Consider the following 44959-nt stretch of genomic DNA (forward strand, 5'->3'; position numbering starts at 1 on the left):
AATCATGTAAAACCTCATCCGAGCATGGCTTACAAGGGGTGACATGGCTTAACTTCGGTGGATTGCCCGCGTAGCACGCGCCGGGCAATGTGCCCGTGACGATGATCCGGTCGTAGCACGACAACACGCCGTGCAGGTTGGGGGCGTAGCGCTCAGTCAATCCCGTCGCAGCCATGGTCGATCACCCTATTTCCGGCAGTTGAATCCCCAAAATTCGAGCAAGTGCCTGTCACGCATTGAGTTTCCATGCTTTCCAGACTCACCCATTTGGAACTGCTCTGCAGTCACGCGAAGTCTTTGGAAACCCGCATGGATATTGGGTTTCTTCAGTTTTTCGGTTGGGTCAACTGCCGGATTTAGGATCACTCCGCAATTGGGTCGGCGGCTATCGTATTCCCTGTTTGGTTCCGGCTCTGCCGGCTTGGGTTGAATCGGCGCCAACACTCGTGAGCCACATCGTGCGCGACCTGTTCCTGGTTCTGGCCGACCCCGAGGCGCAGGCAGCACGGATGACGGCGCCGGTGGCGGAGGATTTTGGCCGCGAGGACTGCGAGCGCCTGTTTGCCGCCGCTGTAGCGCAGTAGTCACGCGCTACGTGGGGCGATGCCCCAGCGACTCGGAGATCTGCCGCGCCGTGTCCTGAAGCTTCGAGAGCCAGCCTTCGTCGAGCCGGTCGGCGGGCGCGGAGATGGACAGCCCCGCGATCAGCCTGCCTTGGTCATCGTGGATGCCGGCGGCCATGCAGCGCACGCCGAGTTCCAGTTCCTCGTTGTCGCGGGCGATGCCGTACTGGCGGGCTTTGGCCAGTTCCCGTTCGAGTCCTGGCAGTTGCGTGATGCTGTTGCGCGTGTGCCCGGGCAGGCCCGTGCGCGTGGCATAGGCACGCACGCGCTGGGGGTCATCGGCGGCCAGGAACAGTTTGCCTGTCGATGTCAGGTGCAAGGGCGCATGGCCGCCGATGGCGCGCACCACCTGCATGCCCGAGCGCTCGCTGTAGGCCCGCTCGATGTAGACGATCTCGTCGCCCTGACGCACGCTGAGGTTCACCGGCTGCTGGATCAGCTTGTGCAATTCGCGCATTGGCCCCAGCGCGGCGTCGCGCACGTTCAATCGGGCCTTGACGAGGTTGCCCAACTCCAGCAGCCGCATCCCCAGGCGGTAGGTGCCCGATTCAGGCCGGTCGACGAAGCGGCCGATCGTCAGATCGTTGAGGATGCGGTGCGTGGTGGACGGGTGCAGGCCGGTTTTTTCGCTGATCTCTTTTAGCGACATTGCTTCCTCACGCGAAGCCAGCACATCGATCAGCGAGAACATGCGCTCGATCACCTGGACACTGGGCGTGGCGGGAATGCTGCTGTCGATTTTTCTCATTTACTGCGCTTTCAGGGGCGCTCTATTTTATGTTGTGAAATAGGAGCCGCGTACCCATCGGCCGCCGGCCAGAACCTCGTGGGGGCTGAAACGGGCCTTGTAGTTCATCTTGGCGCTGGCGGCGATCCAGTAGCCCAGGTAGACATACGGCAGATTCAACTGGCGCGCCTGCTCGATCTGCCACAGTACGTTGTAGGTGCCATAGCTGGCCGTGTGATCGTCGGGCTCGTAGAACGTGTAGACGGCGGACAGGCCGTCGCCCAGCACGTCGAGGATGGAAACCATCTTGAGCAGGCCCGGTCCGCCGTCCGCCGCAGGCGCGCGGAACTCCACGAGCCGCGAGTTGACCCTGCTTTGCAGCAGGAACTGCGTGTACTGGTCGATGCTGTCGTGGTCCATGCCGCCGCCCGCATGCCGGCCCGCCTGGTAGCGCAGGTAGAGCTGGTAGTGCTCGGGCACGAAGCACAGCCGCAGCACGCGCGCCTGCAGGCCGGCATGCCGCGCCAGAGCGCGGCGCTGGCTGCGGTCGGGGTGGAATTCGGGCGCCACCACGCGCAATGGCTGGCAGGCGCTGCAGCCGTCGCAATAGGGGCGATAGGTGAACATGCCACTGCGCCGGAACCCGCGCCCCACGAGGTCGGTGTAGGTGTCGTTCTGGATCAGGTGGCTGGGCGTCGCCACCTGTGAGCGTGCCTGGCGCTGCGGCAGATAGCTGCAGGGGTAGGGCGCTGTCGCATAGAACTGCAGCGTCTGGATCGGGAGGTCGTTGAGTTGCGTCACACCGTTTCCGCCTTCAGGGCCAGGAGCATATTCCAGTATACGGGATCGAACGTCCAGGCCGGGCCGGGCTGGCCGCGCTGCGCCTGTACCACGTCCAGAAATGCGCCGCGGGCGATCGCGCGCGCGCCCAGCGACGCCAGGTGGCGCGTGTTCTGCTGGCAGTCGATCAGCGGCACGCCGCCGCGCCGGCACAGGCACACCAGGGCCGCAAGCGCGATCTTCGACGCATCCGTGGCGCGGGCGAACATCGATTCGCCGAACACCGCGCGGCCCACGCCGACGCAGTACAGGCCACCCACCAGTTCGCCATCCACCCATGTCTCGACGCTGTGCGCATGGCCTGCCGCGTGGAAGGCCAGGTAGGCATCGATCATCTGCGGCACGATCCAGGTGCCCGACTGGCCGTCGCGCGGGGCGCCCGCGCAGGCGCGGATGACCTGCTCGAATGCCGTGTCCACGCGCACCGCGCAGCCGGGGGTGGCGCGAAAGCGCTGCAGCGTCTTGCGCAGCGAGCGGTGCAGGCGGAATTCATCGGTGAACAGCACCATGCGCGGATCGGGCGACCACCACAGGATCGGCTGCCCCTGGCTGAACCATGGGAAGATGCCCTGGGCGTAGGCGCTGCGCAGGTGCGCGACCGTCAGCGCCGCGCCGGCGGCCAGCAGGCCGGGGGCGGGGTCGCGCTCGCCCCACGCGCGTGAAGGCGGGGGAAACGGGTCGTCGGGTTCAAGCCATGGAAGGGACATGCGGCATGTGGTGCGCGAAAACGCGGATGCTGCATTGTCATGCCGAAATTGCAGGCTGCGGCGCTTGTACGGCGGCGCCGCTTTCAGCGCGGCAGGAGGCGCAGGGGGGTGGCTCCTCGACCTGGGCTCGAACCAGGGACCTACGGATTAACAGTCCGGCGCTCTACCGACTGAGCTATCGAGGAATGTCGGTGACGGCGCCGCGTGTGAAAGCGGGCCACGGGAATCTGGCTCCTCGACCTGGGCTCGAACCAGGGACCTACGGATTAACAGTCCGGCGCTCTACCGACTGAGCTATCGAGGAATGAGCCTTAAATTATATACACGAAAGCAGCGCCAGAAGTTCGTGGGCGGCCTGCTCCGGGTCGGGAGCGGCCACCAGGGCACGCACCACGGCGATCGATCCGACGCCGGTGGCCAGCACGTCCTGGAAGCGGGCGGCGTCAATGCCGCCGATGGCCACGCGCGGGTAGTGGCGCAGCAGCCCCGCATAGGCCGCGAGCCGCGCCATGCCCTGCGGCGCGGTGGGCATTTTTTTCAGTGTGGTGGGGAACACCGCGCCCATGGCGATGTAGCTGGGCCCTACGGCGTCGGCGCGCTGCATCTCGGCGTAGCCGTGGGTGCTGAGCCCCAGGCGCAGGCCGGCGGCGCGCAGCGCGTCCAGCGCGCCGCCAGGCAGGCCATCGAGGTCCTCCTGGCCCAGGTGCACGCCGTAGGCGCCCGCGTCGATGGCGGCCTGCCAGTGGTCGTTGATGAACAGCAGCGCGTGGGTGCCGCGCACGGCCTGCACGGCGGCCCGCACCTCGCGCGCCACGGCGGCGGGATCGGCGGACTTGAAGCGCAACTGCACCGTGGGCACGCCCGCGCGCGCCATGCGGCCCACCCAGTCGGCGCTGGGCAGCACGGCGTACAGGCCCAGGCGCTGCGGACAGGCGGGGAATGCGTGCGCGCGCGGCAGCGGCTGCAAGCCGAAGTCCACGGGCTCGCCGGGCCAGGCGGCGGCGTCGAAGGCGCCGGTGCGCGCCGTCTGCGCAGACCAGGCGCGGGCGATGGTCTCGGCGTCAGTGGCGATGAAGCCCAATACGCTCGCGGCGCGCAGCGCGGCGCGGTACACCGGGTCGTCGAGCGTGGGGGCGGGCGCGGGCTGGGCGGGGAAGCCCGCGAAGCGGGTCCCGTGGGCCTGCGCGATGCGCGCGGCCAGAGCATCGGTATCGTGGGCTTCAGCCATGGTCGTGGTGCCAGAAGGGCGTGCCCAGCACGGGTGTGCTGGGCTGGGCGCTGTCTTGCGCCTGCATGGCGCCGGCCAAGTACGCGGCGCGGCCCGCGGCCACGGCGCTGGCAAACGCGCCGGCCATGGTCACGGGTTCTTGCGACAGGGCCACGGCGGTGTTGAGCAGCACGCCGTCATACCCCCATTCCATGACCTGGCAGGCGTGAGAAGGCAGGCCCAGGCCCGCGTCGATCAGCATGGGCACGGCCAGCCGCTCGCGCAGCGTGCGCAGCGCATAGGGGTTGACGGGGCCGCGCCCGGTGCCGATGGGCGCGGCCCAGGGCATGACGGCCTGGCAGCCCACGTCCACCAGGCGCTGGCACAGCACCAAGTCTTCCGTGCAATAGGGCAGCACCTGGAAGCCTTCGCGCACCAGCAGGCGCGCGGCTTCCACCAAATTCAGCGTGTCGGGCTGCAGCGTGTAGTCATCGCCGATCAGCTCCAGCTTGATCCACGGCGTGGCGAACAGCTCGCGCGCCATCTGGGCGGTAGTCACGGCTTCCTGCACGCTGTGGCAGCCGGCGGTGTTGGGCAGCACGGGCACGGCCAAGCGCTTGAGCAGCGCCCAGAAGCCGCCGCCGTTTTCCGCCGGATGGGCGCCCTGGCGGCGCAGCGACGCGGTCAGCATGGCCGGCTGCGCGCGCCGCACGGCAGCCTCCAGCACGGCGGGCGAGGGGTAGCGCGCCGTGCCCAGCAGCAGGCGGCTCTCGAAAGCCTGGCCGTACAAAACCAGTGGATCGGCCAGCGGACTGGAAGTGGGTGATTCCATGGGAGAGAACTTCAGCCGCCCGTGACGGGCGCGATGATTTCCACGCGGTCGCCTTCCTGCAGGGCATGCAGGGCATAGCGCGTGTGGGGAACGAAGGCTGTGTTGACGGCCACGGCCAGCGGCGGCTTGGCGCCGATGCGGGCGATGGCGTCGGCCACGCTGGCGCCTGCGGGCAGGTCGTGGGTGGCCTGGTTGATCGTGACTTGCATGGCTGCTATTGTCCCGCGCCCGCCTCGACGCGCAGCGCCAGCCGTTCGGCCAGCGGCGACGCGCCCGTGGCGATCAGCTCCAGCGTGGCGTCCAGCACGGCGGGCGAGACCATGTAGCCGTGCCGGTACAGGCCGTTGACCTGCAGCGTGCGCGGCCCCAGCCGGCGGATGGCGGGCAGGTTGTCGGGCAGCGTGGGGCGGCACTGGGTGGCGATCTCCAGGATGCGCGCCTCGGCGAAGCCCGGGTGCACGGCGTACAGCGCGCTCAGCAACTCCAGTGCCGAGCGCACGCTGGCGGGCGACATGTCGTCGGATTCGATCTCGGTCGCGCCGACGACGAACAGGTGGTCTTCCTTCGGCGCGATGTAGATCGGGTAGCGCGGATGCACCAGCCGCGTGGGCCGCGCCAGCGCCACGTCGGGCGCGTGCACGCGCACCACCTCGCCGCGGATGCCGCGCAGCGCGCCCCATTCGGGCCGCGCGCCCAGGCCGCGGCTGTCGATCAGCCAGCGGCCCTGGTCGCAGGGGGCGCCCAGCGCGCGCGGGCTGTGCCAGTGCATGCGCACGCCCAGGCGCTCCATCGCAGCCAGCAGCGCGGCCAGCAACTGGCGGTTGTCGAGCTGTCCCTCGCCCGGCAGGTACAGCCCCTGCGCGAAGCGGCCCGCCACCGTGGGCTCGGCCTGGGCCAGCGCGGGCGCGTCCAGCGGACGCGGCGCGGGCAGCTCGGGCACGGCCTGGCGCGTGTGCGCCAGCACGCCGGCGAAGCGCGCGGCCTCGGCGGCGTCTTGCCGGTGCCATAGCACCAGCGTGCCGTTCTGCTGGAAGAACACGTGCTGCTCCAGCCCGGCGATGATCTGCGGCCAGCGTGCCAGCGCGTAATGGCCCATGCGCACCACGCTCGGCTCGGTCACGGCCGACTCGGCCAGCGGTGCCAGCATGGCGGCGGCCACGCGCGCGGCGGCGCCGTCGGCCTCGGGGCCATGGGCGTCGAAGATTTCCACCGCATGGCCCGCCTGCGCCAGCGACACGGCCAGCAGCCGGCCCATCAGGCCAGCGCCAAGGATGGTGAAGGAGGAAGAGGGGGATGCCATCGTATGCTATTTTATTGATAGCTCCTACCGCAGGTGAAATAAGCGCTGGAGCCGTTTTTTATTCATAAACCTGATCGTGCCCCCCATGTGCCGGCAGGGCTCATAATTTTCGCCATGACCGATTCGACAGTATTTGCGGCGGCGCAAGGCCAGCCGCCGGGCCGCTATGTGCGCGTGCTCTCCATCGCCGGCTCCGACTCGGGTGGCGGCGCGGGCATCCAGGCCGACCTCAAGACCTTCGCCGCGCTGGGCTGCTACGGCATGACGGCCATCACCGCCATCACGGCGCAAAACACCCAGGGCGTGCGCGCCATCCACGGCGTGCCGCCGGACATCCTGCTGGCGCAGATCGACGCGGTGCTCGAAGACATCGGTGCCGACGCGGTCAAGATCGGCATGCTGCACGCGCCCGAGGTGGTGCGCGTGGTGGCCGACGCTATCGCGCGCCACCGGCTCGACCGCGTGGTGCTCGACCCGGTGATGGTCGCCACCAGCGGCGACCGCCTGATCGCCGAGGAAACCGTGGACGTGCTGGTGCGCGAACTGTTCCCGCACGTGGCGGTCATCACGCCCAACCTCGACGAAGCCGCGCTGCTGCTGGGCCGGCCCGTGGGGGCGATTGCCAGCGCGGACGAACTCGGCGCCGTGGCCGGCGGCCTGCTCGCGCTCGGCGCGCCCGCCGTGCTGGTCAAGGGTGGGCACCTGCCGGGGCAGACCGTGACCGACCTGCTGGCCCTGCGCGACGGCACCCGGCACGCGCTGCAATCGCCGCGCATCGCCACGTCCAATGGGCACGGCACGGGCTGCACCCTGTCGTCGGCCATCGCCGCGCATCTGGCGCTGGGGCTGCCGCTGCGCGAAGCGGTGGAGCGTGGGCGCGCCTACATCCTCGGCGCCATCGCCGCAGGCGCGGCGGTGCGCACGGGGCAGGGCGCGGGGCCGCTCAACCACGGCTTCGCGCCGCTGGCGCAGAAGGTGCTGCCGGTGGGGTGATGCGTTGATCCTGGAAACGGCAGTTGGATGCGCCTGCCGGTGCCGTGATCGGGGTGCCAAGCAAGACGCGACGACGCGGCGGGCTACTGCCCGCAAGGAGGAGCAACGCCGCATGGCGCCCCGAGCGCGGTGCGGGCAGGTGCATGGCGCTCTCACCCACGAGGCGAACCCCATCGAAGCCAGCAACGCTCGATTTGACGCGGCCTGGCAAGGGATACGAAGCGGTCAACTGCTGTTTCCAGGATGATTGCATTGTAGGCAATGACTGTGGATCGGATGCCGTATGCTCCGGCAGGGATTCAGCGTGCGTGCTGGCGCGTAAGCCGTGCCAGCACGAAGGTGACCGCCAGCGTGGGCAGCGCGCTGCCCCATTGCGGGGCCCACTGCGCCATGGCGTGGTAGAGCGCGATACCGGCGATCCACAGCGCCGCCGGCACGCTGTCGACCGCCTGCAGGCTGGCGCGCCCGCCCCAGGCCAGCCGGCCCAGGATCACGCCGTACAGCGGCACGAAGACCGAGCTCAGCATCAGCAGGAACGGCTCCAGGCTGTGCATCGGCAGCACCAGCGCCAGTAGCGTGCAGGCCACGGCCAGTGCCAGCCCCCAGCGGCGGATGCTCCAGCGCGGCAGCAGGCTGTGGGTGCTGACGGCACCCGAATACACGTCGCCGTAGGCATTGTCGAGTTCGTCGATCAGTATCAGCCCCAGCGCCGCCAGCCCGCCCTGCGCCAGCAGCAGCGCGGCCACGAGGTCGGCGCCGGGCTCGGACACGCTCGCCACCACCACCCCCAGCCCGTAGCACCAGACGTTGGCCACGAAGTAGCCCGCCCAGGTACCGCCGAGCGCGCCGCGCCCGCTTTTGCCGTGGCGCGCGTAGTCGGCCACCAGCGGCAGCCACGACACCGGCATGGCGATCACCAGATCCAGCGCCGACAGCATGCCCATGCTGCCGGCGCCTGCGCGCTGCCAGAACGCCGCCAGGCCCTGGTCCGCCAGCCGCTGCGCGAACTGCCACGACAGCCACAGCAGCGACAGCACCACCAGCGGCAGCCCGAAGCGGCCCACGAACCGGCGCACCAGCGTGAGCATCGAGCCCGCGAGCAGCAAGGCCAGTACCACGCCCCACAGCCCGGTGAACAGGAGCGCTCCGGCAATGCCCCCGTCCACCCCGAATGCGCTGCGGGCGATGGCCGCCGTGCCGTCGCGCATCACCACCAATTCGAACGTGGTCCAGCCGACCAACTGCACGATGTTGAGCAGCACCGGCAGCCGCGCGAACGCGCCGCCATAGGCCGCGTGCATGAGCCCGGCGCTCGACAGCCCCGTGGCGCAGCCCAACCGCGCCGTGCAGGCCAGTAGCCCCGCGCCGATGGCCGAGCCGAGCACGATGGCGAGCAGCGCGTCGCGCGTGCCCACGGCGGGCACCAGGTAGGCGCCGACCTGCATCACCAGCAGCCCCACGCCGAGGCTGAACCACAGCGCGGCGTGCGCCGGCCAGCCGAACACGCGCCCGGCCTGGGCCACCGGGGCCAGGGCTTCGTTGACGACGGGGAGGGAAGAAGAAGGATTCGCCATGCGGCCGGTGCTCCAAGTGCGGGGCGCGCGCGGAGTCCGATAGGGCAGAGGGGTACGAGGTCCTGCTGCCGGTATCGGTTCCCTGCGCGGGGATTACCCCAATCAGGTTCAAAGGGACTCTCTCAGTCGCGGCCGGAAGGTGGCCGCAACACCCCTAGTGTTGAATTGCGTAAATTAGCGATAGTTTTTAAGCTGGGTTCCGCGAACCTCGCGCTTGCGCCACACGAAGTGGGCAGTCTTGTCGTTGTATGCAGCGGTGAAATCATGGATGGCTTGGGTGAGTTGCCCGGCGCTTGAGAAGCTTGCATTGTTCATCAGCGTCTTGCGCTGGAAGATGCCCAACCAGATTTCGAGCCAGCTTGCGCTGGTGAGCGTGAAGTGCAAGGTGATGCTCGGATGGCGCAGCACGAACAGGTGTTCGTCACGTCAGTTGCCCGTCAACGCCCTGGCGATGTCTTGCTCGCTGGCCTTGACGCGGCTGTGGCGATGGCGGGCCGGTACCTTGGGGGTGCGCGCGCCGGCAACGATGGTGCGGATGATACTCCAGCACCTCGAACACCAGCATCCTTCCAGTACACGCCAGTGGATTCCAACGCCACCGTGTCCATCCCGCACGCCAGCAGCCACTCAGGCCGGGAGAACCGTTGCAGCTTATGCCATACCGAGAACGTAATTTAACATAATATACATTGTATCAAGTAGGACACACTCTCACGGGTCGCCAAATAGATCGCCAGTGCCACGCCGCCAGCGAAAGCGCTCACCGCGCCAGTCGCTGGCAAAAGTTTTCCGTCTTCCTTCCCATGAGCTTTCAGGCCCAGCGCATCGTGCGCCTGGCCGCTTTCCTGACCTGGAGGCAGACAAGGCCCCAAAGCAGCGAATATCCTTTCCGGCCAAGAAGACTGCGTCCAAGAAGTGAACAGAGTAGGACCGCACCATGGAACTTGAAATTTTTGAGGCGCTCACCGCCGTCAATGTCCCTGCGGACAAAGCCCGCGCTGCTGCTGCATCCGTCAAGCGTGAAATCGATGAGCGTTACAGCCTTCATGCGGCCCAGCTTGCCGCCAGGGGCAATATCGAAGGTGCTCGCCGCGAGGTCGCGGACACTCGGACTCAGATCGCTGACATGAAGGCTGAAATGGTCAAATGCTTTGTCGGCACCATCATTGCTGTTGGTGGCATCACTGCCGCTCTACTCAAGCTCATGCACTGACCTTGTCAGCGTCAACATCGCAGCCGCCATCGGGCGGCTTTCTTTTAGCCAAAACCTATTAAGACGCGCTGGAAAAGGCCGCGACCTGGGCTTGCTCAGCGATGTTTTGATAGACGCTATCTATTGCAACATCGTGCCCGGTGCTTCCTCGCAACCTGGGAGGGCCGGTGCAAATTTGTGGATTTGACTACCATTTCCCTCGATTCGGCTGCATCCGCTGTATGGCAACCGTGATTCTGTCGACGACGGATTTCCTCTGCGACCGGCTGGCGAAGTCCAGCGCGGTCAGTCCCTGTTGATTTTTCAGGCGCGGATCGGCTCCTTCATCCAGCAGCAACTGCACCGCATCCTCCGATCCGTAGTACGCAGCCATCATCAGCGGTGTGGTGCCATTGGGCGATGCGGCGTCGATGTAGGCGCTGCTGTCCAGCAGCACGCGCATGATCGCAAGCTGATCCGGCGGATTACCCGTCACCGCATAGTGCAGCGGCGTCCAGCCGGGCTTGTTCACGTCGGCATCGCGCGCGATCAGGGTCTTGACGAGCGCCAGGTTGCCCTTGATTGCGGCAATCATCAGCGGGCTTTCATCCTTGGTATTGCGCTGCTCAACCCGGGTCTTGGGCGACTGCAGCAAGGCGTCAATGACATCCGGCGACGGCTCGCGCACGGCGATGATCAATGCAGTCTGGCCCTTGGGATCGAGCGTGTTGGGATCGAAGCCGCGCTCCAGCAGGCGCGCGATGGTCCGTCCGTCGTTGCGAATGGCAGCTTCGAAGAAATCCTCGTAGGAGCCGGCGGATGCCGACGGCACGACCACCGCGATGAAACAGCCCAGCAGGCTCCGGCGGCGCATGGAGTCGTTACCCATCGTCATTGCACCTTGAACAGGGCGTCGAAGTTGCGGCTCGTGGCTTCGCCCACTTCTTCGGCGCGCATCTGCCGGAGTTCCGCGATCTGGCGGGCCACGAAGGGCACGTAGGACGGGCTGTTGGTCTTGCCCCGGTACGGCACGGGTGCCAAGTACGGGCTGTCGGTCTCGATCAGCATGCGCTCCAGGGGTACAAATGCCGCCACTTCGCGCAGATACTGCGCGCTCTTGAAGGTCAGGATCCCCGAAAACGAGATGTAGAAGCCCCGGTCGAGCGCGGCGCGCGCCACCTGCGCAGTTTCGGTAAAGCAATGGAACACGCCGCCCGCCGCGCCCGCGGAGCCGTCCTCGCCCTCTTCCCGCAGGATTGCGAGGGTGTCGTCCGATGCGTTGCGTGTGTGGATCACCAGGGGCTTGCCGCATTTCCGCGCGGCACGGATGTGGATGCGAAAACGCTCCCGCTGCCACTCCATATCGGCCACGCTGCGCCCGCCCTTGCGCTCGTCCATCTGGTAGTAATCGAGCCCGGTTTCGCCAATGCCCACCACGCGCGGCAGCGCCGCGCGCTCCAGCAGGCCTGCCAGCGTGGGCTCCTGCACGCCTTCGTTGTCGGGATGCACGCCCACGGTGGCCCAGAAGTTGTCGTACTCCAATGCCAGCGCATGCACGTCCGCGAATTCTTCCAGCGTGGTGCAGATGCACAGCGCCCGGGTAACGCCGGCCTGCGCCATGGCGGCGCGCACTTCGGGCAGGTGCCGGGCCAGTTCAGGATAGGTCAGGTGACAGTGGGAATCGGTAAACATGCCGGGCAATATGGACCAAACCGCCGCGCCGGCCGGGCGCTGGCGGTCAGATCGTCTGGGTGGCGCGGTCGGAGGCGAGCGAACTGCCGAGAATCTCTTCGATCCTGGCCTTGAGCTGGCGCGACTTCTCGTCCTTTGGAAACTGGATGCCCACACCCTGCGTGCGGTTGCCGGCGGCGCGCGCCGGCGTGACCCAGGCCACGCGCCCGGTCACGGGGTGGCGCTGCGTATCCTCTGGCAGCGCCAGCAGCACGTACACGTCATCGCCCAGCTTGTATTCGCGCGTGGTGGGAATGAACAGCCCGCCTTCCGCAAACAGCGGGATATACGCCGCATAGAGCGCCGCCTTTTCCTTGATGGCAAGTTGCACGACGCTGGGGCGGGGCGCAGAGGGCGAATTGCTCATGGGCGTGTAGGGGAATGTCTGGCTGCTAGGCTCTGGAGTTTAGGACGTTTCGCGCCTGGCTCACAAGCATTTCGAGCATCAGGCCCGCATTGAACGGATGCTCGGCGGTGCGCGCGGTGCGCGCGAGTTCGCGTGCCCAGCGGGTCAGCCGGCCCAGTCGGGGTGGCTTGGGCAGGTCGGATGCGCTGAAATAGCGCGGCTGCGCGCCCACCGCGGCGGCGAGCATGTCGTGGCAGAGCTTTTGCAGCACGGCGACCGCATCGGCGGGAGAGGCGTCGGACAGCGCGGCCACGTCGCCGCGCGCCAGGGCCCGTGGCAGGCTGGCCCAGCGTTCGGGCGTGAGCCCGCCGCGCGCAAGGGCCAGCGCGTCGCCGGGCCGCCCGCCCGCCGCGCGCAGCAGCGCCTCGGCCTGCGCCGGCGCCACGCCCTGCTCCGCCAGCCAGCCGCGCATGGCGTCCAGTTCCGGCCAGACCATGGTGTGGCCCAGGCAGCGGCTGCGGATGGTGGGCAGCAGCAGGTGCGCGGCCTCGCTGGCCAGTACGAAGCGCGTGTCGCCCGGCGGCTCTTCCAATGTTTTCAGCAGAGCGTTGGCGGTCACGTGGTTCATGCGCTCGGCGGGGTAGACCAGCAGCGCCTTGCCGCGCCCGCGCGCGGAGGTGCGCTGGGTGAACTCGACCGCATCGCGCATGGCCTCCACGCGGATTTCGCGGCTGGGCTTGCGCTTCTTGTCGTCGATCTCGGTCTGGGCTTTTTCCGACAGCGGCCAGCCCAGCGCGATCATGTCGGTTTCGGGCATGAGCACGCACAGGTCGGCATGCGTGCGCACGTCGATGGCGTGGCAGCTCGCGCAATCGGCGCAGGCGCCCTGCGGCGTGGATGCCTCGCACAGCCAGGCGCGCACCAGCGCCAGCGCCAGGTCGTACTGGCCCAGGCCCGACGGGCCTTGCAGCAGCCACGCATGGCCGCGCTGGGCCAGCAGCGCGGCGCTTTGCCGCTGCAGCCAGGGCGCAAGCGCCGCCATCGGCGTATCCACCCCGCTCATGGTGCGCACGCCTGCAGCCAGCCGCGCCGCACGACCGCCGCATGGACCAGCGCCCACACCGCATCGCGCGCAAGCGCGGCGTCGATGCGCACGAAGCGGCCCGCGCTGGCCGCGGCGCGCTGCGCATAGCCGGCGGCCACGCGGCGGAAGAACTCTTCGGGCTGTGTCTCGAAGCGGTCGGGCACGCGCGCACCGGCCAGGCGCTGCGCCGCCAGCGCAGGCGGCAGGTCGAACCACAGGGTCATGTCCGGCTGCAGCAGCGGCGCGCCCTCGCCCTGCCGTTGCACCCATTGCTCCAGCGTGCCGAGCACGGCTGCATCGAAGCCGCGCCCCGCGCCCTGGTAGGCGAAGGTGGCGTCGGTGAAGCGATCGCACAGCACCACGTCGCCGCGCGCGAGCGCGGGGGCGATCACCTGTTGCACGTGGTCCCGGCGGGCGGCGAAGATGAGCAGCGCCTCGGTCAGCGCGTCCATGGGCTGGTGCAGCACCAGTTCACGCAGCGATTCGGCCAGCGCCGTGCCGCCGGGCTCGCGCGTGAGCACCACCACCCTGCCCTGTGCGCGCAGGGCTTCGGCCAGCGCCTCGATGTGCGTGGACTTGCCCGCGCCGTCGATGCCCTCCAACGAGATGAAGATTCCCGCCCCGGCGTTCATTTGCTGCTTCCCTGCGCCGGAGCGCGCTGGTACTGGTTGACCGCGCGGTTGTGCTCATCGAGCGTGGCGCTGAAATGGCTGCTGCCGTCGCCGCGCGCCACAAAGTACAGCGCCTTGGTCGCATCGGGCTGCACGGCGGCCAGCAATGCCGCCTTGCCGGGCATGGCGATCGGCGTGGGCGGCAGGCCGGCGCGGGTGTAGGTGTTCCAGGGCGTATCGGTCTGCAGGTCCTTCTTGCGCAGGTTGCCGTCGAACCTGTCGCCCAGGCCGTAGATCACGGCGGGGTCGGTCTGCAGCGGCATGCCGATGCGCAGGCGGTTGGCGAACACGCCGGCCACCAGCGGACGGTCGCCGGCCACGCCGGTCTCCTTCTCGACGATGCTGGCGAGGATGAGCGCCTCGTCGGGCGATTTCAGCGGCGTGTCGCCGCTGCGCTGCGCCCAGGCGGCTTCGAGGCGGCGGTCCATGGCGCGCAGCGCGCGCTGCAGCACGGCCACGTCGCTCGACCCCTTGGCGTAGGTATAGGTGTCGGGAAAGAACCGCCCTTCCGGGTGCATGCCGGGGCGGCCCAGCCGCGCCATGAAGGCCGCGTCGTCCAGCCCCTGCGTATCGGCCTTCAACTGGTCGGCGCGGGCCAGCGCCTCGCGCACCTGGCGGATGTTCCAGCCCTCCACCAGCGTCACGGCGCGCAGCGCCTCCTCGCCGCGCGCCAGCTTGTCGAGCAGCGCGCGCGGGGTGATGCCGCGCGCCAGTTCGTAGCTGCCGGCCTTGATCTGCCGGTCGCGGCCCGAGAAGCGAAACCACAGGAACAGCACGCGCGGGTCCACGCGAACCCCGGCATCGGCCACGGCGCGCGCCACGCCGCGCGGCGAAGTGCCTGGGTCGATGGACAAATCCACGCTGGGCTGAGCGGTGTCGAGCGGCGCGTTCAGCCACCACCAGGCGCCGCCGCCCAGCACGCATGCCAGCACCACGATGTATGCGAAGAATCGCCGCAAACCTCAGAACCCCACAGTATTTGGAGCGGGCATGATAATTCAGGCATGCATTCCCTCCTCCATGGCATCACCCCCCTGCCGCGCCTCGGCATCATCCGCGCCGAGGGCGAGGAAGCCGCCCAATTCCTCCACGGCCAGCTCACGCAGGATTTCCTGCTGCGCCAGCCCAACGAGGCGCGCCTGGCGGCGTTCCTGTCGGCCAAGGGCCGCATGCAGGCGAGCTTCGTCGCGGTGGCGCGTGCGCCCGGCGACATCCTGCTCGTCTGCAGCCGCGACCTGCTGGCCCCCACGCTCAAGCGCTTGCAGATGTTCGTGCTGCGCGCCAAGGTCAAGCTGACCGATGCCAGCGAAGCCTTCGCGCTGCGCGGCCTGGCGGGCAGCGCCGTGCAGGCCGTGGCCGGCGGCGTGCAGCCGCCGTGGCACCAGACCGACGCGGGGGCGGCCAGCATCGTGCACCTCTACCCGGCGGACGGCCAGCCGCGCGCGCTGTGGCTGGCGCCGGCGGATACGCCGCCGCCCGCGGGCGAGTCGCTGAGCGAGGCGCTGTGGCAATGGGGCGCCGTGCGCAGCGGCGTGGCCCTGTTGAGCGCACCCGTGGTGGATGCCTTCGTGCCGCAGATGCTCAATTACGAATCGGTGGGTGGCGTGAACTTCAAGAAAGGCTGCTATCCGGGGCAGGAAGTGGTGGCGCGCAGCCAGTACCGCGGCACGCTCAAGCGCCGCACCTACCTGGCCCATGCCGACGCACCACTGGCCGCCGGGGCCGAGGTCTTTCATTCAGGCGATGCCAGCCAGCCCTGCGGCACCGTGGTGCAGGCCGCCGCCGCGCCCGCTGGCGGCTTTGATGCGCTGATCTCGATCCAGATCGTCGCCACCGCATCGGGCAGCCTGCACGCCAGCGCGCCGCAAGGCCCGCTGCTGGCACTCGAGCCGCTGCCTTATGCGCTGCTGGCCGAGGTCTGAGCCGCGTAGATTCAGTGCCAAATCGGGCTTTGGCGCCTTCAAATCAAGCACTTGTGGCTATCAAAAGAATAGCAATCAGATATTCACATCGCCGCCACTCGCTGCGCGAACACTTCCTTGGCCGCAGACAAACCGTTGAGTGCGGCGGGATAGCCCGCGTAGATAGCCATCTGCATGATGACCTCTACCACCACATCCTGCTCGGGTTGATCGCCGAGGGCCAGGGCCTGGCGCTCATCCCCGCGTCGCTGCGCAAGAGGCGCGTCGCCAGGGCGTGGTGTTCCGGGCGCTGGCACCCGCGTCTGCCGGGTTGTCGATGAGCATCGCCGTGACCCATGCGCAAGGCAACAACTCCCCCGTGCTGCGGGCGTTGCTGGAGCTTGCGATGGTGGGAAAATTGGCCGCAAGCGCGCGCTACTCAAGCGGTTAATGCTCTTAAAACAATAGCGTTTGTGTGCTACCGCGCTGGTGGGTTGAACCTAGTGCAGTGTTCAACGCTAAGCAGCACATAAAACCGCGCCTTTTGACGCATGGCGGCGTTGCAAATCCTCGCGATAGCTACGGCTATCGCTGTGGTTTGCGCCTTGCCCTGCGCCAAAACGCATCGCTTTTATTGGTGCCGCCAAGCATCGAACACTGCACTAGAAACGGCAGTTGATGCACCTGCCAGCACCGCGCTCGGCGCGCCATGCGGCTTTGCTCCTCCTTGCAGGCAGCAAGCCCGCCGCGTCGCCTCCCTTGCAGGGCGCAGGCCTGTCGGAGACAGGCCTTCTTCGCACTAGGTTGAAATGCTCCGTCATTTGGCATATACTTTGGTATATACCAGCCCAAAAGGGACATGCCATGACCCAAGTCGCCAAGCTTTTCACCAATGGCCGCAGCCAGGCGGTGCGGCTGCCTGCCGCCTACCGCTTCGACGCCAGCGAGGTATTCATCCGCCAGGACAGCGTCACCGGCGACGTCATCCTCTCGCGCAAACCGCCCGACTGGGATGGTTTTCTGGCCGCGCTCCAAGGCGCCGAGGTGCCCGCCGACTTCCTGGGCCCACGGGAACGCAGCCAAAACCCGCAAAACCGCGACCCTTTCGACGGCTGGGTTGAACCTGGGAACAGCAGTTGACCGCTTCGTATCCCTTGCCAGGCCGCATGCAATCGAGCGTTGACGGCGCCGATGGGGTTCACCTCGTGGGTGAGAGCGCCATGCGCCTGCCAGCACCGCGCTCGAGGCGCCATGCGGCGTTGCTCCTCCTTGCGGGCATCAACATCAAGCCCGCCGCGTCGTCGCGTCTTGCCTGGCACCCCGATCACGGCACTGGCAGGCGCATCCAACTGCCGTTTCCAGGTTGAATGACCCGCTACCTGCTCGACACCAACACGGTAAGCCTCCTGATCCGGCAACACCCCGCCGTGCTGCGCCGCGTGGTCGCGACCCCGATGGCCAACCTGGCTATCTCGGCCGTGACCGAAGCAGAGTTGTTGTTCGGGCTGGCGAAACGGCCGCAGGCACAGCACCTGCACGCTGCCGTGCATGAGTTCCTGCGCCGCGTGGACGCCATACCGTGGGATAGCGCCACAGCGGCGCGCTACGGGGCTCTGCGCGCCAGCCTGGAGCGCCAGGGCCGCATGCTGGCAGCGCTGGATTTGCTGATTGCCGCGCATGCGCTGGCTTTGGGCGCCGTTCTGGTCAGCAACGACCAGGCGTTCGCCCAAGTGCCCGGCCTGGCACTGGAAGACTGGAAGACTGGACTATCTGAAAGCTGAAAGCGCTACAACACCCGCCGCATGGCGATATGCACAATGCCCGCTTCGTCAAACGGCTCCCCATAAGGCGCGAACCCCGCGCGGGCATAGAAACCTTCGGCATGGCGCTGCGCATGCAGGATGGCCTCGTGGTCACCGCGCTGGCGGGCGCGTTCCAGCAGTGCTTCGAGCACCATGCGCCCCAGTTTGCCGCCACGCGCCGGGCGGCAGACCGCCATCCGGCCGATGCGGGCCACGCCCGGCGCGTGGTGCAGCAGCCGCCCGGTGGCCAGCGGCTGGCCTGACGGGCCCAAGACCACGGCGTGCACCGCGCTGGCGTCGTCGGCGTCCCATTCCTCGGCGGCAGGTATGCCTTGTTCGTGTACGAAAACTTCGGTGCGCACCTGCGCAGCGGCCTGGCCGAGTTCGGCCCAGGTGCCTGTATGTATATGTATATGTAGTGTGGCTGTCATCTGCAAATCACTCAACGGGAGAAAAGGCGTTGCGCAGGGCGCGTGCGGCGTCGTGCTGGGCCTGGCGCGCTTCGGGAAGGGCGCGGCCCATCTTGATGAATTCATGCGTCACGCCGCGGTAGATCTCCAGATCCACCGCCACGCCGGCGGCGCGCAGCTTGTCGGCGTACTGCACGCCCTCGTCCACCAGCGGGTCGCATTCGGCCAGGCCCACCCACGCCGGGGCCACGCCGTCCACGTCGGGCGCATTGAGGGGCGCAAAACACCAGTCGTCGCGGTCGGCCTGGGTGCGCACGTATTGGCTGAAGAACCAGGTGATGGCCACCTCTTCCAGCACCAGCCCGTGGGCGTAGCGCCGGTGCGAGGGCGTGTCCTGGTGCGCCGTGGTGCCGGGGTAGATCAGCAGTTGCAGCGCCAGCGGCACGCTGGCGTCGCGGGCCAGGATGGCGCACACCGCCGCCAGCGTGCCGCCCGCGCTGTCGCCGCCCACGGCCAAGCGCGCCCGGTCGGCGCCGAGCGCGGCGGCGTGCGCGGCCAGCCAGGCCAGCGCGTCCCAGGCGTCGTCGCTCGCGGTGGGGAACTTGTATTCGGGCGCCAGCCGGTAGTCCAGCGACACCACCATGCAGCCCGCCAGCCGGGCCAGTTCGCGGCACAGCACGTCGTGCGTGGCGATGCTGCCGATGGTGAAGCCGCCGCCGTGCAGGTACAGCAGCAGCGGCAGGCCGGCCTCGGCGGTGGGCGCGTAGAGCCGCGCGGGCAGCGCGAAGCCGTCGCGCGCGGGGATGGAGAAATCTTCCACGCGCGGCAGCGCGGCGGCGGGCAGTTCCAGCACGCCCGCGCCTTTTGCGTAGGCGGCGCGCGCCTCGGCGGGCGGCAGGCTGTGCAGCGGCGGCCGGTGGGCGCGCGCCATGCGGTCGATCACGCCGCGCATCTCGGGCGTGAGGCTGGCGGGGAGCGCGTGACCTGTCTTGGTCGAATGAACGGGGTGAAGCATTCCCCCGAGCTTATGGGAAACGGGCGCTCTACCGGCAGTGCCCCCTGTGCAATTCCTGGCAGCGCGCACGGCCCGCAAGGCATGGGCGCGCGTCGCGGCGGCGATGAGGGTTTGAACAGGTCGAATAGAATCTATCCATATCCATGCTAATATCCCCTAGATGGAGAGATTGGTAGGCATAGGCGAAGCCGCACAAGCACTTGGCGTGTCGATCACGACACTGCGGCGCTGGGAAGCGGCTGGGCGGCTGAGTGCGGAGCACACGGCTGGCGGTCATCGTCGCTACGATCTGGCGAAGCTCCGCCCGGAGATGTTTCGCGCAGAAGACGAGGCGAGGCGTCGCACCATCGCCTACGCCCGTGTGTCCAGTCACGACCAGAAAGACGATCTGGAACGGCAGAAGCAGGTACTGGAACTCTACTGCGCCCGCCAGGGCTGGACGTTCGAAGTCATCGCCGACCTGGGCAGCGGCATGAACTATCACAAGAAGGGCCTCAAGCGGCTGCTCGATGCCATCATCGACGGCGAGATCGGGCGGCTGGTCATCACGCACAAGGATCGGCTGCTGCGCTTTGGCGCGGAACTCGTCTTTGCCGTCTGCGAGGCCAAGGGCGTGGAGGTGGTGATTCTCAACCAGGGCGATGATTCGACCTTCGAGGAAGACCTCGCCAAGGACGTGCTGGAGATCATCACGGTGTTCAGTGCCAGGCTGTACGGCAGCCGTTCGCGCAAGAACCAGAAGCTGCTCGATGGCGTTCGGACCGCCGTGGAGAATGCTGCATGCTGATTGCCCACAAGATCGCGCTTGACCCGAACAACGTGCAGACCACTTACTTTGCCCGCGCCGCTGGCACCGCCCGCTTTGCCTATAACTGGGCGCTGACCGAGTGGAAACGGCAGTACGAGGCGTGGAAAGCGGACAACAGCCAGCCCAAGCCATCGCAAGCGGCGCTGCGCCGCCAATTGAACGCGCTCAAGCGCGAGCAATTCCCGTGGATGCTGGAAGTCACGAAGAACGCGCCGCAGATGGCGATCATCCAGTTGGGGCAGGCGTTCCAGAACTTCTTTGCAGGCCGCGCCAAATACCCGCAGTTGCGCAAGAAGGGCGTGCATGACCGCTTCACGCTCACCAATGACCAGTTCAGCATCGACGGCTGCCGCATACGCATCCCCCATCTGGGATGGGTGCGTATGCGCGAGTCGTTGCGTTTCGCGGGCAAGATCTTGTCGGCCACTGTCTCCCGTGTGGCCGATAGGTGGTTTGTCAGCATTGACGTGGATACCCAGGATGATTCACACCTGCCCAAAGCCGAAAACCAAGGCGCGGTGGGCGTGGATTTGGGTGTCTCGGCACTGGCGACGCTCTCGACGGGAGAAACCATCGACGGCCCGAAGCCGCACAAGGCGCTGCTGGCCCGCCTGCAACGGCTCTCGCGCAGTCTGAGCCGCAAGCAAAAAGGATCGTCCAACCGCAAGAAGGCCAAAGGCAAGCTGGCCAAGCTGCATGCCCGCATCGCCAACATCCGGCAGGACGCGCTGCACCAGCTCACGATCGATCTGACGCGGCGCTTTCACACCATCGGCATCGAAGACCTGAACGTGCGCGGCATGGTGCGTAACCGCCATCTGGCGCGCTCCATCGCCGACATGGGCTTTTTCGAGTTCCGAAGGCAGATGGAATACAAGGCGGCGATGCGCGGCGGCCAGGTGGTGGTGGCGGCTCGCTTCTACCCGAGCAGCAAAACGTGTTCGGGCTGCGGGCACAGGCTCGAAACCCTGTCACTGGCCGTGCGCGAATGGACGTGCCCCGCCTGCGCAACGCACCACGACCGGGATGTGAATGCGGCGGTCAACTTGAAGAACATGGCGGTGAGTTCCACCGCGTCAGCCTGTGGAGAGGATGGCGCTGGCCGCGCTCGCAAGAGCGCGGTGAAACCAACCTCAGTGAAGCAGGAAGCAAGCAGCATATTTAGTCAGAAATGACTAGGTTTGCATAGGTATTGCGGAACGGTTTGCTTCATTCCCATGGCCTTGCCCGCCCTGTAGAGTTTTGTCCTGTTCCATCCCATTCCCCGCATTTGGCACGGCACCCCATGGCTCTCATCTACTACATCACCCAGGTCCAGTTCGATTTTGGCGCCGTCCGGCTGCTGCGGCAGGAATGCGAGCGCGTGGGCATCGCGCGCCCACTGGTCGTCACCGACCCCGGCGTCAAGGCCGCGGGGGTTTTGCAAAAAGCACTGGACGCCCTGCCCGGTCTGCCCGTGGCGGTGTTCGACCAGACGCCGTCCAACCCCACCGAAGCCGCCGTGCGCGCCGCCGTGGCGGTGTACAAGTCGAATGGCTGCGACGGCCTGATCGCCGTGGGCGGCGGCAGCGCCATCGACTGCGCCAAGGGCATCGCCATCGCCGCCACGCACGAAGGACCGCTGAAAACCTACGCCACCATCGAGGGCGGTTCGCCGCGCATCACGGAGCGCGTGGCGCCGATCATCGCCGTGCCCACCACCAGCGGCACCGGCAGCGAGGTGGCGCGCGGCGCCATCATCATCGTGGACGACCACCGCAAGCTCGGCTTCCATTCGTGGCACCTGGTGCCCAGGGCGGCGATCTGCGATCCGGAGCTGACGCTGGGCCTGCCGCCGCTCTTGACCGCCGCCACGGGCATGGACGCGATCGCCCACTGCATGGAGACCTTCATGGCCCCGCCCTTCAACCCGCCCGCCGATGGCATCGCGCTCGACGGGCTGGAGCGCGCCTGGGGCCACATCGAGCGCGCCACCCAGGACGGCGGTGACCGCGAGGCGCGGCTGAACCTCATGAGCGCCAGCATGCAGGGCGCGATGGCGTTCCAGAAAGGGCTGGGCTGCGTCCACAGCCTGAGCCACAGCCTGGGCGGCGTGAACCCGCGCCTGCACCACGGCACGCTCAACGCGCTGTTCCTGCCCGCCGTCATCGCCTTCAACGCCGAGGCTGAATCAGTGCGCAAGCAACAGTGCCTGCGGCGCATGGCGCAGGCGATGCACGTGGACACGGCGGGCGACATCGGCGAGGCCATCCGCGACATGAACGCGCGGCTCGGCCTGCCCAAGGGCCTGGCCGCGCTCGGCGTGACGCCCGCCCTGTTCGAGCAGGTGATCGACGGCGCCATGGCCGACCACTGCCACAAGACCAACCCGCGCACCGCCTCGCGCGAGGACTACCTGGCGATGCTCGAAGCGTCGCTGTAGATTCCAAACAAAATAGGCCCGCAGCGCTTGATCTGCCTGCGGTGGCAGCTATCAAAAAAGAAGCGCTGTCTGGCTATGCGAACTGGCTCGCCTCCTGGCCCGAAGTCCAGTCGATCGGTTCCTGCTGCAGCACCATGTCAATGTCGAGCGTGAGCGCCAGGCCCACCACGTCGGGGAAGGTGACGGCCATTTCCTTTTCGTCGAGCCGCGCCTCGCGTGCGCGGGCGCGCCAGGTGGCCAGGTGCACCACGCCGGCCAGCGGCTCGTAGGCGTCTTCCTCGAACGGCGCAGTCTGGTATTCCAGCGCGTCCACGATGGACTCGGGGAACTGCCATTCGCGCGCGAACCCCGCACTCACCTGCGCGTAGCAGTAGCCGAACGCGCGCTGCTCGGCCTTGGCGCGGCGCAGGTCCAGCGGGGGCATGGCCTCGTTGAGCTGCACCATCTCGGCATGCATGCCCAGGTGCATCACCAGTTCGCCCACGGCATGCAGCAAGCCGGTGGTGAAGGCGGCGTTCTGGTTGAGCTTGACGATGCCCGCGAGCAGGCGCGAGAGCTTGGCCACGTCGAGGCTGTAGCGCCAGAACTGCTGCATGTTCATGCCCGGCACCGACTTGAACGTGGTGCCCAGCGCCGCGCCCGCCACCAGCGAGCGCACATGCTCCATGCCCAGGATGGCCAGCGCCTCCGACACGCCGCCGATGCGGCGCGCGAGCTGGAAGTACGCCGAATTGGCCAACTGCAGCATGCGCGCCGTCAGTGCCGGATCGGTACTGACGAGCTGGCCCACGCGCCGCAGGTCGGGCTCGTCGCGGTCCAGCTCGGTCAGCAGCAGCGCGACCACACGCGGGATGCTGGGCAAGGCGGTGCGCGATGCCAGCAACTCGTTCAACTCCATGGCCATGGGGCGGCGGTTCCTGGGTGGGTAGAGGGGGCGGAGGAAGGATTATGCGGCCAGCCGCCGCGGCGTCAACGCGCTCGGCCCACCGGGCAGCCGGGCGAAGACCGATGCCAGCGCAGTGCAAGGCAGATAAAGCGCAAGGCGCCATCGGACAGCGAATAGTCCTGCCTGGAGCAGTTTGGGGTGGCCATCGGGGAGATCGCCTGATTCCAGTTCGGCACTCTCGATGGATTTGAAGCCTTCGACTTTTATCTTGCGCAAGGTCTTTACCATGCCTCACCGTCTGGCCGGGGCGGGCTTTGACGGCGGGAATGCATTCTTCTTGCCAAGTCGTGGCTACTTACGCAAACCCTGCAGCTTGGCGAACGCATCCGCCATCGCGCTGCCGCCCACGGCCGGCCCGCCCCCCTGCCAGCGCCCGGCGCCCCGCCCTGCCCCTTCGAAGCGATTGTCGCGCGGGCCGTCCCTGCGCGCGGGTGCGGCGTCGAGCTTCATCGTCAGGCCGATGCGGCCCCGGCCCACGTCCACTTCCATCACCTTCACCTTGACGATATCGCCGGTCTTCACCACCTCGCGGGCGTCGTTGACAAACTTGTGGCTCAACTGGCTCACGTGCACCAGCCCGTCCTGGTGCACGCCCAGGTCCACGAAAGCGCCGAACTGGGCCACGTTGCTGACCGTGCCTTCGAGCACCATGCCTTCCTTGAGGTCCTTGATGTCTTCCACGCCCTCGTTGAAGCGCGCCACCTTGAAGTCCGGGCGCGGGTCGCGACCCGGCTTTTCCAGCTCGCAGAGGATGTCCCTCACGGTGATGACGCCGAACTTCCCGTCCGCGAACAGCTCGGGCTTGAGCGTCTTGAGCATCTCGGCGCGGCCCATCAGCTCGGCCACGGGCCGGCCCGTCTGTTCGATGATGCGCTCCACCACCGGGTAGGTCTCGGGGTGCACGCCGGTCATGTCCAGCGGGTTGGCGCCGCCGCGGATGCGCAGGAAGCCTGCGCTCTGCTCGAAGGTCTTGGCGCCCAGGCCGGTGACCTTCAACAAATCCTGCCGGCTGGCGAAGGCGCCGTTGGCCTCGCGCCAGCGCACCACGGCCTTGGCCACGCTGCCGGAGAGCCCCGACACGCGACTGAGCAGCGGCGCGCTGGCGGTGTTCAGGTCCACGCCCACGGCGTTCACGCAGTCTTCCACCACGGCGTCGAGCGTGCGCGCCAGCTCGCCCTGGTTCACGTCGTGCTGGTATTGGCCCACGCCGATGCTCTTGGGGTCGATCTTCACCAGCTCGGCCAGCGGGTCTTGCAGGCGGCGGGCGATGCTGGTGGCCCCGCGCAGGCTCACGTCCACGTCGGGCATTTCCTGGCTGGCATATTCGCTGGCGCTGTAGACCGAGGCTCCGGCCTCGCTCACCACTATCTTTTCGATAGCTGCCACCGCAGTATTTATGGGCGCTGCGGCCTGTTTTCCCAATAACTTGATGAGGTCGGCGGCCAGCTTGTCCGTCTCCCGGCTGGCGGTGCCGTTGCCGATGGCGATCAGGTTCACGCCGTGCTTCATGCACAGCCGGCCCAGCGTGGCGAGGGCGCCGTCCCAGTCGCGGCGCGGCTCGTGCGGATAGACGGTGGCGGTTTCCACCAGCTTGCCCGTGCTGTCCACCACGGCCACCTTGACGCCGGTGCGGATGCCCGGGTCCAGGCCCATCACGGTGCGCGCGCCCGCCGGAGCGGCCAGCAGCAGGTCGCGCAGGTTGTCGGCGAAGACCTTGATGGCCACCTTCTCGGCCTCCTCGCGCAGGCGGGCGAACAGGTCGCGCTCGGTACTCATGCTGAGTTTGACGCGCCAGGTCCACGCCACGCACTTGCGGATCAGGTCGTCCGCCGGGCGGCCCGCGTGGCTCCAGCCCAGGTGCAGGGCGATCTTGCCTTCCGCGATGCTGGGCTTGCCGGGTTCGGGTTCGACAGGAAGCACCAGCCTGGCCTCCAGGATCTCCAGCGCCCGGCCCCGGAACACCGCCAGGGCACGGTGCGACGGCACGCGGCCTATCGGCTCGTCGTAGTCGAAATAGTCGCGGAACTTGGCCACCTCGGGGGCGTTTTCATCCTTGCCGTCCACCCTCCTGGATGCCAGCAGGCCCTCGACCCAGAGCCATTCGCGCAGGGACTGCACCAGCGCGGCGTCCTCGGCCCAGCGTTCGCTCAGGATGTCGCGCACCCCGTCGAGCACCGCCGGCACGGTGGAGAAATCAGCGCCGGGCCTGCCGTCGTCGAGCACCTCGGGCGGGCGCAGGAAGGCCCGGGCCTCGACGGCCGGGTCGAGCGTGGGATCGGCGAACAGCCTGTCGGCCAGCGGCTCGATGCCGGCTTCGCGCGCGATCTGGCCCTTGGTGCGGCGCTTCTGCTTGAACGGCAGGTACAGGTCTTCCAGCTCCTGCTTGGTCGGTGCGGCGGCTATCTGCGCGCGCAGCGCGTCGGTCAGCTTGCCCTGCTCGTCGATGCTCTTGAGCACGGTGGCGCGGCGGTCTTCCAGTTCGCGCAGGTAGGACAGCCGCGCCTCCAGTTCGCGCAGCTCGATGTCGTCTAGCCCGCCCGTGGCCTCCTTGCGGTAGCGCGCGATGAAGGGCACCGTGGCGCCGCCGTCGAGCAGATCCACGGCGGCCTGCACCTGGTGCGCGGCAACACGGATTTCAGCGGCGATCTGGGCGATGATTTTCTGCATGTCGGGCAAGATGAAACGGAAAGCGGGCGAGTGTGCCACAGGCGGCGCGGGCGCTTGGGATACTATGTTTTTGATAGCTGTCAGCGCAGATATATCAAGCGCTGGAGGCACATATTGCCTCTGCATCCTCCAGGGAAAATAGGGGTCAGATTCGAATTGTTCCGCCTACTACCCGTACAGCGAGGAAGGGCTGGGAACCTCTTGAAACCGCCGTTTTCCTGCCCATCACTGGCTGAGATTGCCTGCAATTTTCGGATCTGCTGATTTTTTTGGGCAACCTCATGTTTCCCTTCCTGTCCGCCGGACTCGACGCCTGCGTCGAAAAGGCCGTTCCCGAACTGAAGCGCCGCGGCATCTTCCGACGCGAATACGAGGGCCGCGCCCCGCGCGAGAACCTGGGCCTGCCCCGACCGGCGAACCGGTTTTTCTGAATGGGCGACGGAAAGCGCCGACAATCCAGCGCCATGAAGACCTTGCAGCCGCCTCCGAACCGCTGGCCCCTGCCAGTCCGCGCCGCCGGCGCGCTGCTGCTGGGCGCGGCAACCTGCCTGGCGGGCCGGGCGCAGCAACCGTCGGCGGCCCCGCCGCCCTCCCCGCCACCCTCCCCGCGCTTCCAGCCCGCGCCGGGCGGCGCCTCCGTGATCGACACCACCTACCGGCTCGAATGGCAGCGCTGCGTGGAAGGCATGGCGTGGAATGGCAAGACCTGCACCGGCACGCCCCTGCGCATGGCGTATGCGCAGGCCCAGACGCTGGCCCTGGAGCGCGGCAAGGCCGACGGCACGGGCTGGCGGCTGCCGCGCGCCAACGAGCTGCGCCGGCTGTGGGACAAGTCCGCCAAACCGCCGGGCCTGGACATGCGCTACTTTCCCGCCGCGCCGCTGGACTGGCACTGGAGCAGCACGGTCAGCATCGCCACGCGCCTGAACAACCCCTACAGCTACGGCACCGCCGCGCAGGGCAACCAGGCCGGCGGCGCCGTCATCGGCACACGCCAGGCCTGGGCCGTGGACATGGCGAGCGGCGAAGCAAGCGCGAACATGGGGCGCGGCGAGGAACTGGTGGTACGGCTGGTGCGTTCGCTGGCGCAATAGGCCAGCCCACGCCGACAGCCACCGGGATTCGCCCTGCCGGCCAAGCCGACCCGGACCGACCCCGATTCCCACGCTGGAAACCGGGTAAAGGTCATGGTGATGCAATTCACAAGGCAAAGAATCGATACATGGACTTGTACAAGCCAGGCGCCCGCTTCCTGCTCCAGGGCCGGGAGGTCACGGTTGATTTCGTGCTGATGCAGCGCGGCAGGATGCGCGTCTATCTGCGCGGGGATCCCAAGGCGCACGACCCGTCGGAGCTGCAGCCCCTGGCCCCCATGCCGGCAAAGGCCAGCGAATCCACCGTGCGTAAAAAATAGGGCCGGCATCGTTCAAATTTTTGGAACGCTCCATCCAAACGGCAGCCATCGACTCCCGGGTGGATGTCCCTACATTCAACCTGGAAACAGCAGTTGACCGCTTTGTATTCCTTGACAGGCCGCATGAAATCTATCGTTGATGACTCCGATGGCGTTCACCTTTTGGGTGAGAGCGCTATGCACCCGCCAGCACCGCGCTCGGCGCGCCATGCGGCGTTGCTCCTCCTTGCGGGCAATAGCCCGCCGCGTCGTCGCGTCTTGCCTGGCACCCCGATCACGGCACCGGCAGGCGCATCCAACTGCCGTTTCCAGGTTCATGGCAAGGAATCACGCAAGCCATGACGCAACACACCACCCTTCCCCGCCTGCCCGTCTACTTCATCTCCCACGGTGGCGGCCCCTGGCCCTGGATGCGGGCCGAAACGGGCGGCGCCTACGACAAGCTGGCCGCTGCGCTGGCCGACATGCCGCGCCAGGTGGGCCGCACGCCCCAGGCCATCCTGATGATTTCCGCCCACTGGGAGGAAGACGTGTTCACCGTGCAGGGCAGCGCCCAGCCCGGCATGGTCTACGACTACGGCGGCTTTCCCGAGCACACCTACCACGTGCACTATCGCAGCGCCGGCTCGCCCGCGCTGGCGCAGCGGGTGCTGGACCTGCTGGGGGCCGCCGGCCTGCCCGCCGGCTTGGATGCCAGCCGCGGCTACGACCACGGGATGTTCTCGCCCATGCGCGCCATCTACCCCGAAGCGCAGGTGCCCGTGGTGCAGCTCTCGCTCAAGAGGGGGCTGGAGCCGGCGGCGCACCTGGCGCTGGGCCGCGCCCTGGCGCCCCTGCGCGACGAGGACGTGCTCATCATCGGCAGCGGCCTGACGTACCACAACCTGCGCGCCTTCGGCCCGCAGGCGCGCGCGCCTTCCAAGCTGTTCGACGACTGGCTGCTGCAGACCGTTGTGCAAGCGCCGCCGCCGGCGCGCACCCAGGGCCTGCTGGACTGGGCCGCCGCGCCCGCTGCGCGCTTGTGCCACCCGCGCGAGGAGCACCTCATCCCCCTGATGGTGGCCGTGGGCGCTGCCGAAGCGGAGCCCGCCAGCCGCGTGTACCACGAGGACGCCTTCATGGGCGGGCCGGCGGTGTCGAATTTCCGGCTGGGCTGACGCGTCCGGCGGATGCGCCGGCAACTACCATTTTGATAGCTGGTGCCGCAGGCAGATCAAGCGCGAGGGGCTTGTTTGATGCTCAATGCCCGGCCCACGGCCCGACCAGCAGCAAGATGGCCGGCAGCGCCACGGTGGCGGGGTGGTTCACGCGCAGGGCCCAAGCAAAGCCGGCAATGGTAGCGGCGCCCGCCTCGCCCTGCTCTGCGCGCCCCGCGTCAGAAACTCGCCTGCAGGCCGATCTTCAGGCTGCGCCCCGGCAGCGGCGCTTTCGGAAACGCGGTGCTGGTCAGGATCGACGTGGCGCTGTAGGCCAGCTTGTCAGTGATGTTGTCCAGCCGCGCATACCACAGCAGGCTGGCCGGGGTGGTGCCGGCCTGCACCTTGGCACGGTAGGTGAAGGCCGCCTTCCACAGCGTGTAGGCGTCGGTGGCGCGGCTGCCGTCGTCGGGCACGCGGTTTTGCGCGGCCAGGTGGTCGAAGCCCAGCCGGGCGCCCCACGGTCCTTCGCCCCAAGCCAGCGTGGCGCCCAGGCGAGCGGGCGCGATGCGCGGCAGCGGTTCGTTGGTGTCGAGGTTGGTGGCGCGCACTAGGTCGCCGCGCAGGTCCAGGTCGAGCACCGAGCCGTCCGCCGCCCTGCCGGCCACGCCGCGCTCACCCAGCAGGCGCACGGTGCCGCTGGCCTCCAGCCCGGTGAAGCGGGCGCGCACACCGTGGTAGGCGTATTCGGGGAAGGCTTCCTCGCCGCTGGCGGGGTCGGGGTTGCGTTCTCCCTCGCCGCTCAGCGTGTCGCCCGTGGGCACCAGACCGATGTAGTTGCCGAAGCGGCTGATGTAGGCATTGACGTTGAACTTGTGCGGGCCGTCCTTCCAGCCCGCGCCGATGTCGAAGTTGGTGGAACGTTCCTTCTTCAGGCTGGCATCGCCGGTTTCCCAGGCCGCGGTGGCCACGTGGGGGCCGTTGGCATACAGCTCGTAGTCCTTGGGCGCGCGCTCGGTGTAGGCCAGGTTGCTGGTCAGTTGCCACTGCGGCGCCAGCCACACCAGCGCCCCCACCGCCGCGCTGTGCGGGCTGAACTTGTGGCTGTCGGGCGCGAAGCGGTCCACGTCGGGGTTGCCGAACGAATCCACCTTCACCTGCTCGGTGCGCGCGCCGAAGCTCAGGCGGCCCCAGCCGGTGGCGAGTTCTTCGTGGATGAAGAGCGCGTCGCTGCGCGTGCGGCTGAAGGGGACGAATGCCTCTTCGCCCACGGCGGAGAAGCGGGTGGCGTCGCTCTGCAGGCCCACCACGCCTTCCAGCGGGCCCAGCCTGGCGTGGCGCACTTCCACGCGCAGGTCGTTGCCGTCGTTGGCAAAGCGCGTGCCGGGCTCACCGCCCTCGAACTCGGTGTGCTCGTAGCTGGTGTGGCCGAACTGGGCCTTGATGTTCTGGATGAAGTCCATGGGGTTGCGCCACAGCCCTTCGAGCGCGTAGCGGTCGCTCTGCATGCCAATGCGCACGTCGTCCTCGGCCACCGTGCCGTAGCTGCTGCGGTAGGTGGCGGCCGATGCGCCCAGATAGCCATGGTCGAAGAACAGCGTGCCGCCCACCGCGCCGCCGTGCGTGCTGCTGGCGGAATTGCAGATGCGCCGCCCGAAGCCGGGCGTGGCAGAGTTTTCGCAATCCAGGTCCGTGGGCACCTTCACGTCCTGCGTGTGGCGGTCGAACGCATCGACGTGCAGCGCGAAGCGGTCATTGCTGCCCTCCACCAGCACGCCGGCGCTGCGCTCGTGGTTGCCGGTGGCGGCGCCCAGGTCGGCGCGGCCCATCACGCCGTCGAGCGGCTCGGTGGGGATGCGGTTGTCGATCACGTTGACCACGCCGCCCACGGCGCTGCCGCCGTACTGCAGTGCACCGGGGCCGCGCAGCACTTCGATGCGCTCGATGGTCAGCGGGTCGATCGGCACCGCGTGGTCGTAGCTCAGCGCCGAGGCGTCGAGCGTCGCACCGCTGTTCTGCAGCACGCGGATGCGGTCGCCGTCCTGTCCGCGGATGATGGGCCGGCTGGCGTTGGGGCCGAAGTACGTGGCCGATACGCCGGGCGTGCCGTCGAGCGTGTCGCCCAGCGTGGTGCCGCGCCGCAGCGTGAGTCCGTCGCCGCTGTAGGTGGCCGCCGGGGCGATCAGGTCGCTGCTGCCCAGGGGGTTGCCGGTGACGGTGACTTCCTTCAGGCTTTGCGCGTCGGGGGAGGCGTCCTGCGCGGACGCGAGGGAGGGTGACAGGAGGGCCGACGACGCGGCCCAGGCGAGGATGGCAGCGCTGACGGCGCTGCGGCGGAATGCTGGATTCATGGGTTTTCCGAAAAAAGAGACGCAACCAGGGGCAGCCAGCCGCCGCACGCGCGGTGCGTGGGAAGCGGGCCCTACGGAGGGAAGCGGTTCAGCGGAAAACCGGCGGCGCGCGTGCCTGGAACGCGGCGGCCAGCGCCACGGCCAGCCGGCCCGTGGCAGGCGCGGCAAAGGCTTGCACGGCAGGCAGCAGCGGCAGCGCCTGCGCCAGCACGGGCGCTGCGCCGCCGCCGTGGCTCAACTGGTCGAACAGGTGGCAGTCGGCAGCCGTGCCATGGCCGGCGAACAGGGCGGCCCAGCCATGGGCATCGTCATGCGCCTCGCCGGCATGCGCGCCGTGGGCATGGGGCCCGTGCAGCACCTCGTGCATCTGCCCCAGCGCGGGCGCCAGGCACAGGGCCAGCAGCAGCGCCCACAGCCAGCGCGGGCTGGCAGCGCCGCGCAGGCGCTGCAGAAGGGGCACGGATGAAGGCGCGGGCATGGAGGGCGATCATTCTAGTGCAGTGTTCAACGCTAAGCAGCACATAAAACCGCGCCTTTTGACGCATGGCGGCGTTGCAAATCCTCGCGATAGCTGGGGCTATCGCTGTGGTTTGCGCCTTGCCCTGCGCCAAAACGCATCGCTTTTATTTGTGCCGCCAAGCATCGAACACTGCACTAGTCGCCCTCCCCCGGTGCAGGCAGCGCTGCGCGGCTCAGGCGCCCGTTGGCGCGATCTGCCCGAAGCGTCCGCTGTTGAAGTCCGCGATGGCCTGGCGGAGTTCTGATTCGCTGTTCATCACGAATGGCCCGTATCCGGCGATGGGCTCGTCGATCGGCTCGCCGCCGAGCAGCAGCAGCGTGGCGTCGGTGTCGGTGTCGGTGTCGGTGTCGGCCACGATTTCAACCCCGCCGCCGGCACGGTCGAACTGCGCGAGTTCCACCTCGCGCACCACCGTTTCGCCGTTGACCCGCACCGTGCCGTGCAGCACGACCAGCGCCAGCGTGTGGCCGTCGGGCGTTTCGAAGCGGGCCGTGCCACCCTGGGCGAGCCGCACGTCCCACACGTCCATGGGCGTGAAGGTGCGCGCGGGCCCGTGCCGGCCACCGAAGGCGCCGGCGATCACGCGCACCCGGCCCGCGCCGCCGGGCAGGGCCACGCCGGGAATGCTGGCGTCCGCCAGGGTCTGGTAGCCCGGCGCGGCCATCTTGTCCCTGGCCGGCAGGTTGACCCAGAGCTGCACCATCTCCAGCGTGCCGCCGCGCCCGGTGAACGCCTGGGAATGGAATTCCTCGTGCACGATGCCGCCCGCGGCGGTCATCCATTGCACGTCGCCCGGGCCGATGTGGCCGCCCGCGCCCGTGGAGTCGCGGTGCTCCACCTCGCCCTGGTAGACGATGGTCACGGTCTCGAAGCCGCGGTGCGGATGCTGGCCCACACCGCGCGGACGCGATGCCGGGGCGAACTGCGCCGGGCCCGCGTAGTCGAGCAGCAGGAACGGGCTCAGTTGCCGGCCCAGGCCGTCGTAGCTGAACAGCGAGCGCACCGGGAAGCCGTCGCCCACCCAGTGCGGGCGCGGCGCGGCGTGGACGCCAAGGAGTTTCTTCATGGATGTCATTCGGGCTTGAGATGGCGCGCAAAGGTCTTGCGGAACTTCTCCACCTTCGGGCCGACCACGAAGGCGCAATAGCCCTGGTTCGGGTGCTTGGCAAAGTAGTTCTGGTGGTAGTCCTCGGCGGGCCAGTAGTTCGCCAGCGGCTGCACCTCCGTCACGATGGAGGCGCCGCCGAACAGCCTGTCGGCGGCCATCTGGCGCAGCATGGCCTCGGCCTGCTGCTGCTGCTCGGGCGTGTGGGTGTAGATGCCGCTGCGGTACTGTGTGCCCACGTCGTTGCCCTGGCGGTTGAGCGTGGTCGGGTCGTGCGTGGCGAAGAAGATTTCGAGAATCTCGTGCAGGCTGATCTGCTGATCGTCGAACTCCAGCCGCACGGCTTCGGCGTAGCCCGTGTCGCCCGTGCAGACCTGCTCGTAGCTCGGGTGCGGCACGCGGCCATTGGCATAGCCGCTTTCCACGTCGGTCACGCCGCGCACGCGGTCGAACACGGCCTCGGTGCACCAGAAGCAGCCGCCCGCCAGTGTGATGGTTTGTGTCGTCATTGCCCTCCTCCTGGGGTGTGCTGGCGCATTGTGGCCCGCAAATCCGATGCCGGTGTGGCAGCATGCAAAAACCTTCCACGCGCCGGTAGTTCAACATCGAAAATGCCATCCAGCGCTTGCTCTGCCTGCGTAGGATGCTATTTTTCTGATAGTCCCGCAGCCCCTGCCGGCCAACCGTCTGGAGTCTGGTTGACGCTGCAAGGCAGGATGTCTACATTGATCCTAAATCCGGCAGTTGAACCAACCGAAAAACTGAAGAAACCCAATATCCATGCGGGTTTCCAAAGACTTCGCGTGACTGCAGAGCAGTTCCAAATGGGTGAGTCTGGAAAGCATGGAAACTCAATGCATGACAGGCACTTGCTCGAATTTTGGGGATTCAACTGCCGTTTCTAGGTTGATAGCCAATCAGTCATCAATACGACTTACGCGAAACAGGTCGAAGCCAGTCGTCCTCTCCCTGGCGCAGCCCCTTGCCGCATCCTTCGATTTGCGTAAGTCCTCATGAAACCGCATGCCGCTCCCCCAGCTCCTCTGCCGTGCCAAGACCGACGCCGCGCCGCCGTGCCGCCGCGCCGCGAGCGCCGCAAGGAGGCCCGCCCCGGGGAACCGCTGGACGCCGCGCTCGACCTCTTCGTCGAGAAAGGCTTTGCCGCCACCCGCGTCCGCGCCGAGGTGGTGGGGCCGGCGCAGGGCCTGCTGCACCAGATGCTGGAGCGCGGCATGGCGCGCGCGGCGAGTTCCGCACGGAGTCGATGCCGAGCGTGCAGCCGCCTAGTGCAGTGTTCGATGCTTGGCGGCACCAATAAAAGCGATGCGTTTTGGCGCAGGGCAAGGCGCAAACCACAGCGATAGCCGTAGCTATCGCGAGGATTTGCAACGCCGCCATGCGGTCAAAAGGCGCGGTTTTATGTGCTGCTTAGCGTTGAACACCGCACTAGAATCGAAAAGCTTGCCCCCCGCGCGACATGCCCCCCACATCCCATTCTTTCTTTTTTCTCCCGGAGCCCTGACCGCCATGAACCTGCCCTTGAACACCGAAGCAGACATCGCCGACCCGCTGGCGCAGGCCCGCTTCAACATGGTGGAGCAGCAGATCCGCCCCTGGCATGTGTCGGACCCGCGCATCCTCGACCTGCTGGCCGAAGTGCGGCGCGAGGATTTCGTGCCCGCCGAGCACGCCGCGCAGGCGTTCATGGACCTCGAAATCCCCCTGCCCGGCGGCCAATGCATGCTGGCGCCCAAGGTAGAGGCGCGCTTCCTGCAGGATCTGCAGATCCAGCCGCACGAGCGCGTGCTGGAGATCGGCGCCGGCTCGGGCCACATGGCCGCCCTGCTCTCGCGGCTGGCCGCCAGCGTGGTCAGCGTGGACATCCGGCCCGAACTCGTGCGCATGGCCCAGGCCAACCTGCGCAAGGCCGGCATCGCCAACGTGCAGGTGCTGCAGGCCGACGGCGCCGTCGGCGCCATCTCGGGCGGCCCGTTCGACGTGATCGTGGTCAGCGGCTCGGTGGCCCGCGTGCCGCAGAACCTGCTCGACCAGCTCAAGGACGGCGGACGGCTCGAAGCCGTGGTGGGCGACGAGCCCATGATGCGCGCCACCGTCGTGCGCCGCACGGGCAGCAGCTTCGTCGTTTCCGAGCCGTGGGACATCGTCGTGCCCCGGCTGGAGCACTTCCCCGAGCCTTCGCACTTCAGCTTCTGACGCGCCCGCAGATGATCGCCCAGGTCCGCCCCGCCCAACTGTCCGACTGGCTCGCCGCGCAGGCCGGCGCCCCGGACGCTGAACCACCCGTCGTGCTGGACGTGCGCGAACCGTGGGAGCTGCAGACCGCCAGCGTGGCGCCCGAGGCCGGCTTCCGGCTGGTGGCCATCCCCATGGGCGAAGTGCCCGCCCGCCTGGGCGAACTGGAGCCCGAACGCCCCGTGGCCTGCCTGTGCCACCACGGCGCGCGCAGCCTGCGCGTGGCGTCGTTCCTGGCGGCCAACGGCTTCGCGCAGGTCGCCAACATCGCGGGCGGCATCGACGCCTGGTCGCATGAGCGCGACGCGGGCGTGCCGCGCTACTGAAAAGCCAGCCGAACCGCGCGAATAGCCCTCAAGTTCTTGCGCCGACCGAAGCCGCCAACAATGCCGCCGCTGCGGCCATGCGGTCAGCGATGCCTTGCTGCGCCGATGCAAACTCCGATGCGGCGCGCACCATCGCTTCATGCCGCTGCGGATTCATGGCCCAGGCATAGGCCTGGGCCACGGCAGCATCCAGCGATGCAACGCGGGCGGCAGCCCCCAGGCGCTGCGCTCGCTGCGCCGCCTCGGCGAAGTTGAAGGTGTGCGGCCCCATCACGACCGGGCAGCCGCAGGCCGCTGCTTCAATCAGGTTCTGCCCGCCCAGCCGGGCGAAGCTGCCCCCGAGCAGCGCCACGTCGGCCAAACCGTAGTACAGCGCCATCTCGCCCAGGCTGTCGCCGAGCCAGATGTCGGCGGGCTGCGGCGGGCCGTCGCCCCATGTGCTGCGGCGCGATACGCTGAAACCGGCCTGCCTGATCAGCGCCGCCACGGCATCGAAGCGCTGCGGGTGTCGCGGCACGACCAGCCACTGCACGCCGCTTGCTACTGGATTGATAGCTGCCAGCGCTTGATCCACCTGCGCTGGAGGCCGAAAACGCTTCAAGCTTTCCAGCCACATCGCCTCCTCGCCCTCGCGCGAACTGGCCAACAGCAGCACGGGCCGGCCCATGGCGGCACGCCAGGCACGGCCTTGCGCGAGCTGCGCCGCGTCGGGCGCGGCGTCGAACTTCAGGTTGCCGAACACGCCCGCCACCGGCGCGCCCAGGCTGCGCAGGCGCTCGGCGTCGGCCTCGGTCTGCGCCCATACCGCCGTGAGCGCGCCATAGGCGGGCCGGGCCAGCGCGGCCAGCCGCTCGGCTTGCCGCAGCGACTTGGCGCTGAGCCGCGCATTGGCCAGCGCCAGCGGCACGCCATGGGCGCGGCAGCCGGCAACGAGGTTGGGCCAGACCTCGGTTTCCATGAGGATGCCCATCGTCGGCTGGAAGTGGCGCAGGAAGCGCCGCACGGCGCCCGGTGTATCCCACGGCTGCCAGACCTGCACGTCGCCTTCGCGCAGCAGCTTTTGCCCCTCAACGCGGCCCGTGGCGGTGCCGTTGGTGAGCAGCAGGCGCATGCCGGGCAGGCGTTCGCGCAGTGCGGCCAGCAGGATGGCGGCGGCATGGGTTTCGCCGAGCGATACGGCGTGGATCCATATGTAGCCGCTGCCGGGCGGCTGGGTGTAGCGGCCGAAGCGCTCGTCGACCGCCTGCAGATAGCACGGCTCGGCCACCCCGCGGCGCGCGAGCTTGGCACGCAGCCACGGCTGGCCCAGCCAGGTGGCGAGGCAATACAGGCCGCGCAGCAAGCTCAGTGGGCGCAAGCACCGAGCTTTGCGTCGGGCTTCACTTGCCGCAGCAGCCCGAGCATCGCACCCTCGATGCGGTGCAGCGCCTCGGGCGTCTGGCCCTCGAAGCGCAGCACCAATACAGGCGTGGTGTTCGATGCGCGGATCAGCCCGAAGCCGTCGGGCCAGTCCACGCGCACGCCGTCGATGGTGCTGACTTCCGCCGGGGCGTCGAAGCGGGCGATCTCCACGAGCTGCTTGACCAGCGCGTGCGGTTCGCCCTCGGCGCAGGCCACGTTGAGCTCGGGCGTGGAATGGCTCGTGGGCAGCGCGTTCAGCACGGCGCTCGGGTCTTTCTCGCGGCTCAGAATTTCCAGCAGGCGCGCGCCGGCGTAGGTGCCGTCGTCGAAGCCGTACCAGCGCTCCTTGAAGAAGATGTGGCCGCTCATCTCGCCGCCCAGCGGCGCGCCACGTTCGTTTTTACTGTCGCGCATGCGGGCCTTGATGAGCGAGTGGCCGGTGCGGTACATCACCGGCACGCCGCCGGCCTCGCGGATGGCCGGGGCCAGGCGCTGGGTGCACTTCACGTCGAACACGATCTCGCCGCCCGGCACGCGCGAGAGCACGTCGCGGGCGAACAGCATCAACTGCCGGTCGGGGAAGATGTTGTTGCCGTCCTTGGTCACGATGCCCAGCCGGTCGCCGTCGCCGTCGAAGGCCAGGCCCAGCTCGGCGTCGCTGGTCTTCAGCGCGGCGATCAGGTCCTGCAGGTTGGCGGGCTTGCTCGGGTCCGGGTGGTGGTTGGGGAAGCTGCCGTCCACCGCGGTGAACAGCTCGACCACCTCGCAGCCCAGGGCGCGGAAGATCCCGGGGGCAGAGGCGCCGGTCACGCCGTTGCCCGAGTCGATGATGACCTTCATGGGCCTGGAGAGCTTCACGCCCGTGGCGATGCGCTCCTTGTAGGCCGGCAACACGTCGGCCTGGCGCACGCCGCCGCCCGCGCGCAGCGTCCAGCTCTCGGCCTCGATCGTCTGGCGCAGGGCCTGGATCTCGTCGCCGTAGATGGCCTTTCCCGCCAGCACCATCTTGAAGCCGTTGTCGTCGCGCGGGTTGTGGCTGCCGGTGATCTGGATGCCGCTCTGGCACAGCGTGGCGGCGGCGAAGTACAGCATGGGCGTGGTGACCATGCCGATGTCGATCACCTGCACGCCCGCCTCGGTGAGCCCGCGCACCAGGGCGGCTACCAGCGCCGGGCCGCTCAGGCGCCCGTCGCGGCCCACGGCGACGGTGGTTTCGCCCGCCGCCAGCGCATGGGTGCCGAAGGCCCTGCCGATCGCGTGGGCCACCTCTTCATTGATGGTGACGGGTGTGGTGCCGCGGATGTCGTAGGCCTTGAAGATCGACGGGGTGATCTGCATCGGGAAATCCTTCGAGGGAGTAGATGGTGTGGACAGCAGCGACCATTGTAGGCACCGGGCGCGGGCTCGCATGTCCGGAAATGGCGCATCCGCGCGGGGTACGCGGCCTATCATCCATGCATGCAAGACACCCCTGGCTCCATCGACGACGCAGCCGAGCGCGACGTCTGCTGGCGCGCGCTGAAGGCGCACGACGCGCGCTTCGACGGCAGCTTCTTCACCGCCGTCATCTCCACCGGCATCTACTGCCGCCCCGTGTGCCGCGTGAAGCTGCCGCGCCGCGAGAACTGCCGCTTCTTCCACCTGGCAGCGCAGGCCGAGGCGGCGGGTTTCCGCCCCTGCCTGCGCTGTCGGCCCGAACTGGCACCGCGCGCGGGCCCGGGGCCCGCTTGGAGCACCGAGGACGCCACCCGCATCCTCGCGCTGCAGGCCGCGCGCCTGATGGACGAGCCCGACGCCTGGGCCGCTGGCGAGCCGCCCGGCGCCGCCCGCGTGGCCGCGCGCCTGGGCGTGAGCGACCGGCACCTGCGCCGCATCTTCGAGGCGCATTTCGGCGTGTCGCCGCTGCAGTACCTGCAGACGCGCCGTCTGCTGGCGGCCAAGCAGTTGATCGCCGACACGCGACTGCCCATGGCCGAGGTGGCCGCCGCCAGCGGCTTCGCCAGCGTGCGTCGATTCAACAGCGCCTTCTCGGGCCGCTACGGCCTCAACCCCAGCGCACTGCGCCGCGCGGGCGCGGCGGCGCCGGGGCCGCACGCCACCGTGGTGCGCCTGGGCTGGCGCCCGCCCTACGACGCGGCGGCGATGCTGGATTTCTTCGCCCGCCGCGCGCTGCCGGGCATGGAGGCGGTGGACGGCGCCCGCCTGATGCGCACGCTGCGCGTGGGCCAGGGCGCGCAGGCCCGCTGCGGCTGGCTGGCATTGCGCTTCGACGTGCCGCATGCCCGCGTGCTGCTGGAGGTGGGCGATGCGCTGGCCCCGGCACTGCCCGCGGTGATCGCCCGCGTGCGCGCCATGCTCGACCTAGACGCCGACCCGCAGGCCATCAACGCCGCGCTGCACGCCCGCTTTCCGCTGGGCGACGGCCTGCGCGTGCCGGGTACGCCGGACGGCTTCGAGCTGGCGGTGCGCGCCGTGCTGGGCCAGCAGGTCACCGTAGCGGCGGCGCGCACGCTGGGCGGGCGGCTGGTGGCCGCGTTCGGCGAGGCGGTGGAAACGCCATTCGCCGGCATGGCGCGCCTTTTCCCCACCCCCGCCGCGCTGGCCGCGGCCAGCGGCGACGCGCTGGGCCGGCTGGGCATCGTGCGCCAGCGCCAGGCCGCATTGCAGGCGCTGGCGCGCGAAACCGCCGCGGGCCGGCTGGCGCTGTACCCGGGCGCCGACGTGGCCGCCACCTGTGCCGCGCTGCGGGCGCTGCCCGGCATCGGCGACTGGACGGCGCAGTACGTCGCCATGCGCGCGCTGCGCTGGCCCGACGCCTTCCCGGCCGGCGACGTGGCGCTGCAAAAGGCGCTCGGCGTCGCCACGGCGCGCGCCGCCGAAGCCGCAGCGCAAGGCTGGCGGCCCTGGCGCAGCTATGCGGTGCTGCGGGCCTGGCATGCGCCCTGCACGGATACTCCTGAATTGATCCTGGAAACGGCAGTTGACCGCTTCGTATCCCTTGCCAGGCCGCATGCAATCGAGCGTTGATGGCTTCGATCGCGTTCACCTCGTGGGTGAGAGCGCTATGCACCTGCCAGCACCGCGCTCGGCGCGCCATGCGGCGTTGCTCCTCCTTGCGGGCAGTAGCCCGCCGCGTCGTCGCGTCTTGCCTGACGCCCCGATCACGGCACCGGCAGGCGCATCCAACTGCCGGTTCCAGGTTGATAGCTGCCAGCGCAGGTAAAACAAGCGCTGGAGCCTGATTTGACCATGAAAAAACTATTCCCCCCCCTCTACACCATGCACCTCCAGAGCCCGCTGGGCGGCGTGCGGCTGGCCGCCAGCGACGCGGGCCTGGCGGGCCTGTGGTTCGACGGGCAGCGCCACAGCCCCGACACCACGGGCTGGCGGGATGCGCCCGCCGGCACACCCGCCGCCGCGCTGCTGCGCGAAGCCGCCGAACAATTGCTGGGCTACTTCGCGGGCCGGCGGCCACAGTTCTCGCTGCCGCTCGATTTGTCGCGCGGCACCGCGTTCCAGCAGGCCGTGTGGCAGGCGCTGCAAGCCATTCCGCGCGGGCGCACCACGACCTACGGCGCGATTGCCGGGCGCCTGGGCCGGCCCGCCGCCGTGCGCGCCGTGGGCGCCGCCGTGGGGCGCAACCCGGTCAGCGTGGTCGTGCCCTGCCACCGCGTGCTGGGTGCCGACGGCGGCCTCACGGGCTATGCGGGCGGGCTGGAGCGCAAGTCGGCGCTGCTGGCGCTCGAAGGCGCGGGGGGTGCGCAGTGAGCGCCGCGCCAGAAGCCTGGCGTGCCACGGATATTTTTGATACTCCCAGGGAGTATGCATATATACCGCCCTTATCTAGGGCGACAGCAAGGTGATGCATGGGGAGTATGCAGTTTCCGACGCCTGCATCGCGCCGGCCACCACGTCGATGCTCAACGCCAGCACCAGCATGTTGCAGGCCAGGCGAGGGGCCAGGGCACGGCCAGCGTGAGCGGCCCCGCCGCGATGCTGTAGAACAAGCGGCGGGTGCTGGCGTTTTCCGCGAAGTGCTGGTGCAGGCGTCGTTTGCGCATGCAGCCATTGCGGCGCCTGGGGCGCGGCGCTATCCCTGCGCCAGCGCCCTCGCCTGCTCCAGCGCGGCGGGGTCTTCCATGGTGGTCAGGTCGCCCGGGTCGCGCCCCTCGCACACGGCCTGCAGGGCGCGGCGCAGCAGTTTGCCGCTGCGCGTCTTGGGCAGCAGCGCGACGATGTGCACGCGCGCGGGCCGCGCCACGGCGCCGAGCTGGCCGTCCACCAGCTTCATGATCTCGCCCTCCAGCCGCAGCCGCGCGGCAGCGTCTAGACCCGTGGCATCGCGCGCCACGGCGAAGGCCATCGCCACCTGGCCCTTCAGCGCGTCGGCCACGCCGACCACCGCCACCTCGGCCACGCCGGCGTGCTGGGCGATGCATTCCTCGATCTCGCGCGTGCCCAGGCGGTGGCCGGCGACGTTGATCACGTCATCGGTGCGGCCCAGGATGAAGTAGTAGCCGTCCTTGTCGCGGATGCCCCAGTCGAAGGTGCTGTAGATCTGCCGGCCCGGGATGCTGCCCCAGTAGGTGCCCACGAAGCGCGCGTCGTCGCGCCAGACGGTCTGCATGCAGCCCGGCGGCAGCGGGCCTTCGATGGCAAGGACGCCCTTCTGGTTGGGCTCCTTCAAATCCTCGCCAGTGGCCTCATCGACCAGCCGCACGTCGTAGCCATACATCGGAAAGCCGGGGCTGCCCAGGCGCGTGGGCAGCTTCTCGACGCCGCGCGCGATGGTCAGGATGGGCCAGCCGGTCTCGGTCTGCCAGTAGTTATCGACGATCGGCACGCCCAGGGCGTCGCTGATCCAGTGCGCCGTCGGCTCGTCGAGCGGCTCGCCGGCCAGGAACAGCGCGGTGAGGCTGGAGAGGTCGTACCGGCGCAGGTACCGCGGGTCCTGTTTTTTCAGCACGCGCACCGCCGTGGGGGCGGAAAACATGTGCGTGACCCGGTACTTTTCCACCAGGCTCCACCAGACGCCGGCGTCGGGCCGCGTCGGCAGCCCCTCGTACAGGATGGTCGCCATGCCGGCGATCAGCGGGGCGTAGATGATGTAGCTGTGGCCGACGACCCAGCCAATATCACTGGTGCAAAAAAAGACCCCCACGCTCCGCCGCTCGCGCGGGTCGCCGCCCCCAGGCGCAGGCGCGTCCTGCGCTCCGCTTGGACATGGGGCCGCCTTTTCACCTTGGGGCGGCCCGGCGGTGAAAAGAGTCTGCCCGGCCTCGGCGTCGAAGATGTGGCGCATGCTCGCCGCCAGCGCCACGGCGTAGCCACCGGTGTCGCGCTGCACGCCCTTGGGGCGGCCCGTGGTGCCGCTGGTGTAGAGCGTGTAGCTCGGGTGCGTGGCATCGACCCACTCGCAGGCCACCTCGGCATTCAGGTGCTGCTCGCGCAGCGTGGTCCAGGCGTGGTCGCGCCCCGGCACCAGGCTCATGGGCGCCAGGCCGCGCTCCACCATCAGCACCTGGGCCGTCTTGTGGTGCGCGATGCGCAGCGCCTCGTCGAGCAGTGGCTTGTAGGGCACGACCTTGCCGCCGCGCGAGCCGGCGTCGGCGCTCACGATCACCGTGGGCTCGGCGTCGTCGATGCGCGAGGCCAGCGAACTCGCCGCGAAGCCGCCGAACACCACCGTGTGCAGCGCGCCGATGCGCGCGCAGGCCAGCATGGCGAACGCAGCCTCGGCGATCATCGGCATGTAGAGCAGCACGCGGTCGCCGCGGCGCACGCCCAGGGCGCGCAGCACCGCCGCCATGCGCTGCACCTCGACGTGCAGCTCGCTGAAGGTGTAGCTGCGCTCCTGCCCGGTTTCGGTGGAAACGCAGATCAGCGCGGGCTGCAGGGCCCGTTGCGACAAGTGGCGGTCCACCGCGTTGTGGCACAGGTTGGTGGTGCCGCCCACGAACCAGCGCGCGAACGGCGGGTGGCTGTAGTCGCAGATCTGCTGCGGCGGCTGCTTCCAGTCGATGAGTTCCGCCTGCTCGGCCCAGAAAGCATCGCGCTCGTCCAATGAGCGCCGGTAGAACTGCGCGTAATCCGCCATGGGTGTCTCCTGGTCATTGTCGCGGGCCACGTGGCATGGCCCTTGCGACGCCCCCATTATTGATGACAGACTGTCTGAATATCGTGCTAAAAAAGTTTTGTTTCTTGTGAGAGACTAACATGGTCACGGAGTCGCAACGCAACACGCATTTGCGCCCAAACCAGGAGAATACCCATGCCAAGTTTCGGATCCCCCTTTTCAGGGCTCGCCAACGACAGAAAACTCACTCCCCAGGAACTGGTCAGAGCCATTCGTTTCATGGTGGCCTCGGAGTATGAGGCCACCCAGCTCTACATGCAGCTGGCCGAATCCACCGACCACCCGCTGGCCATCAAGGTGCTGACCGAAATTGCCAACGAAGAACTCGTCCATGCGGGCGAGTTTCTCAGGCTGCTGCATGCGCTGGCGCCGGAGGAGGCGAAGCTGTATGCCAAAGGGGCCAGGGAAGTTGAAGAAAAAATCGAAGCATGGCAAGGCAAAGCCCAAGCTGAAACACCCGCCCACCAGCCAAGCAATTGATTGTGCTTGGGTGCGATGACGAACAGATTGAAGCGCGTCGCGCGCCTATTCTCAAAGTGCACATCAAGCCTTTGGTGCTGCTTTTGATTCACAACAACCCTTCAAGGAAAGCAACTACTCACCCCCATGAAAAGGATGCGCGAAAATCCAAAGCAATGCAAAAACTACCCGATTTGAGTGAACTCAGCCACAGCGATAAAGACGAGTTGATTCGTCTTTTGTGGTCGATGCTTCAGGGTCAGTCGAAACAGGTTTCCGTATTGCAAGGGCAGGTTGGCGCGCGGCACACGTGGGCTTCATCTTCATGCTTGTGTGCTGTTATTTGATGAGCGTCAGGGCTTCGCGGAACAGCGGGTGCTCCGCGGTGCGCAGCCATTCGAAGGCCACCATCTCCATGGTCACGAGTTCCGCGCCGGCACCGGCCAGGCGGTCGAATGCCGCATCGCGGTTGCGCTCGGTGCGCGAGCCGCAGGCATCGGTCACCACCCACACGTCGAACTCGTCCTCGATCAAATCGAGCGCCGTCTGCAGCAGGCACACATGGGCTTCGCAGCCGGCGATGACGATGCTGCCGCGCTCGGGCGCCTGCGCCTGGGCGGGCTTCTGCAGGTGCCGCGGCAGGCTGCGCGCGTTGCCGCCCTGCGGGCGCGCGGGCGGGCGCAGCCATTCGCCCAGGCCTTCTTCGGCGGCGCTGAAATGCATCTTGGCCAGCGTCCTGGCGCACAGCGCGCGCAACTCGGGCGCGTTCTCACCCAGGCGCGAGGGGTTCTGCTCTGTGCCCCACACCGGCACATCGAGCATCCGCGCGATCCGCGCGAGCCGCAGCGCCTGCGCGAGCACGGCGGCGCCGTCGTGGATGGCGGGCATCAGGCGGGCCTGGTAATCCACCAGCACCAGTTGGGATTCGCAAGCGTCGAGCAGCATGGGACAGGTCTTTTTCTCAAATGTAATCAGCCCGTATTTTCGCTTGACGCCCCGGACTGGGGTCGATTACCCTTGCGCCCCATGTCCCGATGGTTCTGCGTCTTGTTACTTGTCTGCGCAAGCGCCCATGCGGCGCCGGCGGCCTCCCCCTCCCCCTCCGCCCCCACCGCCCCCACGGCGGACGACATCCACCAGCTTCTCGCGGACCAGGGCCTGATCGAGCGGATCGACCATGTGCGCCAGTCGGTGCGGCAGCGCGCCTCTGAACTCGTCGTCAACGCCATGGGCTTCCTCGGCGTGCCCTACCGCCGCGGCGGCAACGATGCCGACACGGGGTTCGACTGCAGCGGCTTCGTGCGCGCCATCTATGAACAGACCGTGGGCCTGCTGTTGCCGCGCCGCGCCAACGAGCAGGCCGCCGCCACGCAGAAGATCGACAAAAACGATCTGCAGCCCGGCGATCTGGTGTTCTTCAACACCCTGCGCCGCGCGTTCAGCCACGTGGGCATCTATGTGGGCGACGGCAAGTTCATCCATGCGCCCAGGCCCGGCGCGCAGGTGCGCGTGGAAGACATGGACCTGGGCTACTGGCGCCGCCGCTTCGACGGCGCGCGCCGCGTGGTCACCGACCACGACACGCCCGCCGCCGCCGCGGACGAAGCGGACGCCGTTCACTGACCGCGAGGCCCGGGCGCCCTTTCGCCAAGGCACCGCCCCCACGCGCCATGCGCAACCGGCTCATGAAATCCGAGCCCGGCGAGTGCGCCCGACAAGTCCAAGCTCAGCGCGTGGCGCAACAGTTGGACGACAAGTAGGGGCGACTCCGGTTCGGTGTGCTTCACGCAGACATGGCAGCGACCACGAGCACGGTCATATTGGCCGCCACTCCAGCCGGTAGCAATAGCCTGAAACCGTGACCACCCCATTACGAATCAGCCTCAGTAGGTTGGCAGTGATAATCTGGGACACTCCCGGATCAATGAAATCAACGACCTCTGGCACCAACTGAGGTTCTGATTATCCCTCAGAATCGCCGTTTTTCATAGCCGCAGTCTTGTCCAACGAGGTATGAGCCTGGAGCCGGGCTCGTGATTCCACTGAGCAATGAGCCTGGC

The 44959-nt window shown here is 68.1% G+C and carries 49 protein-coding genes, 2 tRNA genes, 2 pseudogenes and 1 riboswitch; of the genes and pseudogenes, 23 read left to right on the forward strand and 30 right to left on the reverse strand.

Annotated elements, in window-relative coordinates; translation table 11 throughout:
* The first annotated feature begins 446 nt into the window (after positions 1-446).
* Positions 447-584, forward strand: coding sequence for a hypothetical protein (locus tag PY257_RS10805; protein WP_275741633.1), 138 nt, complete (start codon positions 447-449; stop codon positions 582-584).
* Between the two features lie 7 nt (positions 585-591).
* Here PY257_RS10805 and PY257_RS10810 read toward each other — a convergent pair whose 3' ends face one another.
* From PY257_RS10810 to PY257_RS10850, 9 genes are all read right to left on the reverse strand, one after another.
* Complete coding sequence (locus tag PY257_RS10810; RefSeq protein ID WP_275741635.1) at positions 592-1371, reverse strand: IclR family transcriptional regulator; 780 nt, start codon at positions 1369-1371, stop codon at positions 592-594.
* 27 nt (positions 1372-1398) lie between these two features.
* Complete coding sequence (locus PY257_RS10815) at positions 1399-2151, reverse strand: arginyltransferase (RefSeq protein WP_275741637.1); 753 nt, start codon at positions 2149-2151, stop codon at positions 1399-1401.
* Positions 2148-2897 carry a leucyl/phenylalanyl-tRNA--protein transferase gene (gene aat / locus PY257_RS10820; RefSeq protein ID WP_275741639.1) on the reverse strand — a complete coding sequence of 250 codons (750 nt, stop codon included), beginning with the start codon at positions 2895-2897 and terminating at the stop codon, positions 2148-2150. The genes PY257_RS10815 and aat overlap by 4 nt, the downstream gene beginning before the upstream one ends.
* A 109-nt stretch (positions 2898-3006) precedes the next feature.
* Positions 3007-3082 (reverse strand) — tRNA-Asn (locus tag PY257_RS10825).
* A gap of 43 nt (positions 3083-3125) precedes the next feature.
* Positions 3126-3201: transfer RNA gene (locus PY257_RS10830), tRNA-Asn, on the reverse strand.
* A 12-nt stretch (positions 3202-3213) separates the two neighbouring features.
* Positions 3214-4125, reverse strand: coding sequence for a thiamine phosphate synthase (thiE, locus tag PY257_RS10835; RefSeq protein WP_275741641.1), 912 nt, complete (start codon positions 4123-4125; stop codon positions 3214-3216).
* Complete coding sequence (locus tag PY257_RS10840) at positions 4118-4936, reverse strand: thiazole synthase (RefSeq protein WP_275741643.1); 819 nt, start codon at positions 4934-4936, stop codon at positions 4118-4120. Before PY257_RS10840 ends, thiE begins: the two co-directional genes overlap by 8 nt.
* An 11-nt stretch (positions 4937-4947) precedes the next feature.
* Positions 4948-5145 carry a sulfur carrier protein ThiS gene (gene thiS, locus PY257_RS10845; protein ID WP_275741645.1) on the reverse strand — a complete coding sequence of 66 codons (198 nt, stop codon included), beginning with the start codon at positions 5143-5145 and terminating at the stop codon, positions 4948-4950.
* A gap of 5 nt (positions 5146-5150) precedes the next feature.
* Positions 5151-6236, reverse strand: coding sequence for an FAD-dependent oxidoreductase (locus PY257_RS10850; protein WP_275741647.1), 1086 nt, complete (start codon positions 6234-6236; stop codon positions 5151-5153).
* A 114-nt stretch (positions 6237-6350) separates the two neighbouring features.
* On the opposite strand from PY257_RS10850, the gene thiD reads away from it, so the two are divergent.
* Entirely contained in the window at positions 6351-7229 is an 879-nt protein-coding gene (gene thiD, locus PY257_RS10855; RefSeq protein WP_275741649.1) for a bifunctional hydroxymethylpyrimidine kinase/phosphomethylpyrimidine kinase, read from the forward strand.
* A 299-nt stretch (positions 7230-7528) separates the two neighbouring features.
* On the opposite strand, the gene PY257_RS10860 is transcribed toward thiD, so the two are convergent.
* The gene (locus PY257_RS10860) at positions 7529-8803 is read right to left on the reverse strand and encodes a purine-cytosine permease family protein (RefSeq protein ID WP_275741651.1); all 1275 of its coding nucleotides are present in this window, start codon (positions 8801-8803) and stop codon (positions 7529-7531) included.
* A gap of 62 nt (positions 8804-8865) precedes the next feature.
* Positions 8866-8969, reverse strand: a riboswitch (TPP riboswitch).
* A pseudogene (locus PY257_RS10865) lies at positions 8926-9202 on the reverse strand (hypothetical protein); the annotation flags it as partial. Its footprint overlaps the riboswitch before it by 44 nt.
* 538 nt (positions 9203-9740) lie before the next feature.
* Here PY257_RS10865 and PY257_RS10870 point away from each other — a divergent pair.
* The gene (locus PY257_RS10870) at positions 9741-10016 is read left to right on the forward strand and encodes a hypothetical protein (protein WP_275741655.1); all 276 of its coding nucleotides are present in this window, start codon (positions 9741-9743) and stop codon (positions 10014-10016) included.
* A 187-nt stretch (positions 10017-10203) separates the two neighbouring features.
* On the opposite strand, the gene PY257_RS10875 is transcribed toward PY257_RS10870, so the two are convergent.
* The 6 genes from PY257_RS10875 to mltG are packed head-to-tail and all read right to left on the reverse strand — an operon-like array spanning position 10204 to position 14786.
* Complete coding sequence (locus PY257_RS10875; protein ID WP_275741657.1) at positions 10204-10884, reverse strand: ankyrin repeat domain-containing protein; 681 nt, start codon at positions 10882-10884, stop codon at positions 10204-10206.
* 2 nt (positions 10885-10886) lie between these two features.
* On the reverse strand, positions 10887-11687 hold the full coding sequence (locus PY257_RS10880; protein WP_275741659.1) for a TatD family hydrolase: 801 nt from the start codon (positions 11685-11687) through the stop codon (positions 10887-10889).
* A 46-nt stretch (positions 11688-11733) separates the two neighbouring features.
* Positions 11734-12093, reverse strand: coding sequence for a PilZ domain-containing protein (locus PY257_RS10885; RefSeq protein ID WP_275741660.1), 360 nt, complete (start codon positions 12091-12093; stop codon positions 11734-11736).
* Between the two features lie 25 nt (positions 12094-12118).
* Entirely contained in the window at positions 12119-13135 is a 1017-nt protein-coding gene (locus PY257_RS10890) for a DNA polymerase III subunit delta' (protein ID WP_275741662.1), read from the reverse strand.
* Positions 13132-13788 carry a dTMP kinase gene (gene tmk / locus PY257_RS10895; RefSeq protein ID WP_275741664.1) on the reverse strand — a complete coding sequence of 219 codons (657 nt, stop codon included), beginning with the start codon at positions 13786-13788 and terminating at the stop codon, positions 13132-13134. The genes PY257_RS10890 and tmk overlap by 4 nt, the downstream gene beginning before the upstream one ends.
* Positions 13785-14786 (reverse strand): endolytic transglycosylase MltG, encoded by a 1002-nt coding sequence (mltG, locus tag PY257_RS10900; protein ID WP_275741666.1) that lies wholly within the window; start codon positions 14784-14786, stop codon positions 13785-13787. Before mltG ends, tmk begins: the two co-directional genes overlap by 4 nt.
* Positions 14787-14831: 45 nt before the next feature.
* Here mltG and ygfZ point away from each other — a divergent pair, with 45 nt between their 5' ends.
* The 4 genes from ygfZ (at position 14832) to PY257_RS10925 (ending at position 17509) form a co-directional block, all read left to right on the forward strand.
* Positions 14832-15749 (forward strand): CAF17-like 4Fe-4S cluster assembly/insertion protein YgfZ, encoded by a 918-nt coding sequence (gene ygfZ / locus PY257_RS10905; RefSeq protein ID WP_275741668.1) that lies wholly within the window; start codon positions 14832-14834, stop codon positions 15747-15749.
* A gap of 843 nt (positions 15750-16592) precedes the next feature.
* Positions 16593-16868 (forward strand): antitoxin, encoded by a 276-nt coding sequence (locus tag PY257_RS10915; protein WP_275741670.1) that lies wholly within the window; start codon positions 16593-16595, stop codon positions 16866-16868.
* Positions 16869-16894: 26 nt separating this feature from the next.
* Complete coding sequence (locus PY257_RS10920; RefSeq protein ID WP_275741672.1) at positions 16895-17095, forward strand: hypothetical protein; 201 nt, start codon at positions 16895-16897, stop codon at positions 17093-17095.
* Entirely contained in the window at positions 17096-17509 is a 414-nt protein-coding gene (locus PY257_RS10925; protein ID WP_275741674.1) for a type II toxin-antitoxin system VapC family toxin, read from the forward strand.
* 5 nt (positions 17510-17514) lie between these two features.
* On the opposite strand, the gene PY257_RS10930 is transcribed toward PY257_RS10925, so the two are convergent.
* Positions 17515-17961, reverse strand: coding sequence for a GNAT family N-acetyltransferase (locus tag PY257_RS10930; RefSeq protein WP_345799243.1), 447 nt, complete (start codon positions 17959-17961; stop codon positions 17515-17517).
* Positions 17962-17968: 7 nt separating this feature from the next.
* On the reverse strand, positions 17969-18955 hold the full coding sequence (locus PY257_RS10935) for an alpha/beta hydrolase (protein WP_275741676.1): 987 nt from the start codon (positions 18953-18955) through the stop codon (positions 17969-17971).
* A 160-nt stretch (positions 18956-19115) separates the two neighbouring features.
* Between PY257_RS10935 and PY257_RS10940 the strand changes: the two genes are divergently transcribed.
* The 3 genes from PY257_RS10940 to PY257_RS10950 all read left to right on the forward strand — a co-directional run bounded on the left by PY257_RS10940 (position 19116) and on the right by PY257_RS10950 (position 22185).
* Entirely contained in the window at positions 19116-19742 is a 627-nt protein-coding gene (locus PY257_RS10940) for an IS607 family transposase (RefSeq protein ID WP_275741679.1), read from the forward strand.
* Entirely contained in the window at positions 19736-20938 is a 1203-nt protein-coding gene (locus PY257_RS10945) for an RNA-guided endonuclease InsQ/TnpB family protein (protein WP_275741681.1), read from the forward strand. Before PY257_RS10940 ends, PY257_RS10945 begins: the two co-directional genes overlap by 7 nt.
* Positions 20939-21048: 110 nt before the next feature.
* Complete coding sequence (locus tag PY257_RS10950; protein ID WP_275741683.1) at positions 21049-22185, forward strand: iron-containing alcohol dehydrogenase; 1137 nt, start codon at positions 21049-21051, stop codon at positions 22183-22185.
* Positions 22186-22258: 73 nt separating this feature from the next.
* On the opposite strand, the gene PY257_RS10955 is transcribed toward PY257_RS10950, so the two are convergent.
* The 3 genes from PY257_RS10955 to PY257_RS10965 all read right to left on the reverse strand — a co-directional run bounded on the left by PY257_RS10955 (position 22259) and on the right by PY257_RS10965 (position 25798).
* Positions 22259-23083 (reverse strand): HDOD domain-containing protein, encoded by an 825-nt coding sequence (locus PY257_RS10955; protein ID WP_275741725.1) that lies wholly within the window; start codon positions 23081-23083, stop codon positions 22259-22261.
* 48 nt (positions 23084-23131) lie between these two features.
* A complete protein-coding gene (locus PY257_RS10960; protein WP_275741685.1) occupies positions 23132-23359 on the reverse strand; it encodes a hypothetical protein in 228 nt (75 codons plus the stop codon).
* Positions 23360-23422: 63 nt separating this feature from the next.
* Entirely contained in the window at positions 23423-25798 is a 2376-nt protein-coding gene (locus PY257_RS10965) for a Tex family protein (protein ID WP_275741687.1), read from the reverse strand.
* 275 nt (positions 25799-26073) lie between these two features.
* Here PY257_RS10965 and PY257_RS10970 point away from each other — a divergent pair.
* The 5 genes and pseudogenes from PY257_RS10970 to PY257_RS10990 all read left to right on the forward strand — a co-directional run.
* Positions 26074-26229, forward strand: a pseudogene (locus PY257_RS10970) (LLM class flavin-dependent oxidoreductase); the annotation flags it as partial.
* 33 nt (positions 26230-26262) lie between these two features.
* Complete coding sequence (locus PY257_RS10975) at positions 26263-26892, forward strand: Lcl C-terminal domain-containing protein (RefSeq protein ID WP_275741690.1); 630 nt, start codon at positions 26263-26265, stop codon at positions 26890-26892.
* A gap of 128 nt (positions 26893-27020) precedes the next feature.
* Entirely contained in the window at positions 27021-27212 is a 192-nt protein-coding gene (locus tag PY257_RS10980) for a hypothetical protein (RefSeq protein WP_275741692.1), read from the forward strand.
* Positions 27213-27335: 123 nt separating this feature from the next.
* Positions 27336-27554 (forward strand): hypothetical protein, encoded by a 219-nt coding sequence (locus PY257_RS10985; RefSeq protein WP_275741694.1) that lies wholly within the window; start codon positions 27336-27338, stop codon positions 27552-27554.
* Positions 27551-28369 carry a DODA-type extradiol aromatic ring-opening family dioxygenase gene (locus PY257_RS10990; RefSeq protein ID WP_275741696.1) on the forward strand — a complete coding sequence of 273 codons (819 nt, stop codon included), beginning with the start codon at positions 27551-27553 and terminating at the stop codon, positions 28367-28369. Before PY257_RS10985 ends, PY257_RS10990 begins: the two co-directional genes overlap by 4 nt.
* A 218-nt stretch (positions 28370-28587) precedes the next feature.
* On the opposite strand, the gene PY257_RS10995 is transcribed toward PY257_RS10990, so the two are convergent.
* The 4 genes from PY257_RS10995 to msrA all read right to left on the reverse strand — a co-directional run bounded on the left by PY257_RS10995 (position 28588) and on the right by msrA (position 32833).
* The gene (locus PY257_RS10995; RefSeq protein WP_275741697.1) at positions 28588-30699 is read right to left on the reverse strand and encodes a TonB-dependent receptor; all 2112 of its coding nucleotides are present in this window, start codon (positions 30697-30699) and stop codon (positions 28588-28590) included.
* Positions 30700-30787: 88 nt separating this feature from the next.
* Positions 30788-31177, reverse strand: coding sequence for a hypothetical protein (locus PY257_RS11000; protein ID WP_275741698.1), 390 nt, complete (start codon positions 31175-31177; stop codon positions 30788-30790).
* A 214-nt stretch (positions 31178-31391) separates the two neighbouring features.
* A complete protein-coding gene (locus PY257_RS11005; RefSeq protein WP_275741700.1) occupies positions 31392-32285 on the reverse strand; it encodes a pirin family protein in 894 nt (297 codons plus the stop codon).
* A gap of 5 nt (positions 32286-32290) precedes the next feature.
* Positions 32291-32833: a peptide-methionine (S)-S-oxide reductase MsrA gene (gene msrA / locus PY257_RS11010; protein ID WP_275741702.1), complete on the reverse strand. Its 543-nt coding sequence runs from the start codon at positions 32831-32833 to the stop codon at positions 32291-32293.
* 564 nt (positions 32834-33397) lie between these two features.
* Between msrA and PY257_RS11015 the strand changes: the two genes are divergently transcribed.
* From PY257_RS11015 to PY257_RS11025, 3 genes are all read left to right on the forward strand, one after another.
* Complete coding sequence (locus PY257_RS11015; RefSeq protein WP_275741729.1) at positions 33398-33688, forward strand: hypothetical protein; 291 nt, start codon at positions 33398-33400, stop codon at positions 33686-33688.
* Between the two features lie 163 nt (positions 33689-33851).
* Positions 33852-34538, forward strand: a complete 687-nt coding sequence (locus PY257_RS11020) for a protein-L-isoaspartate O-methyltransferase family protein (protein WP_275741704.1) — start codon at positions 33852-33854, stop codon at positions 34536-34538.
* Between the two features lie 11 nt (positions 34539-34549).
* Entirely contained in the window at positions 34550-34903 is a 354-nt protein-coding gene (locus PY257_RS11025) for a rhodanese-like domain-containing protein (protein ID WP_275741706.1), read from the forward strand.
* Positions 34904-34931: 28 nt separating this feature from the next.
* Here the strand turns inward: PY257_RS11025 and PY257_RS11030 are convergent, their stop codons facing one another.
* Both PY257_RS11030 and PY257_RS11035 read right to left on the reverse strand, forming a co-directional pair.
* Complete coding sequence (locus PY257_RS11030; RefSeq protein WP_275741727.1) at positions 34932-36251, reverse strand: 3-deoxy-D-manno-octulosonic acid transferase; 1320 nt, start codon at positions 36249-36251, stop codon at positions 34932-34934.
* Positions 36248-37642, reverse strand: coding sequence for a phosphomannomutase/phosphoglucomutase (locus tag PY257_RS11035; RefSeq protein ID WP_275741708.1), 1395 nt, complete (start codon positions 37640-37642; stop codon positions 36248-36250). The genes PY257_RS11030 and PY257_RS11035 overlap by 4 nt, the downstream gene beginning before the upstream one ends.
* 120 nt (positions 37643-37762) lie before the next feature.
* Here PY257_RS11035 and PY257_RS11040 point away from each other — a divergent pair, with 120 nt between their 5' ends.
* Both PY257_RS11040 and PY257_RS11045 read left to right on the forward strand, forming a co-directional pair.
* Positions 37763-39331, forward strand: a complete 1569-nt coding sequence (locus tag PY257_RS11040) for a DNA-3-methyladenine glycosylase 2 family protein (RefSeq protein WP_275741710.1) — start codon at positions 37763-37765, stop codon at positions 39329-39331.
* Between the two features lie 222 nt (positions 39332-39553).
* Positions 39554-40072, forward strand: a complete 519-nt coding sequence (locus tag PY257_RS11045; RefSeq protein WP_275741712.1) for a methylated-DNA--[protein]-cysteine S-methyltransferase — start codon at positions 39554-39556, stop codon at positions 40070-40072.
* 322 nt (positions 40073-40394) lie between these two features.
* On the opposite strand, the gene PY257_RS11050 is transcribed toward PY257_RS11045, so the two are convergent.
* Positions 40395-42401, reverse strand: a complete 2007-nt coding sequence (locus tag PY257_RS11050) for a propionate--CoA ligase (RefSeq protein ID WP_275741714.1) — start codon at positions 42399-42401, stop codon at positions 40395-40397.
* 174 nt (positions 42402-42575) lie between these two features.
* Here PY257_RS11050 and PY257_RS11055 point away from each other — a divergent pair, with 174 nt between their 5' ends.
* Together PY257_RS11055 and PY257_RS11060 are read left to right on the forward strand one after the other, a co-directional pair.
* Entirely contained in the window at positions 42576-42920 is a 345-nt protein-coding gene (locus PY257_RS11055) for a ferritin family protein (RefSeq protein ID WP_275741717.1), read from the forward strand.
* A 2-nt stretch (positions 42921-42922) separates the two neighbouring features.
* On the forward strand, positions 42923-43246 hold the full coding sequence (locus tag PY257_RS11060; protein WP_275741719.1) for a hypothetical protein: 324 nt from the start codon (positions 42923-42925) through the stop codon (positions 43244-43246).
* On the opposite strand, the gene PY257_RS11065 is transcribed toward PY257_RS11060, so the two are convergent.
* On the reverse strand, positions 43239-43844 hold the full coding sequence (locus tag PY257_RS11065; protein WP_275741721.1) for an isochorismatase family protein: 606 nt from the start codon (positions 43842-43844) through the stop codon (positions 43239-43241). The two genes, PY257_RS11060 and PY257_RS11065, sit on opposite strands and share 8 nt — an antisense overlap.
* An 81-nt stretch (positions 43845-43925) precedes the next feature.
* On the opposite strand from PY257_RS11065, the gene PY257_RS11070 reads away from it, so the two are divergent.
* On the forward strand, positions 43926-44522 hold the full coding sequence (locus tag PY257_RS11070; RefSeq protein ID WP_275741723.1) for a C40 family peptidase: 597 nt from the start codon (positions 43926-43928) through the stop codon (positions 44520-44522).
* The last annotated feature ends 437 nt before the right edge of the window (positions 44523-44959 follow it).

The organism is Curvibacter soli (assembly GCF_029211125.1).
Classification (GTDB): Bacteria; Pseudomonadota; Gammaproteobacteria; order Burkholderiales; family Burkholderiaceae_C; genus Curvibacter_A; species Curvibacter_A soli.

Excerpts from the sequence above, each read along its gene's own strand:
- PY257_RS10935 (WP_275741676.1), bottom strand. The coding sequence starts at position 18,955 with ATGCTTCACCCCGTTCATTCGACCAAGACAGGTCACGCGCTCCCCGCC.
- PY257_RS10950 (WP_275741683.1), top strand. The coding sequence starts at position 21,049 with ATGGCTCTCATCTACTACATCACCCAGGTCCAGTTCGATTTTGGCGCC.
- PY257_RS10890 (WP_275741662.1), bottom strand. The coding sequence starts at position 13,135 with ATGAGCGGGGTGGATACGCCGATGGCGGCGCTTGCGCCCTGGCTGCAG.
- PY257_RS11045 (WP_275741712.1), top strand. The coding sequence starts at position 39,554 with ATGAAAAAACTATTCCCCCCCCTCTACACCATGCACCTCCAGAGCCCG.
- aat (WP_275741639.1), bottom strand. The coding sequence starts at position 2,897 with ATGTCCCTTCCATGGCTTGAACCCGACGACCCGTTTCCCCCGCCTTCA.
- PY257_RS11065 (WP_275741721.1), bottom strand. The coding sequence starts at position 43,844 with ATGCTGCTCGACGCTTGCGAATCCCAACTGGTGCTGGTGGATTACCAG.
- PY257_RS10980 (WP_275741692.1), top strand. The coding sequence starts at position 27,021 with ATGGACTTGTACAAGCCAGGCGCCCGCTTCCTGCTCCAGGGCCGGGAG.
- PY257_RS10810 (WP_275741635.1), bottom strand. The coding sequence starts at position 1,371 with ATGAGAAAAATCGACAGCAGCATTCCCGCCACGCCCAGTGTCCAGGTG.
- PY257_RS11035 (WP_275741708.1), bottom strand. The coding sequence starts at position 37,642 with ATGCAGATCACCCCGTCGATCTTCAAGGCCTACGACATCCGCGGCACC.
- PY257_RS10940 (WP_275741679.1), top strand. The coding sequence starts at position 19,116 with ATGGAGAGATTGGTAGGCATAGGCGAAGCCGCACAAGCACTTGGCGTG.
- msrA (WP_275741702.1), bottom strand. The coding sequence starts at position 32,833 with ATGACGACACAAACCATCACACTGGCGGGCGGCTGCTTCTGGTGCACC.
- PY257_RS10860 (WP_275741651.1), bottom strand. The coding sequence starts at position 8,803 with ATGGCGAATCCTTCTTCTTCCCTCCCCGTCGTCAACGAAGCCCTGGCC.
- PY257_RS10885 (WP_275741660.1), bottom strand. The coding sequence starts at position 12,093 with ATGAGCAATTCGCCCTCTGCGCCCCGCCCCAGCGTCGTGCAACTTGCC.
- PY257_RS10875 (WP_275741657.1), bottom strand. The coding sequence starts at position 10,884 with ATGGGTAACGACTCCATGCGCCGCCGGAGCCTGCTGGGCTGTTTCATC.
- PY257_RS11005 (WP_275741700.1), bottom strand. The coding sequence starts at position 32,285 with ATGAAGAAACTCCTTGGCGTCCACGCCGCGCCGCGCCCGCACTGGGTG.
- PY257_RS10850 (WP_275741647.1), bottom strand. The coding sequence starts at position 6,236 with ATGGCATCCCCCTCTTCCTCCTTCACCATCCTTGGCGCTGGCCTGATG.
- PY257_RS10955 (WP_275741725.1), bottom strand. The coding sequence starts at position 23,083 with ATGGAGTTGAACGAGTTGCTGGCATCGCGCACCGCCTTGCCCAGCATC.
- ygfZ (WP_275741668.1), top strand. The coding sequence starts at position 14,832 with ATGCATTCCCTCCTCCATGGCATCACCCCCCTGCCGCGCCTCGGCATC.
- PY257_RS11000 (WP_275741698.1), bottom strand. The coding sequence starts at position 31,177 with ATGCCCGCGCCTTCATCCGTGCCCCTTCTGCAGCGCCTGCGCGGCGCT.
- PY257_RS10925 (WP_275741674.1), top strand. The coding sequence starts at position 17,096 with ATGACCCGCTACCTGCTCGACACCAACACGGTAAGCCTCCTGATCCGG.
- PY257_RS10965 (WP_275741687.1), bottom strand. The coding sequence starts at position 25,798 with ATGCAGAAAATCATCGCCCAGATCGCCGCTGAAATCCGTGTTGCCGCG.
- PY257_RS10960 (WP_275741685.1), bottom strand. The coding sequence starts at position 23,359 with ATGGTAAAGACCTTGCGCAAGATAAAAGTCGAAGGCTTCAAATCCATC.
- PY257_RS10945 (WP_275741681.1), top strand. The coding sequence starts at position 19,736 with ATGCTGATTGCCCACAAGATCGCGCTTGACCCGAACAACGTGCAGACC.
- thiD (WP_275741649.1), top strand. The coding sequence starts at position 6,351 with ATGACCGATTCGACAGTATTTGCGGCGGCGCAAGGCCAGCCGCCGGGC.
- PY257_RS11070 (WP_275741723.1), top strand. The coding sequence starts at position 43,926 with ATGTCCCGATGGTTCTGCGTCTTGTTACTTGTCTGCGCAAGCGCCCAT.
- PY257_RS10930 (WP_345799243.1), bottom strand. The coding sequence starts at position 17,961 with ATGACAGCCACACTACATATACATATACATACAGGCACCTGGGCCGAA.
- thiS (WP_275741645.1), bottom strand. The coding sequence starts at position 5,145 with ATGCAAGTCACGATCAACCAGGCCACCCACGACCTGCCCGCAGGCGCC.
- PY257_RS10995 (WP_275741697.1), bottom strand. The coding sequence starts at position 30,699 with ATGAATCCAGCATTCCGCCGCAGCGCCGTCAGCGCTGCCATCCTCGCC.
- PY257_RS11055 (WP_275741717.1), top strand. The coding sequence starts at position 42,576 with ATGCCAAGTTTCGGATCCCCCTTTTCAGGGCTCGCCAACGACAGAAAA.
- PY257_RS11025 (WP_275741706.1), top strand. The coding sequence starts at position 34,550 with ATGATCGCCCAGGTCCGCCCCGCCCAACTGTCCGACTGGCTCGCCGCG.
- thiE (WP_275741641.1), bottom strand. The coding sequence starts at position 4,125 with ATGGCTGAAGCCCACGATACCGATGCTCTGGCCGCGCGCATCGCGCAG.
- PY257_RS11050 (WP_275741714.1), bottom strand. The coding sequence starts at position 42,401 with ATGGCGGATTACGCGCAGTTCTACCGGCGCTCATTGGACGAGCGCGAT.
- PY257_RS10990 (WP_275741696.1), top strand. The coding sequence starts at position 27,551 with ATGACGCAACACACCACCCTTCCCCGCCTGCCCGTCTACTTCATCTCC.
- PY257_RS10880 (WP_275741659.1), bottom strand. The coding sequence starts at position 11,687 with ATGTTTACCGATTCCCACTGTCACCTGACCTATCCTGAACTGGCCCGG.
- PY257_RS10985 (WP_275741694.1), top strand. The coding sequence starts at position 27,336 with ATGAAATCTATCGTTGATGACTCCGATGGCGTTCACCTTTTGGGTGAG.
- tmk (WP_275741664.1), bottom strand. The coding sequence starts at position 13,788 with ATGAACGCCGGGGCGGGAATCTTCATCTCGTTGGAGGGCATCGACGGC.
- PY257_RS10975 (WP_275741690.1), top strand. The coding sequence starts at position 26,263 with ATGAAGACCTTGCAGCCGCCTCCGAACCGCTGGCCCCTGCCAGTCCGC.
- PY257_RS10870 (WP_275741655.1), top strand. The coding sequence starts at position 9,741 with ATGGAACTTGAAATTTTTGAGGCGCTCACCGCCGTCAATGTCCCTGCG.
- PY257_RS10840 (WP_275741643.1), bottom strand. The coding sequence starts at position 4,936 with ATGGAATCACCCACTTCCAGTCCGCTGGCCGATCCACTGGTTTTGTAC.
- PY257_RS11040 (WP_275741710.1), top strand. The coding sequence starts at position 37,763 with ATGCAAGACACCCCTGGCTCCATCGACGACGCAGCCGAGCGCGACGTC.
- PY257_RS10920 (WP_275741672.1), top strand. The coding sequence starts at position 16,895 with ATGCAATCGAGCGTTGACGGCGCCGATGGGGTTCACCTCGTGGGTGAG.
- PY257_RS10915 (WP_275741670.1), top strand. The coding sequence starts at position 16,593 with ATGACCCAAGTCGCCAAGCTTTTCACCAATGGCCGCAGCCAGGCGGTG.
- PY257_RS11020 (WP_275741704.1), top strand. The coding sequence starts at position 33,852 with ATGAACCTGCCCTTGAACACCGAAGCAGACATCGCCGACCCGCTGGCG.